Annotated in this window: 50 protein-coding genes and 1 tRNA gene (2 of these 51 only partly in view); 28 read left to right on the forward strand and 23 right to left on the reverse strand. The window is 68.9% G+C overall.

Annotated features, from left to right (window positions below; genetic code table 11):
- On the forward strand, positions 1-317 hold the 3' portion of the coding sequence (locus tag ABN034_RS04940) for an MmcQ/YjbR family DNA-binding protein (RefSeq protein ID WP_349689781.1). The gene continues 79 nt to the left of window position 1, outside the view; the window shows 317 of its 396 coding nt (coding positions 80-396); the start codon falls outside the window, past its left edge; the stop codon is at positions 315-317.
- Positions 318-349: 32 nt separating this feature from the next.
- Positions 350-703: a VOC family protein gene (locus ABN034_RS04945; RefSeq protein ID WP_349689782.1), complete on the forward strand. Its 354-nt coding sequence runs from the start codon at positions 350-352 to the stop codon at positions 701-703.
- Positions 704-777: 74 nt separating this feature from the next.
- Here ABN034_RS04945 and ABN034_RS04950 read toward each other — a convergent pair whose 3' ends face one another.
- On the reverse strand, positions 778-1,449 hold the full coding sequence (locus tag ABN034_RS04950; protein WP_349689783.1) for a hypothetical protein: 672 nt from the start codon (positions 1,447-1,449) through the stop codon (positions 778-780).
- Between the two features lie 155 nt (positions 1,450-1,604).
- On the opposite strand from ABN034_RS04950, the gene ABN034_RS04955 reads away from it, so the two are divergent.
- Positions 1,605-3,026: an NAD(P)/FAD-dependent oxidoreductase gene (locus ABN034_RS04955; protein WP_349689784.1), complete on the forward strand. Its 1,422-nt coding sequence runs from the start codon at positions 1,605-1,607 to the stop codon at positions 3,024-3,026.
- Positions 3,027-3,121: 95 nt separating this feature from the next.
- Positions 3,122-4,438, forward strand: a complete 1,317-nt coding sequence (locus ABN034_RS04960) for a class I SAM-dependent methyltransferase (RefSeq protein WP_349689785.1) — start codon at positions 3,122-3,124, stop codon at positions 4,436-4,438.
- Positions 4,439-4,454: 16 nt separating this feature from the next.
- Here the strand turns inward: ABN034_RS04960 and ABN034_RS04965 are convergent, their stop codons facing one another.
- From ABN034_RS04965 to ABN034_RS04975, 3 genes are read right to left on the reverse strand one after another with little or no spacing between them, the layout of a single operon-like run.
- A complete protein-coding gene (locus ABN034_RS04965) occupies positions 4,455-5,327 on the reverse strand; it encodes a carbohydrate ABC transporter permease (RefSeq protein ID WP_349689786.1) in 873 nt (290 codons plus the stop codon).
- A gap of 10 nt (positions 5,328-5,337) precedes the next feature.
- A complete protein-coding gene (locus ABN034_RS04970) occupies positions 5,338-6,279 on the reverse strand; it encodes a carbohydrate ABC transporter permease (protein WP_349689787.1) in 942 nt (313 codons plus the stop codon).
- Positions 6,280-6,293: 14 nt separating this feature from the next.
- A complete protein-coding gene (locus tag ABN034_RS04975; RefSeq protein ID WP_349689788.1) occupies positions 6,294-7,619 on the reverse strand; it encodes an ABC transporter substrate-binding protein in 1,326 nt (441 codons plus the stop codon).
- A gap of 307 nt (positions 7,620-7,926) precedes the next feature.
- Between ABN034_RS04975 and ABN034_RS04980 the strand changes: the two genes are divergently transcribed.
- The 9 genes from ABN034_RS04980 (at position 7,927) to ABN034_RS05020 (ending at position 17,805) form a co-directional block, all read left to right on the forward strand.
- The gene (locus tag ABN034_RS04980) at positions 7,927-8,700 is read left to right on the forward strand and encodes an IclR family transcriptional regulator (RefSeq protein WP_349689789.1); all 774 of its coding nucleotides are present in this window, start codon (positions 7,927-7,929) and stop codon (positions 8,698-8,700) included.
- Positions 8,701-8,740: 40 nt separating this feature from the next.
- A complete protein-coding gene (locus ABN034_RS04985; protein ID WP_349689790.1) occupies positions 8,741-9,889 on the forward strand; it encodes a Gfo/Idh/MocA family protein in 1,149 nt (382 codons plus the stop codon).
- Positions 9,882-10,457, forward strand: coding sequence for a GNAT family N-acetyltransferase (locus ABN034_RS04990; protein WP_349689791.1), 576 nt, complete (start codon positions 9,882-9,884; stop codon positions 10,455-10,457). Before ABN034_RS04985 ends, ABN034_RS04990 begins: the two co-directional genes overlap by 8 nt.
- Positions 10,458-10,478: 21 nt before the next feature.
- A tRNA-Leu gene (locus ABN034_RS04995) sits at positions 10,479-10,556 on the forward strand.
- 240 nt (positions 10,557-10,796) lie between these two features.
- On the forward strand, positions 10,797-13,145 hold the full coding sequence (locus ABN034_RS05000; RefSeq protein WP_349689792.1) for a serine/threonine-protein kinase: 2,349 nt from the start codon (positions 10,797-10,799) through the stop codon (positions 13,143-13,145).
- Complete coding sequence (locus tag ABN034_RS05005) at positions 13,093-14,643, forward strand: serine/threonine-protein kinase (protein ID WP_349689793.1); 1,551 nt, start codon at positions 13,093-13,095, stop codon at positions 14,641-14,643. Before ABN034_RS05000 ends, ABN034_RS05005 begins: the two co-directional genes overlap by 53 nt.
- A gap of 87 nt (positions 14,644-14,730) precedes the next feature.
- Positions 14,731-15,561, forward strand: coding sequence for an FHA domain-containing protein (locus ABN034_RS05010; protein ID WP_349689794.1), 831 nt, complete (start codon positions 14,731-14,733; stop codon positions 15,559-15,561).
- Positions 15,562-15,566: 5 nt separating this feature from the next.
- On the forward strand, positions 15,567-16,907 hold the full coding sequence (locus tag ABN034_RS05015) for an MFS transporter (protein ID WP_349689795.1): 1,341 nt from the start codon (positions 15,567-15,569) through the stop codon (positions 16,905-16,907).
- A 76-nt stretch (positions 16,908-16,983) separates the two neighbouring features.
- Positions 16,984-17,805: a Bax inhibitor-1/YccA family protein gene (locus ABN034_RS05020; protein WP_349689796.1), complete on the forward strand. Its 822-nt coding sequence runs from the start codon at positions 16,984-16,986 to the stop codon at positions 17,803-17,805.
- Positions 17,806-18,077: 272 nt separating this feature from the next.
- Here ABN034_RS05020 and ABN034_RS05025 read toward each other — a convergent pair whose 3' ends face one another.
- The 8 genes from ABN034_RS05025 to ABN034_RS05060 all read right to left on the reverse strand — a co-directional run bounded on the left by ABN034_RS05025 (position 18,078) and on the right by ABN034_RS05060 (position 24,633).
- Entirely contained in the window at positions 18,078-18,488 is a 411-nt protein-coding gene (locus tag ABN034_RS05025) for a PPOX class F420-dependent oxidoreductase (protein ID WP_349689797.1), read from the reverse strand.
- A 25-nt stretch (positions 18,489-18,513) separates the two neighbouring features.
- Positions 18,514-18,744 carry a DUF4287 domain-containing protein gene (locus ABN034_RS05030; protein ID WP_349325426.1) on the reverse strand — a complete coding sequence of 77 codons (231 nt, stop codon included), beginning with the start codon at positions 18,742-18,744 and terminating at the stop codon, positions 18,514-18,516.
- A 142-nt stretch (positions 18,745-18,886) separates the two neighbouring features.
- Entirely contained in the window at positions 18,887-19,363 is a 477-nt protein-coding gene (locus tag ABN034_RS05035) for a PPOX class F420-dependent oxidoreductase (protein WP_349325425.1), read from the reverse strand.
- Between the two features lie 181 nt (positions 19,364-19,544).
- The gene (locus tag ABN034_RS05040) at positions 19,545-20,768 is read right to left on the reverse strand and encodes an acetyl-CoA C-acetyltransferase (protein ID WP_349689798.1); all 1,224 of its coding nucleotides are present in this window, start codon (positions 20,766-20,768) and stop codon (positions 19,545-19,547) included.
- Between the two features lie 50 nt (positions 20,769-20,818).
- Positions 20,819-21,928: a radical SAM protein gene (locus ABN034_RS05045; protein WP_349689799.1), complete on the reverse strand. Its 1,110-nt coding sequence runs from the start codon at positions 21,926-21,928 to the stop codon at positions 20,819-20,821.
- Positions 21,929-22,378: 450 nt separating this feature from the next.
- Positions 22,379-23,044 carry an SIMPL domain-containing protein gene (locus ABN034_RS05050; protein WP_349689800.1) on the reverse strand — a complete coding sequence of 222 codons (666 nt, stop codon included), beginning with the start codon at positions 23,042-23,044 and terminating at the stop codon, positions 22,379-22,381.
- 7 nt (positions 23,045-23,051) lie between these two features.
- On the reverse strand, positions 23,052-23,501 hold the full coding sequence (locus ABN034_RS05055; protein ID WP_349689801.1) for a nitroreductase family deazaflavin-dependent oxidoreductase: 450 nt from the start codon (positions 23,499-23,501) through the stop codon (positions 23,052-23,054).
- Between the two features lie 121 nt (positions 23,502-23,622).
- Positions 23,623-24,633 (reverse strand): SGNH/GDSL hydrolase family protein, encoded by a 1,011-nt coding sequence (locus tag ABN034_RS05060; RefSeq protein WP_349689802.1) that lies wholly within the window; start codon positions 24,631-24,633, stop codon positions 23,623-23,625.
- Positions 24,634-24,964: 331 nt separating this feature from the next.
- On the opposite strand from ABN034_RS05060, the gene ABN034_RS05065 reads away from it, so the two are divergent.
- On the forward strand, positions 24,965-26,335 hold the full coding sequence (locus ABN034_RS05065) for a cystathionine beta-synthase (protein ID WP_349689803.1): 1,371 nt from the start codon (positions 24,965-24,967) through the stop codon (positions 26,333-26,335).
- A gap of 10 nt (positions 26,336-26,345) precedes the next feature.
- Here the strand turns inward: ABN034_RS05065 and ABN034_RS05070 are convergent, their stop codons facing one another.
- On the reverse strand, positions 26,346-26,672 hold the full coding sequence (locus ABN034_RS05070; RefSeq protein WP_349689804.1) for an SSI family serine proteinase inhibitor: 327 nt from the start codon (positions 26,670-26,672) through the stop codon (positions 26,346-26,348).
- A gap of 138 nt (positions 26,673-26,810) precedes the next feature.
- On the opposite strand from ABN034_RS05070, the gene ABN034_RS05075 reads away from it, so the two are divergent.
- The 9 genes from ABN034_RS05075 (at position 26,811) to ABN034_RS05115 (ending at position 38,077) form a co-directional block, all read left to right on the forward strand.
- Positions 26,811-27,185, forward strand: a complete 375-nt coding sequence (locus ABN034_RS05075; protein WP_349689805.1) for an ArsR/SmtB family transcription factor — start codon at positions 26,811-26,813, stop codon at positions 27,183-27,185.
- Positions 27,182-27,667 (forward strand): SRPBCC family protein, encoded by a 486-nt coding sequence (locus tag ABN034_RS05080; RefSeq protein ID WP_349689806.1) that lies wholly within the window; start codon positions 27,182-27,184, stop codon positions 27,665-27,667. The genes ABN034_RS05075 and ABN034_RS05080 overlap by 4 nt, the downstream gene beginning before the upstream one ends.
- 72 nt (positions 27,668-27,739) lie before the next feature.
- On the forward strand, positions 27,740-28,315 hold the full coding sequence (locus ABN034_RS05085) for a dihydrofolate reductase family protein (RefSeq protein WP_349689807.1): 576 nt from the start codon (positions 27,740-27,742) through the stop codon (positions 28,313-28,315).
- Positions 28,316-28,612: 297 nt separating this feature from the next.
- Entirely contained in the window at positions 28,613-29,893 is a 1,281-nt protein-coding gene (locus ABN034_RS05090) for an MFS transporter (RefSeq protein ID WP_349689808.1), read from the forward strand.
- 291 nt (positions 29,894-30,184) lie between these two features.
- Positions 30,185-32,341, forward strand: coding sequence for a molybdopterin oxidoreductase family protein (locus ABN034_RS05095; RefSeq protein ID WP_349689809.1), 2,157 nt, complete (start codon positions 30,185-30,187; stop codon positions 32,339-32,341).
- Positions 32,338-33,813 (forward strand): FAD-dependent oxidoreductase, encoded by a 1,476-nt coding sequence (locus ABN034_RS05100; RefSeq protein ID WP_349689810.1) that lies wholly within the window; start codon positions 32,338-32,340, stop codon positions 33,811-33,813. Before ABN034_RS05095 ends, ABN034_RS05100 begins: the two co-directional genes overlap by 4 nt.
- Positions 33,810-36,467, forward strand: a complete 2,658-nt coding sequence (gene nirB, locus ABN034_RS05105) for a nitrite reductase large subunit NirB (RefSeq protein WP_349689811.1) — start codon at positions 33,810-33,812, stop codon at positions 36,465-36,467. Before ABN034_RS05100 ends, nirB begins: the two co-directional genes overlap by 4 nt.
- A gap of 3 nt (positions 36,468-36,470) precedes the next feature.
- Positions 36,471-36,842 carry a nitrite reductase small subunit NirD gene (nirD, locus tag ABN034_RS05110; protein WP_349689812.1) on the forward strand — a complete coding sequence of 124 codons (372 nt, stop codon included), beginning with the start codon at positions 36,471-36,473 and terminating at the stop codon, positions 36,840-36,842.
- Positions 36,839-38,077, forward strand: coding sequence for a uroporphyrinogen-III synthase (locus ABN034_RS05115; RefSeq protein WP_349325410.1), 1,239 nt, complete (start codon positions 36,839-36,841; stop codon positions 38,075-38,077). Before nirD ends, ABN034_RS05115 begins: the two co-directional genes overlap by 4 nt.
- Here ABN034_RS05115 and ABN034_RS05120 read toward each other — a convergent pair.
- The gene (locus ABN034_RS05120; protein ID WP_349689813.1) at positions 38,041-38,847 is read right to left on the reverse strand and encodes a nucleoside/nucleotide kinase family protein; all 807 of its coding nucleotides are present in this window, start codon (positions 38,845-38,847) and stop codon (positions 38,041-38,043) included. The genes ABN034_RS05115 and ABN034_RS05120 overlap by 37 nt on opposite strands.
- Positions 38,848-39,147: 300 nt before the next feature.
- On the opposite strand from ABN034_RS05120, the gene ABN034_RS05125 reads away from it, so the two are divergent.
- The 3 genes from ABN034_RS05125 to ABN034_RS05135 all read left to right on the forward strand — a co-directional run bounded on the left by ABN034_RS05125 (position 39,148) and on the right by ABN034_RS05135 (position 44,579).
- The gene (locus tag ABN034_RS05125) at positions 39,148-39,636 is read left to right on the forward strand and encodes a MarR family winged helix-turn-helix transcriptional regulator (RefSeq protein ID WP_349325408.1); all 489 of its coding nucleotides are present in this window, start codon (positions 39,148-39,150) and stop codon (positions 39,634-39,636) included.
- Positions 39,633-43,496, forward strand: a complete 3,864-nt coding sequence (locus tag ABN034_RS05130) for an ABC transporter ATP-binding protein (RefSeq protein ID WP_349689814.1) — start codon at positions 39,633-39,635, stop codon at positions 43,494-43,496. Before ABN034_RS05125 ends, ABN034_RS05130 begins: the two co-directional genes overlap by 4 nt.
- A gap of 66 nt (positions 43,497-43,562) precedes the next feature.
- Positions 43,563-44,579 carry an MASE1 domain-containing protein gene (locus ABN034_RS05135; RefSeq protein ID WP_349689815.1) on the forward strand — a complete coding sequence of 339 codons (1,017 nt, stop codon included), beginning with the start codon at positions 43,563-43,565 and terminating at the stop codon, positions 44,577-44,579.
- Here the strand turns inward: ABN034_RS05135 and ABN034_RS05140 are convergent.
- The 6 genes from ABN034_RS05140 to ABN034_RS05165 all read right to left on the reverse strand — a co-directional run bounded on the left by ABN034_RS05140 (position 44,549) and on the right by ABN034_RS05165 (position 51,388).
- Positions 44,549-45,910 carry an LCP family protein gene (locus ABN034_RS05140; protein ID WP_349689816.1) on the reverse strand — a complete coding sequence of 454 codons (1,362 nt, stop codon included), beginning with the start codon at positions 45,908-45,910 and terminating at the stop codon, positions 44,549-44,551. The two genes, ABN034_RS05135 and ABN034_RS05140, sit on opposite strands and share 31 nt — an antisense overlap.
- 269 nt (positions 45,911-46,179) lie before the next feature.
- Positions 46,180-47,241, reverse strand: coding sequence for a glycoside hydrolase family 26 protein (locus ABN034_RS05145; protein WP_349689817.1), 1,062 nt, complete (start codon positions 47,239-47,241; stop codon positions 46,180-46,182).
- Positions 47,242-47,445: 204 nt separating this feature from the next.
- Positions 47,446-48,228, reverse strand: a complete 783-nt coding sequence (locus ABN034_RS05150) for a phytanoyl-CoA dioxygenase family protein (RefSeq protein WP_349689818.1) — start codon at positions 48,226-48,228, stop codon at positions 47,446-47,448.
- Between the two features lie 98 nt (positions 48,229-48,326).
- Positions 48,327-49,205 (reverse strand): hypothetical protein, encoded by an 879-nt coding sequence (locus ABN034_RS05155; RefSeq protein WP_349689819.1) that lies wholly within the window; start codon positions 49,203-49,205, stop codon positions 48,327-48,329.
- A 129-nt stretch (positions 49,206-49,334) separates the two neighbouring features.
- Positions 49,335-50,924 carry a cation diffusion facilitator family transporter gene (locus tag ABN034_RS05160; protein WP_349689820.1) on the reverse strand — a complete coding sequence of 530 codons (1,590 nt, stop codon included), beginning with the start codon at positions 50,922-50,924 and terminating at the stop codon, positions 49,335-49,337.
- A complete protein-coding gene (locus tag ABN034_RS05165) occupies positions 50,921-51,388 on the reverse strand; it encodes an ArsR/SmtB family transcription factor (RefSeq protein WP_349689821.1) in 468 nt (155 codons plus the stop codon). Before ABN034_RS05165 ends, ABN034_RS05160 begins: the two co-directional genes overlap by 4 nt.
- 170 nt (positions 51,389-51,558) lie before the next feature.
- Here ABN034_RS05165 and ABN034_RS05170 point away from each other — a divergent pair, with 170 nt between their 5' ends.
- Positions 51,559-52,566, forward strand: coding sequence for an RNA polymerase subunit sigma-70 (locus tag ABN034_RS05170; RefSeq protein WP_349689822.1), 1,008 nt, complete (start codon positions 51,559-51,561; stop codon positions 52,564-52,566).
- 180 nt (positions 52,567-52,746) lie between these two features.
- Positions 52,747-54,759: a GTP-binding protein gene (locus tag ABN034_RS05175; RefSeq protein ID WP_349689823.1), complete on the forward strand. Its 2,013-nt coding sequence runs from the start codon at positions 52,747-52,749 to the stop codon at positions 54,757-54,759.
- Between the two features lie 30 nt (positions 54,760-54,789).
- Here the strand turns inward: ABN034_RS05175 and ABN034_RS05180 are convergent, their stop codons facing one another.
- The 3 genes from ABN034_RS05180 to ABN034_RS05190 all read right to left on the reverse strand — a co-directional run.
- Complete coding sequence (locus ABN034_RS05180; protein ID WP_349689824.1) at positions 54,790-55,233, reverse strand: hypothetical protein; 444 nt, start codon at positions 55,231-55,233, stop codon at positions 54,790-54,792.
- Between the two features lie 85 nt (positions 55,234-55,318).
- A complete protein-coding gene (locus ABN034_RS05185) occupies positions 55,319-56,941 on the reverse strand; it encodes an ankyrin repeat domain-containing protein (RefSeq protein WP_349689825.1) in 1,623 nt (540 codons plus the stop codon).
- A gap of 194 nt (positions 56,942-57,135) precedes the next feature.
- A protein-coding gene (locus ABN034_RS05190; protein WP_349689826.1) for an ATP-binding cassette domain-containing protein crosses the window boundary here: on the reverse strand, positions 57,136-57,671 show its final stretch. Its footprint extends 1,852 nt past the window's final position; 536 of the gene's 2,388 nt are visible here — the last part of the coding sequence; its start codon lies beyond the right edge, outside the window — the gene reads right to left on this strand; it ends in the stop codon at positions 57,136-57,138.

A 57,671-nucleotide genomic window follows, 5' to 3' on the forward strand; every position in this document is an offset into this window, starting at 1 on the left:
CCTGGTCGGTCGGCGGCAAGGCGTTCGCGTGGGAGCGTCCGTTCAGCAAGGCGGACCTGAAGCGGTTCGGTGACGCGGAGCCGCCCGACGGTCCCATTCTCGCTGTTCGGGTCGAGGATCTCAGCGAGAAGGAAGCGGTGCTCGCCGCGCAGACCGACGCGTTCTTCACGATCCCCCATTTCGACGGGTACTCCGCGGTTCTGGTCCAGTTGTCCAAGGTGTCGGAGGCGGCCCTGCGGAACGCCCTCCTGGATGGCTGGTTGGTCTTCGCACCGCCGGAGCTGGCAGCCACTCAGGTGCCACCGGAGACCGGTTGATCCGTGCGCGGTCGATCGACCAGACTCCGGGGATGATCGGACGATGGCACGGCCTGGTGATCGACTGTCCGGATCCTGACGAGCTCGCGACGTTCTATGCCGAACTACTCGGGATGATCCGCGTACAGGACGACGGAGACTGGGTGGTCATTGGTGATGCGGCGGACCGGCCCGGACTGGCTTTCCAGGGCACCGACGACTATCGACCTCCGCGCTGGCCAGATCCCCTGTATCCGAAGCACATGCACCTCGATGTGCGGGTGGACGATCTCGACGAAGCCGAGCGGAAGGTGCTTGCGTTGGGTGCGGTCCGCCAGTACCGACACGAGACCTGCAGGGTCTACCTGGACCCTGCCGGCCACCCGTTCTGTCTCATCACTCAGTAGCCGTACCCACCGCTCTGGTGGCGGGCTCGGGCCGTACGCCGAGAATGCTTCATGAACACCATCATGATCACGGGTCAGTGGCCGAGAAGGCCGGCGATACGGAGGACGGCGTCGAGGGCAGGGAGGACCCGGGCGGGTTCCATCCGGCCCTGCCAGTAGACCAGCAGGTCGGTGCCGTGCAGGCTCCAGTTCGGCGCCATGCCGGCCAGATGTGCCCGCACCATCGCGGGGCCGATGATCTTGCGGACAGCCTCCGGATGCGTACTCCTGACCCGGTAGTCACTGTCGAACTCGGCGATGCCGACCTCGGTGTCGTCCGGTCCGGTGAGCCAGCGCCACATCCGCGAGCCTGAGCCGCGTGCGGCGACCTCGATGCCGGGATAGGTGTACGGCAGATGGATGACACACGCGACGAAGTCATGGCTGTCCGTCGTGACCTGGGTCTGGCCGTTGACATAGCTCGTGCTGCTGGTCTGGTACGTGTACTCCGCCACGCTCACCGGCCGGTCGCGGTAGACGCCGGTGAAGAGGCAGCGGATGCCGCGAGGGTTCGCCCCGGGAAGGCGGACCGTCCAGGGGACTTCGACGCTTCCGGCGTACGTCGTCCAGCCGATCGAGGTGGCCCACTGCGCGAGGGACTCGAGGCGGCGCTGTTCGCGACGTTGCGCGAGCATGACGAGGGGCACCGTCAGCGTGATCAGGACGGCGATGAGGGCGATGACGATGACGGCGATGATCGCGCCCACGAGACAACCCTCCCCCCTCGCTCCTTCGAGCTTAGATCCTCGTGCGGGGGATCGTCGGGGATCGAACGGCCCGACCCAAATGACGCTTGTGAAAACTTTCACGAAGGACTAACGTGGGTGACATCGAAGAGCTAAGCCCAGGAGGTGAACGGGACGTGCACACCAAAGCCGTCCTCATCGCCGGTGGCGGCTATGTCGGAATGTATGCCGCACTTCGGCTCCAGAAGGCCCTGCGCCGCGACCTCGCGAAAGGCACCGTCTCGATCACGGTCGTCGATCCCCGGTCGTACATGACCTACCAGCCATTCCTCCCCGAAGCCGCGGCCGGAAACCTCGAACCACGGCACGTGGTCGTCGCCCTCCGGCGGCTGCTGCCGCGGGTCAAGGTGATCACCGGCCGGATCGCGGCGATCGACCACGCCAGCCACACGGCTCGAATCGAACCCTGCGCCGGTACGCCCTACGACGTGCAGTACGACGAGCTCGTGGTCGCCCTCGGGTCGGTCGCCAGGACACTGCCCATCCCGGGGCTCGCGGAGCACGCCATCGGCTTCAAACAGGTCGAGGAGGCGATCCAGCTCCGCAACCACGTGCTCGACCGGCTCGACATCGCCGAGTCGACCACCGACGAACGGATCCGCCGGCGGGCGCTCACCTTCGTCTTCGTCGGCGGAGGGTACGCAGGTGTCGAGGCGATGGCCGAGCTCGAGGACATGGCTCGCTACGCGACCCGCTACTACGAGCGCGTCAAGCCGAGCGACATGCGCTGGGTCCTCGTCGAGGCCGCCGACCGGATCCTCCCCGAGGTCGGCGCGGATCTCGGCCGCTACACCGTCGACCGACTTCGCGAACGCGCGATCGACGTCAAGTTGAACACCCTGCTCGAATCGTGCGTCGACGGGCACGTCGTGCTCTCCGACGGCAGCCGGTTCGAGTCCGACACGCTCGTCTGGACGGCAGGAGTGAAGGCCAACCCGGTCCTCGCCGCGTCCGATCTCCCGCTCGACGACAAGGGTCGGATCAGGGCGGCGGCCAACCTGCGAGTGGTGGGCCTGCCCGATGTCTGGGCGGCCGGCGACGCGGCGGCCGTGCCCGACCTCTCCGGTCCCGAGGGCGCGCTCTGCAGTCCGTCCGCCCAACACGCGGTGCGGCAGGCGAAGGTCCTGGGTGACAACCTCGTCCGGGCACTTCGCGGCAAGCCGCTTCGCGACTACCGGCACAGCCACGCCGGTTCGGTGGCGAGTCTCGGCCTGCACAAGGGCGTCGCCCAGGTCTATGGCGTGAAGCTCAAGGGCTGGCCGGCATGGTTCATGCACCGCACGTACCACGTGAGCCGGATGCCCACGCTCAACCGCAAGATCCGGATCATCTCCGACTGGACGCTCGCGCTGTTCTTCCGCCGCGAGCTCGTGTCGCTCGGAAACCTGCAGCGGCCGCGGGAGGAGTTCGTCCGCAGCGCCATGCCCCGCCAGGTGTCGCACACCGATGCCGTAGAGCAGGGTGCCGTAGTGCAGAGTGCGGTGGAGCAGGGTGCCGGTGAACTGGCGGCGCGCGAGAGGCAGGCGGCGAAGCGTTGAGGCGGCCGGACGCGGGCCGCACACCGGAGATAACCTCGGACTGCACGGCGCCGCCGCCTACCACGCGGGTGTCGTACAGATAGTGGGGGGAAGTCGTGGTCGGTCCTGTCGTCGCCGAACGTCTGCATGACGCCTTGCAACGGCTGTTCGGTCGGGAGGCGCCGGTCCGGATCCACGCGTGGGACGGATCGATCGCCGGCCCCCTCGACGCGCCGGCCGTCCGGGTCCACAGCCGCCGGGCTCTGCGTCGCCTGCTGTGGCGCCCGGACGAGCTCGGCCTCGTCCGCGCCTACGTCGCCGGTGAGGTGGACGTCGACGGCGATCTGCTCGGCGCCCTGGAGCGGCTGGCGCCATTCGGTCGTTCGATCGGCCGGCGGCCGGATCTCACGCCGGCCGACCGCAGTGAGCTGCTACGCACCGCGGTGCTTCTCGGCGCGGTGGGCCCGCATCCGAAGCCGCCGCCGGAGGAGATCAGCGGAGCCGAACGCCGGCACTCGATCGTCCGCGACAAGACGCTGAGTGGTGCGCACGACGGGCCGCTCGGCGCCGCCCTGCGGGCGCAGGTGTTCGGCTCCACGCTCGTCCATTCCAGCGCCTACTGGACCGATCCGGCGGGCACCCTCGACGATGCCCAGCGCGCGGGCCTCGACCTGGCGTGCCGCAAGCTCGGCTTGACAGAGCCGCGTCCGGCCGGCGCTGACGGAGCACGGGTGCTAGACGTGGGCTGCGGCTGGGGTTCGTTCCTGCTGTACGCCGCCGAGCACTACGGCGTCACCGGCGTCGGCATCACACTTGCGGCCGACCAGGTGGAGCTCGCCACCAAGCGCGCGGTGGATGCGGGGCTCGCCGACCGGGTGGAGTTCCGGCTCGCCGACTGGCACGAACTCGACGACGGGCCCTATGACGCGATCATCGCCAGCGGCCTCGCGGAGTACGTCGGGTCGGCCCGGCTCGCGGAGTACGCCCGGACCCTCCGTGGACTTCTGCGCCCGGGTGGGCGGGCGCTGCTGCACCAGGTCAGCCAGCGCGGGGGCGACGAGGTGGTGCCGGAGCGGTCGTTCATCGATGCGTACGTGTTCCCCGGCGCGGAGATCCTGACCCTCGGCACGATTGTCGACACCTTTGAACGCGCCGGACTGGAGATCAGGGACCTGGAGTCGTTCCGGGAGCACTACGCACGGACGTTGCGGTCCTGGGTAGCCAACCTCGAAGCCGGATGGGACGCCTGCACCCTGCAGCTGTCACCGGGGCGGGCCCGGGTCTGGCACCTCTACCTCGCGGTGTCGGCACTTGCCTTCGAACTGGCCCGGATCAGCGTGCACCAGCTGGTTGCCGTTCGTACGCACGGAGACGGACGCTCGGAGTTCCCACCCACCCGCACGAGCTGGACCCTCCCCGCCTCGCCGGAATGACCACACGGGCGGCCGCTCAGTTCAGGGCGCCGAGAACGAGACCCCGGCGGATCGAACGCTGCGCGATGATGTAGGTGAGGACCGGCGGAATCGCGGCCATCAACAGCCCGGTCACCAGCAAGGGTGTGTCGCCCCCGAAGCGCTGCACCGTCGTCGCCACCCCGAGCGTCACCGTCGCCTTCTCCTCCGACTGCAGGAACACCAGGGGAGTGAGCAGGTCGTTCCACCACGCGGTGACAGCGAAGATGGTGATCGTGACGATGCCGGGGATGCTCATCGGGATCACGATCCTGTGCATGATCTGGAAGTAGCCCGCGCCGTCGACCCTCGCCGCCTCGAGGAGTTCGCGGGGGAGGCCCCGCATGAAAGCCGACAGCAGGAACAGCGAACCAGGCAGGGCGGTCGTGGCCCACAACAGGATCACCGACGCTGGATGGTCGATCAGGCCCAGCCGGGCGAAGAGGACGTAGTCGGGGATGATGAACGTCACCCCCGGGATGGCCAGGCTGGAGATGAACGCCATGAAGAGCAGCCGCCGCCCGGGGAACTCCAGCTTGGCGAAGGCGAAGGCCGCCGGCACCGCCGCGACGACGCAGATCACCCACGCGAGGGCGATGTAGCTCACCGAGTTGGCGTACAACCGGACGATGTCGAACCTCGCGAACATCGCGGCGAAGTTCTCGACGTAGGTCACCGTCGCCGGCAACGACAGCGGGTCGCGGATGTAGTCCGCCTGGCTCTTCAGGCTGGTGGCGAGCATGAAGAACAACGGGTAGATCGCGAAGACCGCGACGATGGTGAGCAGGCCGGTGATCGTGCTTCGTCCGACCAGGCGCGTGGTCCTGCCGACCGATCCGCCACTGACCGGATTCGCGCTGCGACCGCTCACCTCACCCGCCCTACCTTTCCACCGAGTAGCGCTCGAAGTTGCGGATCTGCAACCACGCGATCGACACCACCAGCACGAGCAGGACGACCGAGAGCGCCGACGCGTAGCCGAGTTCGCCGTTCTCGAAGGCGCTGAGGTAGATCTGGTAGTCCAGCGGCGTCGTCGAGCGCCCCGGCCCTCCGCCGGTGATCGTGTAGACGAACGAGAACAGCCCGATGAAGACATAGACCGTGTTGGTGACGAGGAAGTACGTGATGGCGGGCGCCTGCATCGGCAGCACGATCCGGAAGAGCCGGCGCCACCAGCCCGCGCCGTCGATCTGGGCGGCCTCGATGACCTCACCCGGCATCGCCGACAGTCCGGCGAGGAAGATCAGGACGCCCTGGCCGAGCGTCTGCCAGTAGAACGCGGCGATGAGCACGAGGAACGCGGTCACGGTCGACGCGAGCCAGTCGACGGCCAAAGCGTCGAGCCCCACCCGTGTCAAGGCGGTGTTGACGACGCCTTCCGGGGCGAAGAGGCTGCGCATCAGCAGACCGACGATCACCGCGGACAGGATCGTCGGCAGATAGAAGACCGAACGGAAGAACTGGGCACCGGGCGTTCCCTCGTGCAACAACACCGACACCGACAACGTGATGACGAGAATGAACGGGATGGAGACAAAGAAGACGAGGTTCGTACGCAGGTACTCCCAGATGTCACCGGACCCGAACAGCTGCTGGTAGTTCTGCGTACCCACCCAGGTGGTGACGATCCCGTTCCACTCGGTGAAACTGTGGTAGATCGCGGTCGCGAGTGGATACCACATGAGCAAGGCGACGAGCGCGACCGCCGGGATGACCGACACGATCCCGATCACGGCCTCGCGTCTCTTGAGCCCGTGGCGTGGTCGCTGCCGCACCGGTGCGTTGGTGCGTTCTCTGCTTCGCAGCTCGACGTCGGCGGGCATGCGCAAGGCCGTGTCTAGTTCTTCGCGGCGATCTCGTCGCGCTTCGCGTCGGTACGGGTGAGGAACTCGGCCGCGGAGATCTTGCCACCCCACGCGAGCTGGGCCTGCGCGAGGATCTCGTCGACGAGCTCGGTCGGCCAGATGTTGTCGGCGTAGAAGACGAACTTCTCGTTCACCCAGCGATATTGCTGCTGGTACAGCGGATCGGAGTAGATCTCGGTCGGGTCGAGCCCCACCGCGTTCGGGATGGGCGTGGTTTCCCCGCTGGCGATGCGCTGCTGCTGTTCCTCGGCGCTGACCAGGTGCTTGATCAGGCGTACGGCCTCGTCCTTGTTCTTCGAGTAGTTCGTCACCACGAGGGCGCCACCCGGTCCGCCGATGCCAGTGCCGGTCACCGAGACCGACGAGCTGACATCGGGCAGCGTGGTCATCACGATGTTGTCGCCGAGGGTCGAACGCAGGTCGGGAATCGCCCACGCACCCTCGACCACAGCGGCTGCCTTGCCCGCGGCCAGCCGGCTCTGTGCCTGACCCCCGTCCATGGTCGGCGCGCCCGGAACGGTGTAGTCGACGAGCTGCAGCCACTTCGTCACGACGTCCTCGATGGCGGGGTCGGCGAAGTCACGGTCACCGGCTCCGAGTTCGTGCAGTCCCGCCTCGCCGCCGACGACCTGCGCGATCCAGTAGAAGAGCGTGAACGCCGTCGAGTTGTACTTCCCGAGGGCCAGGGGGGTGACGCCGGTGCGCTTGATCTGGTCGAGCAGGTCGATCCAGGCGTCCCAGCTCATGGGGGTGTCGCCGATCTCCGTGCCCACCTTGGCGAGCACCCGGCGGTCGAAGTAGAGCGCGCAGATGCCGTCGTTGCCGGAGGGTACGCCGTAGATCGTGCCCTTGCCCGGCTCGAATCCTTCGGTGACGGCGGCCCAGCCGGTCAGCTGGTCGCGTTCGGCGGCGGTGAAGTACTCGTCGAGCGGTTCGAGGTAGTCCTTGACGCCGAACGTGTAGGCGCCTGACCACAGCGACGCGACGTCCGGTCCGTTGCGGGCCACCCCGGCGGCGCGGAACTTCGTGAACATCGGCAGGTCGCCGGGCAGGTCGCTCACCTTGGCGGCCAGCTTGGTGTCCTTGCTGAACCGCTGGGTCGAACGGACGACCCAGAACTCCCCGCGCTTCTTCGTCTTCTCGGTGTCGGAGGAGGTGGCGTAGACGGCGTTCCAGAACGCCAGGCCGTTCTCTCCGTCGCTCGCGCCACCGCCACAGCCCGCCGCGCCGAGACTCGCGAGACCGGCGGCGCCGAGCCCGAGTCCGCCCAGCCTGAGGGCGCCGCGGCGCGAGTACACCGGCGGAGAGGCTTTGGTCGGGCAGGTCATCCCCGGGGGCCGCGTGGTCAGGAGCGGAGTGTCCGAGGACGAGTGGGGCGCGCGGGTCATGAGGGTCGCCGACTTTCACTCAGTGAAGGAGACTGTTACTGTGTAGCAGGGGACCATTAACCACCCGAGCGCTTCGTTCCGTCAAGAGTCCGGCGTACGCCCTGTGTGGGTGGTCGCGAGACCACCGTGACAGCTCGCTCCAGTCACTGGGTAACGTGCGGACTCGCGAACGAAGCCGACCTTCGCCAAGCGAAGCGAGCAGGACCTGGAGGAGCCGGTGGCCGAGAGCCTCCAGGGCATCGACCGGCTGGTCCGGATCTTCGAGGCGGTAGCGGCCGGACCGGCACCGCTGTCCAGGATCGCTGCCGAGTCCGGGTTGAGCGACGCCACGGCGTTGCGCTACCTCGCGAGCCTCGTGTCCCACGGCTTCCTCGAGCGCGACCCGGTGAGCCGGCACTACCGCATCGGTATGCGGATGTTCCTGCTCGGGCGCAGCGCCATCGGTGGCCGCGACTTCATGGCCGTCGCCACGTCGGTGATGGCCCGGCTGGTCCAGGAGGTCGACGAGACCGTCAACCTCGGCGCCCGCGCCGGCGAGGACCTGGTGATCGTCCATGCGCTCGAGAGCTCGCAGCCGATCCGCAAGGGCGCCGCCGTGGGGGAGAAGGACGACTGGCACGCCTCGGGGCTCGGCAAGGCCATCCTCGCGACGTTGCCGCTGGTCGAGATCGAGAAGCTCCTCGACCACCACGGCATGCCCGAGCTGACCCCGCGGACCCTCACCTCGGCCGACGACCTGCTGCGCGACCTCGCCCGGGCCCGCGCGCGGGGGTTCGGCGTGGACGACGAGGAGTCCGTCGAGGGCCTGCGCTGCGTCGCCGTCCCGATCCGCGACGCGAGCGGTTCCGCGCGCTATGCGATGAGCGTCAGCGCGCCGAGCTACCGCCTCCCGCATGCCCGCCTGAACGACGTGGGTGGTGCGCTGCGCGCCCATGTGCAGGTGCTCGAGGCCATGCTCGACTACCACCCCGACCATGACCGAACGGAGTGAGGTCATGCATCAGCAACAGGACCAGTCGCCGAGGTGACCGATGAGCCGCACCAAGACCCAGCCCCTGCGCGTCGGTTTCGCCGGCGCCGCGCGTGGCGCCGGATTCGTCGCCGGCCTCCGGTCGGTGGCCGACGAGGCGTTGCTCCACGCGGTCTACGATCCCGATCGCGACGCCCGTAAGCGGTTCGCGGCCGAGCACGGGGTCGAGGTGGAGTGCGAGAGCTATGCCCACCTGCTCGACCAGGCCGACCTCGTGGTTGTCTCATCGCCGCAGCACCACCACGTGCCGCAGGCCGTCGCCGCCCTCGACGCCGGCATCCACGTGCTGTCGGAGGTTCCGGCCGCGGTGTCGCTGGAGCAGGCGTACGACCTGCTGGCCGCCTGCCGCCGCAGCTCCGCCCGCTACATGCTCGCCGAGAACTACTGCTACATCCGTTCAAACCTGGTCGTCCGCGAGATGGCGCGGCGGGGCGTGTTCGGTGAGCTGTACTACGGCGAGGGCGAGTACCTCCACGAGCTGAAGGGACTCTCCCGCCAGGCCGACGGCCGGCCGACCTGGCGCTACTACTGGCAGCACGGCCGCGCCGGCCATCCGTACCCGACCCACAGTCTCGGGCCGTTGTTGCAGTGGTTCGGCGATCGGGTCACCGCGGTGAGCTGCGTCGGCACGGGTCGGCACACCGCACCCGAGTTCGAGCTCGACGACACGGTGCTGCTGTTGTGCCGCACGTCGCGCGGTGCGCTGTTGCGGATCCGGTACGACACACTGTCGAACCGTCCGCACCTCATGGACTACTACTCCGTCCAGGGCACCGAGGGCGGGTACGAAGCGGCCCGGGCGGCGGGTGAGCAACCGCGCGTCCACGTCCAGGGGCGGAGCCCGGCCGGGAGCTGGGAGCCGCTGGACACCTATGCCGAGGAGTTCCTCCCCGACCGCTATCGGCAGCCGCCACCGGGTGCGGCCGGGCACTGGGGCGCCGACGCGTGGCCGATCGTGGAGTTCGTCAAGGCGGTCCAGGGTGGGACCGACGTACCCGTCGACATCTACGCTGCCCTCGAGATGTCGCTGCCCGGTGTCGTCTCCGAGCGCTCGCACGCGGAGAACGGCGCCTGGCTCCATGTTCCGGACCCGCGCACGATGACGGCGGGGATCGGCACCGAGCCCGGTCGGGAGGCCCCCCTTGCCTGAGACGCAGTTGCACATGGTGTGGCCCGCCGGTCGCGCGCTCGCGGAGGACGCGCTGGGACTACCCGAGGGGTACGCCCTCGAGCCGGCCGGATCCGACCACCTGCCCGCGTTCCGCGAACTGATGGCCAAGGTCGCCCTCGGGCAGTGGAACGACGAGAACCTCGCGCGGGTCCGCGCCACCGTCGTACCGTCGGGGTGGCAGGTCGTCCGCCACCAGGCGACCGGTGCACTGGTCGCGACCGGCATGGCGCAACTGAACCCGATCGCCGACCTCTATCCCGAGGGCCACGAGGTCGGCTGGATCGCCGCGCACCCGGACCACGGCGGTCGGGGACTGGGCCGCGTGATCACGGCCGCAGCGGTCGCCCGCCTGCTCGACGTCGGCGCCACTGAGATTTTTCTTCGCACCGACGACTACCGGTTACCTGCGATCAAGGCCTATCTGCGGCTCGGATTCGTACCCCACCTGTGGGCGGACGGCATGGTCGAACGCTGGCGCACGGTGTGCGACCGGCTGGACTGGCCCTTCGAGCCGCCCACCTGGCCCGGCGGGGATCAGCGACACTAGTCTCAGCTCGCAAGCGGCCCGGCCCCCGTAGCCCAACTGGTCGAGGCGGCCCACTTAAAATGGGTGTCAGTTCTGTGGGTTCGAATCCCACCGGGGGCACGCATTCTTCGTCGAGGCGAACCGCGGTGTCGTGGGTTGTCCCGGGTGGCGTCTCACAGTCGCCGCCCCAGATGTGCGGGCACATGGGACGAGTCCCGGTCCCAGGGACTGAGCGCGTCCGAATCGCCTGGTTTGGTACGAGCTAGAGTTTTTGTGCAGTCGCGGCCGCTCACCAGCTTCGCTGCTTTCCGGCTCGGCAGGCTCGCCTGTCTCGTCAGTGTCGCCCGGGGGAGGAGGACGGTGCAGCCGCTAGAGCGCGGTGATCCGGACCGGATCGGCGACTACCAGCTTCTGGCCCGGTTGGGTGAAGGCGGGATGGGCGTCGTCTACCTCGGACAGGCGCTCGGTGGCCGCAAGGTCGCGGTCAAGGTCATCCGGCGACGGTTCGCCGACGACACGGAGTACCGCGCACGGTTCCGCCGCGAGGTGAGGGCCGCCGGCGCGGTGAGTGGCCTGTTCACCGCGCCTGTGCTCGATGCCGGACCAGACGACCGGCCGCCGTGGTTGGTGACGTCGTACCTCCCCGGGATGTCGTTGTGGGACGCGGTCGTACGGTTCGGTGCGGTACCTGCGGATCCCGTACGCCTGCTGGCGATCGGTCTGACCGAGGCTCTCGTCGCGATCCACTCGGCTGATGTCGTCCATCGCGACCTGAAACCGGGCAACGTGATGCTGACCGCCGGTGGGCCCCGGGTGATCGACTTCGGGATCGCCCGGCCGACGGATGCCACCGCCATCACGCAGGCCGGCATGGTGGTCGGCTCGATCGGCTTCATGTCGCCCGAGCAGGCTTCTGCCGGTGCGATCGGCCCGGCCAGCGACGTCTTCGCCCTCGGTTCGGTCCTGGTGTACGCCGCGACCGGGAGAGAGCCGTTCGGGACCGGGTCCCCGGCGGCCACGTGGGGCCGGGTCGCTCGTGCGGAGGCGGATCTCCGCGGCCTCGAGCACCATCCTCTGTTCGAAGGGATCGCTGCCTGCCTGCGGCTTCGGCCGGAGGAACGACCGTCTGCCGCCGACCTGCTGGCCCGGTGGGTACGCCTGGGCCACGGCACGGAGTCGTTGCAGGGAACGGGGTGGCTGCCACCCGCCCTGGCGCAGGAGGTCGACCGGCGAGCCGGTGAAGCTCTCGACCTTCCCTCGCCGCTCCGCCCGGTTGGCCATGGCGATGTGCTCGGACACGGCGAGGTGCTCGGACACGGCGATGTGCGCGCGCCTGGTCGGGACGCGGCCGCCGCGGCCATGGGCGCGGCAACCGCCGAGCCGGTGGGACCGAACGTCGCCGATCTGGATTCGCGTGCCGATCCGGATGCCCCTGACGCGCGCGCACCCAGGTCGGCACGCCCGAGCCGGCGGTTGCTGGTCAGCGCGGGTGCCGGTGTCGGTGTCGCCGGCCTGCTCGCCACTCCCGCGCTCGTCGCGCTGTGGCGGAACCGGGACCCCAACGGCTGGGGCGGCTTGGGATCGCCGTCGCGGTCCGGTTCGCCCTCGGGGTCGGCTTCGCAGACCGTTGGGTCGTCGGGCCCGAAGTCCCGAGCGCCGGCAAGGCGGCCCTCGGCGGAGCGACCTCCGACGCCGACCGGCCCACCTCCCAAGGCTGACCTGCGGTGGAAGGTCCGGGTGACGGGCTCCGACTCAGACTCCTACCCCGACCTCACGATCGCGGACGGGATGGTGCTGGCGTGGACCGACAGTCACGTACGCGGCGTCGATCCGCACACCGGCCGGGTCCGGTGGAAGCGCGTCGCGAACGACAACCTGGGTGGTGTCGCCGGCGGTGTTGCGTACGTGATCGGTTCAGAGAGGTCATCGGCGTGGCAGGTCTCCGCTCTCCGCGCCACGTCCGGTGCCACGCGGTGGGCGTACAAGCCCTCGACCGGCGAGTACCTCTGGCATGGTCCGGCGGCGACCGGAGCGGTGGTCTGCTTCGGTGGCGACCGGATCCGGGCTCTGGGCGTACGCGACGGGAGGCCGCGATGGACGGTCGACGTCAGTGCGGACAACGGCCTCGCGGCGGGTGACGGACTCGTGGCCGCGGTCGGCGCTGGGCTTGTCGGGTTGGACGCCCGCGCCGGCCGGAGGAGATGGACCTACGCCGTGGACGACGGGCTCTACCCGCACGTCGCGTACGGCCACGTCTTCCTCTGCGACGGGTCAGGCACGTTGCATGCGGTCCGCGCGGACAACGGGCAGCCTGCCTGGCAGCGGCCGAACTCCCACAGCAGTCTCGGGCTCCAGTTCGGGGCTGGGATGCTGTACCTCGGCACCATCGACGGCAATGTCTTCGCACTCGACGCCGCCACCGGATCGCAGGTCTGGTCGCGCCGACTGGGCAGGGGCGAGGGAGCCGCGTTCCGCCAGGCGAACGCGCTCCGTCTGTCGGGAGACAGGCTGTACGCCGCGTGCCCGAACCAGACGGTCTACGCGCTCGACGCGGCCAACGGCCTTGTGCTGTGGACGTACGACATCGATCCGACGCTCAGCTCCGGTCCGGTGAGCACCGCCGGGCTGGTGTTCGTCGGCACGAGCGGACAGGTGCATGCTCTCGTTCCACCGACTGGAGGTGACCGTGGAGCCACTCGAGCCAGGTGATCCGCGTGCGATCGGACAGTGCCGGATCCAGGCCCGGATCGCCACCGGCGGCATGGCCAACGTCTACCTGGGCAGGTCGGCCGGCGGGCGCGCCGTGGCGGTCAAGGTGATGCACGACGACTTCGCCGGCCAACAGGACTACACCGACCGGTTCCGGCGAGAGGTCGCGGCGCTGCGGGCGGTGGGCGGGGGACACAACCCGGCCGTGCTCGAGGCGGATCCCGATGCCGCGGTGCCGTGGCTCGCGACCGAGTTCGTACCGTCGATGACGTTGCGGGATGCCGTACGCATGTCCGGCCCGCTGACCGCCCGGTCGGTCTGGCCGCTGGCGGCCGGTGTCGCCGAGGCGATGTCGGCGATCCACCGCGTCGGCTTCGTCCACCTGGATCTCACACCGGCCAACGTGATGCTCACCCGGGACGGACCGCGGGTCATCGACTTCGGGATCGCCCGCGAGCTCGACCCGGACGGTCTCGCCGTCACCGGCACTCCGGCCGGTTCGCAGGGTTTCATGTCACCGGAGCAGTTGGCCGGCGGACAGGTCGGCCCGGCGAGCGACGTCTTCTCCTTCGCAGCGATGGTGACGTACGCCTGCACCGGCACCGCCCCCGGTGTCGGCACCGGACCCGCGGGAGCCGACGGGATCACCGACGACGCCCTGCGAAGCTTGGTCGCGGACTGCCTTCGCGACGATCCGTCGACCCGCCCGACGGTGCCCGAGCTGATCGCTGCGCTGGGTTCGTTGACGCGGGACGGCCAGATCTCCGACCAGCTGTGGCTTCCGCCCGCGGTGACGGCCGCCATCGACAGGAGTGCCGACGAGGCTGTCAACCCGCCAGCTGCCGTACGACCCAGTGGCGTACGCCCAGTCGCCGTACCGCCGGGAGACGCGGAGCAGGACGACCTCCCGCCAGCAGCCCAGATGCCAACGCCCGACGGCGAGAGACCCACAAGGCGCTGGATCGCCCGATCGCCGGTGCTGGTCGGTGTCGCGGTCGCCATCGCAGCCGCCGTCGTGATAGCCGCGGCGGTCGGCATCGGAACCTCGATGTCGTCCGAACCGCGGGAGCCGTCGGACTCCGTCGCGTCCACCTCGGAACCGGGCGATCCGCGATCGACCCCGAAGGCGTCGCCATCGACGCCGAGCCCCACGGGTTCACCGACCCCTACAGAGTCGCCGACGCCGAGTGCCACCCCCACGCCGCGCATCCTGGAGTTCCGGTTCACCGGGGACGGCACGCTCACGAATCTGACCTACATCGTGAACGGCCGCTCCAAGACGGTGAAGGACGTCGAGCTTCCCTGGCGGGTCTCCGTCGACCTGCCCCAGGCGCCGGAGCAGTTCGAGTGGCAGCTCGCGTACCAGGTGGCGGGGAACATGGAGTATCGCGTCCTGCAGGACGGCGCGGACGCCGGGAGCGGGTGGAGCACCGGGGGCGAGGGAACAGCCGGCGGAACCCTCGTCTATCGCCCGACGGCACCGAAAGCGGGTGGCTAGTGACGGTCGGGCGACGGTGGACATTATCGGCACTTTGGTAGCTCAGTTCGTACGTCAGGTGGTAGATCGGGTCGAGGGAGGGAAGCTGTGACGTCGGTATCCAGGCCAGCGGGCCCGGCAGCCACGCCATCGTCGAGGTCGAGCAAGGTCAACCTGCTGCCCAAGGATCTCGGCAGCCTCGCCCGCGGCCTTCCGCCGGCTGAGCCGGGCACGCTGTTCGTCCTCGGATCCAACGGTGGGATGAGCGTCGCGCCCGACGCCGGTTTCCCGGTGGTGTTCGGACGTAACGAGCCGGACGTGCACGTCTGCGTCGGAGCGGACGATCCTCATGTGAGCCGGCGCCACGGCTACCTCACGTTCGAGGGTTCGCAGTGGGTGCTGACGAACGTCGGCAGGCTGCCCATCCGGTTCCCGGGGTCGCGGCTGGTGCTCGGCGGTGACCGGGCCGAACTGCCGGTGGCCTACACGCCGCTGTTCATCGTCGCCCCGCAGCAGGAGCACCTGCTGGAGGTACGCATCGCCGCGAAGGTGCCGCCACCGAGCGCGGACGGTGGGTACGAAGCCGACACACGCCGCCGTGACGTCTGGTCGCTGAGTCCGGTCGAACGCCTGGTGCTCGTGTGTCTCAGCCAGCGGTACCTTCGGGACGATCCCCAACCGCAGCCGCTGACGTGGGCCCAGGTCGCCGACGAGCTGAGCGAGCTGCGGCCCGCAGAGAAGTGGACCTGGCGCCGGGCCGCCCACGTCGTCGTGAACGTACGCAAGCGGCTGAGCGGCCGAGTGCGCGGGCTCCTGGAGGAAGAGGTACCCCCGCCGGTCGGCAACACACTCAACCACAACCTGATCATGGAGCTTCTGGTCACCACGACCCTCGGCAAGACCGATCTGCTCCTGCTCGACGAAGAGTCGGCAGAGTAGTCCCGGTGGGACGGTGGTCGGGATCCGCCCGCGGGGGTCGTGGGATTCGCCACCGCATCTCCGGTCGGCTGCGCTCCGCCGGACGCGCTCTTGTCATCGTGTGCCTCGCCGTCGCGGCCACGCAGGCGGCGTGGGGCGTCGTCGTCCCCGTCCTGCCGTTGTACGCCGAGGAGTTCGGCGCGAACGCCACCCAACTCGGCTTGCTCATCGCCCTGTTCGGCGTGGGTCGGCTGGTCGTCAACATCCCGGCGGGGATCCTGTGCGAGCGCCTCGATCCGCGCCGCCTTCTGTTGTGGTCGGTGGTGGCGGTCGTCCTGCTCCAGGTCGCGACGGCGTTCGCCCCGACACTCGACGTCCTTCTCGGACTGCGGTTCGCGGCGGGTCTCGCGGGCGGGATGGCGATCACCTCCGGAATGACGCTCGTCGTCCACCTGACGAGGCTCGCCGACCGTGGGTCCGCGATGTCGCTGCTGCAGGGGTTCCAGCTGATCGGCGGCGCGTTCGGACCCGCCCTCGGTGGGCTGGTGGCAACACTCTGGGGCTATCGCGCGCCGTTTCTCGCCTGCGGGGTGATGGCCGCGCTGGTGGTGACGTTCGGGTGGCGGACGCTGTTGCGGACCGCCTCGCCGGGACGCACACCGTCCGACCCGCCCGCGAGTGCCGACGCGGACCGCGCGGTGCGTCCGCAGGCCCGTTCGGCCGTACGACGGCTTCTCACCGACCGGAGTTACCTGGCGATCTGTGGTGTCGGTTTCTCGATCTTCCTCAACCGGTTCGCGGGAACGCAGTCCCTCGTTCCGATCATCGCCTACACCGTCGTCGGACTCGGTGTCGGGCAGTTCGGCGGGCTGTTGGGCATCGTGACCTTCGTCAACCTGATCATGGTGACGATCGCGGGCCGGCTGTCGGACCGGATCGGCCGGAAGCGGGTGATCGTTCCGGGGCTGGCGACCGTCGGTCTTGCCCTCCCGGCGTACGCGGTGACGTCGGATCCGCTGTGGTTCGCCTCCGTCGTCCTCGTCACCGGGGTCGCCCTCGGCTTCTCCGGCCCGACACCCGCCGCGTACATGGCGGATGTGGCGCCGGCCGACGGCCGCGGACCCGCCGTCGGCATCTACCGCACGGCGGGCGACCTCGCCGCTGTTGTCGGGCCGATCGGCCTGGGGTGGATCGTCGACCACGTGGGGTACCGGTCGGCGGTGCTGGTCCTCGCCACCGTGACTCTCCTGGCCGTCGGAGTGTTCGCCGGCATCGCCCGTGAGACCGTTTCCCGCCCACCGGTACGCTCCGGAGGCGAACCGCCCCCGGTGGGAACCCCGGGGATGGACGAATCGTCGTCAAGGTGACGACAGGGGCTTTGCCGATTCATTACCATGTCGCGCACACCACTGGATCCGCCCTGGGCGGAGGAGGACACCACCGATGCAGAGCAGGAACCCGGTCTTTTCGCGGCGCGATGCGTTCCGGTCGTCGGCCGGCTACGCCGCGGAAGCGTCGACCATGACCTCAGAACAACTCCAGGAGATGTACAACGCGCCCGCGCGGGAGGGCCTCGGCACCCGTCGCGACCGGATGACGATCGACGACGTGGTCGCCCGGACGGCGATGACGCTCGGCACGCTGATCATCGTGGCCGGAGCGACGTGGTACCTCGCCGAACCGCTACAGCCCGCGCACTTCGGTTGGCTGATCGGCGCCGCGCTCGTCGGGCTAGGGCTCGGGTTCGTCATCGGGCTCAAGCACATCACCAACCCCGCCGTGATCCTGTCGTACGCGGCGATCGAGGGTGTCTTCGTCGGCCTGGTCAGCAAGGTGCTGACGGCCTACGTCGGCGGTGATGCCGGGATCGTGGCGCAGGCCGTGCTCGGCACGCTCTGTGCGTCGGCCGGGATGCTGGCCGTCTACAAGTTCCGGATCATCCGGGTCACGCCGAAGTTCCAGCGCTTCGTCATCGCCGCGACGATGGGCTTCTTCCTCATCGTCATGGTCAACCTGCTGCTGGGGATGTTCGGCATCCATCTCGGCGTCAGCGGCTTCGGCGGCATCGGCCTGGTCTTCGCGATCATCGGCGTCGCGCTCGCCTGCTTCAACCTGCTGCTCGACTTCGACTACGTCGAGAAGGGCATTGCGCAGGGCGCGCCGAGCAAGGACGCCTGGTTCGCGGCGTTCGGGCTGACCGTCACGCTGGTGTGGCTCTACATCGAGATCCTGCGGATCCTCGCCATCCTGCGCGGCGGCGACTGACACCGCCGACGAGGACGACAACCGAGACGCCAGAGGGCCGCCGGCCACACGGTCGGCGGCCCTCTGTCATGTGTTCATGACGGACGGCCGCGGTGGCGGTCGCCCTCGCCCAGGGCTTGCGCGAATGACCACGCTGAGCATGCCAGTGGACGTCCGACAGGCGTCGGTGCCTGTCCCGGGTGCCACAGGCATGCTCAGCGTGGTCATTCGCAGTCCGGCACCACGGTTCGTCACGTGGCGAATCGTGAGGAACGGCGGTGGTATCGAGGGACTCAACCAGAGACGGACGGGCCCACTCGGTCGATCCGGATCCGGATCAGGCACCGCCGCTCCCGCCGCATCGCCGCGCGATAGTCGTCCCAGTCCGGGTGCTCACCAGCAACGGTGCGGTAGTAGTCGACGAGGTGGTCCATCGCCTCTGGCAGCGACACGATGTCGGCCGTGCCCTCGATCTGGATCCACGGTCCGAAGAATCCTTCGGTGAAGACGCACAACGCCGCGCGTGGATCGCGACGCAGGTTGTGCACCTTGTACGCCGGCTCGCGGGTGCTCACCGTCGCATAGCCTTCGGCGTCGAGGCCGGCAAGGATCGGGGAGAGCTGCGGCATACCGTCAGCGCGGAACGTACTCAAGACGCCGCGATGATGGTCACGCAGGAACGCCCGGGCCTCGTCGACGTTCATCTCGCGATCGGCTGTTGGTGAGGGGTTAGGCGAAGTTGCGCTGCGCGCGGCGAAGGTCGTGCTCGTGCACGATCGCCGTGGCGTGTCCGTGGGCGATGCCATACTCGTTGCGGAGCCAACTGACCCGGTCTTCGAACCTCAGGAACGAAGGGCCACTTTCTAAGGCACTGATCCACTCGGGAAGTTCGCGCCCGGTTGCGCGTGGGAGCCGGGCGAGGAGGTTTTTATGGGTCTCTTCGGAGTGGTTCAGAGCCATGACGGCCTCCCGGGGGTTTCGGGTTCACAGTAGGTCCATGCCCACGAGACTGCCTGACGAACGCACGGGAAACAACCCCCTCCGCCCAACCCGGCGAATCGGGCGCTTGCGACACGCCGACATCCAGGCAGAAACCCTGCCGTTACGAGCCGGACGCCTCCACGACGCGCGCGGGGAAGCCGCCGCGGGCGACCGGGCCCCAGCGTTCGATCTCGATCTCGATGAGGCACTTGCCCTGACGCTGCATGGCGGCGCGGTATTCGTCCCAGTCGGAATGCTCGCCGCTGATGCACCGGAAGTACTCCACCAGCGGCTCGATCGCCTCCGGCAGGTCGAGCACCTTCGCGGTTCCGTCGACCTGGACGTACGGATCGGACCAGCCGGCCGACATCACGCAGATGCTGACCTGGGGGTTGCGACGGGCATTGACGGCCTTGGCGCGTTCGGGATAGGTCGACACCACGATCTTGTCGTCGCGGTTGAGTCCGCAGGTGACGGGGGACAGCTGGGGACGGCCGTCGCGGCGCACGGTCGCGAGCGTGCCCTGATGGCGCGTACGCAGGAAGTCCAGCAGCTCGGCCCGGTCGGGCGTGGTGGCGGTGGCAATCGATGGGCTCATGACCAGGGAGTTTAGAACCCTCGGCGAGCCGGCAAATGACCACGCTGAGCATGCCTGTGGGACCCAGGCAGCTCAGCTGGCCCTGTCGGGCTACCGCTGGCATGCTCAGCGTGGTCATTTGCACCCCGCAGCGGAGCCGGTGGCGGGTGGATCGCCTTCCGTCGTCGGGTCGCCGTCCGGGTCAGGACAGACGTTCGAGGATGACGGCCATGCCCTGGCCGCCGCCGACGCACATGGTCTCGAGACCGATCTGCTTGTCGCGCCACTGCAGTCCGTTGAGCAGCGTCGTCATGATCCGGGCGCCAGTCATGCCGAACGGATGCCCGAGCGCGATCGCGCCTCCGTGCACGTTGAGCTTGTCCCACGCGATGCCGAGGTCCTCGGCGGACGGGATGACCTGGGCGGCGAACGCTTCGTTGATCTCCACCAGGTCGATGTCGTCGATCGTCATGCCGGCGCGGGTCAGGGCGCGCCGGCTGGCCTCGACCGGGCCGAGCCCCATGATCTCCGGCGAGAGGGCGGACGCGGCGGTGGCGACGATTCGGGCCAGCGGGGTGATGCCGAGCCGCTCGGCGGTGTCGGCCGCCATGATGACCACCGCGGCGGCACCGTCGTTGAGCGGGCAGCAGTTGCCGGCGGTGATGGTGCCGTTCTGTCGAAAGACCGGCTGCAGCCCGGCGACCTTCTCCAGCGTGGTGCCGAACCGCGGGCCGTCGTCGGCGTCGACGAGCGTGCCGTCGGCCAGGGGGTACGGCGTGATCTCGCGGGCGAAGAAGCCGGCCTTCACCGCCTCCTCGGCGAGGTTCTGCGAACGCACCCCGAACTCGTCCTGGATCGCCCGGCCCACTCCACGCGACGTGGCGAGGTTCTCGGCGGTGTGGCCCATCGCGACGTAGATGTCCGGCAGTTGGCCGTCGTCGCGCGGGTCGTGCCAGGTGGCGTTGGTTTCGGCGTACTCCGCGGTGCGCGCCCTGGCGGCGGCGAACAGCGGGTTCTGGGTCTCCACCGGGTCCACGCCGGCGCTGCCGTATCCGCTGTAGCGCGACACGCACTCCACCCCGGCAGAGACGAAGATCTCGCCCTCACCAGCCTTGATGGCGTGGAACGCCATCCGCGCGGTCTGCGCACTCGAGGCGCAGAACCGGTTGACCGTCACCGCCGGCACCGTGTCGAGCCCGAGTTGGACGGCGACTCGCCTGGCCATGTTGCCGCCGTGTTCGTCGCGCGGCTCTGCACAGCCGAGGTAGATGTCGTCGATGGCGGTGGGTTCCAGCTGCGGAACCTTGGCCAGTGCGGCCTGGATGGCGAACGCCGCCAGGTCGTCGGGTCGGACGCCGGTCAGCGAGCCCTTGCCCGCGCGTCCGATGGGAGTACGGGCGGTGGCGACGATGACAGCGTCGGACATGAGCGTGGTTCCCTCCGTGAGCCGCGGCGACAGTCTCAACCGCCGGATAGTTACCGCTTGGTAATGTCGAGGCTAGTACGCTGGCCGCCGTCATGGGTAGGAGTCGGCGCCCCCGACACGGTGAGATAGCGGGCGTGCAACTGCCCGCAGGCCGCTTCGAGTGAATCGCCGAACTGTTGCCGTTTCGTCGTTCGTACGCCCGCCGCGGCGAGCACCGCCAGGAACCGGCGGATCTGCGCGGGTTTGGGCCGCCGGAACTCTGGCGTCACACCGGCCGCGGGGTTGTAGGCGATCAGGTTGACGCAGAACAGCTCGGGCCTGGCGAGCTTCCCCACGAGGTGGGCCAGTGCCCGGGCGTGGTCCTCGCTGTCGTTGTGGTTGTCGATCAGGAGGTAGGCGAGATAGGCCTTCCGCCGCGTCGCGGTGACATGCCCGTCGAGGATCTCCAGGCACCGGGCGAGCGGATACCTGCGTTGCAAGGGGATCATCTCCGCCCGTTCGTCGTCGTACGGCGAATGCACCGACAGCGTCACGTTGACCTGCGGGTGGTCGTCCACCAGGCGTTGCAGGCCCGGCGCGAAACCGACGGTCGACACCGTGATCCGGCGCGAGCTCATGGCGTGGAAGTCCTTGTGCTGCAGGAGATCCAGAGCGGTGAAGGTGTGCGGGTTGGCCAGCGCCTCACCCATGCCCATGAACGACACGCTGTCAACCCCGCCTTGCCGATGCGCGAAATGGAGTACCTGGTCGCAGATCTCGTCGGCCGCGAGGTTGCGGACGAGGCCGACCGCGCCGGTGGCGCAGAACGTGCAGCCGAGTCCGCACCCCACCTGCGTCGACACGCACAGGGAGGTCCAGCCCGTGCTGTAGCGCGAGTACACCGTCTCGATCCGCGCACCCTGGCGGCTCTCGAACAACACCTTCTCGACCTGATCGCCTTGCTGCGTGGCGATCGGGGTGAGTCCCAGCAACGAAGGGCCGAACTCGGCGGTGAGGCGTTCCCGCAGGCGGACCGGGAGTTCGGTCATCCGGGCGGGTTCGGTGATGCCGCGCCGGTAGACGGCGCGGAGGATCTGCTTCAGCCGGTACGAAGGCTCTCCGGAGTCGGCCAGGAACTCCTGCAGGGCGGCGTACCGGGTCCGCGACAGAGCCGGTAGCACGTGAACGCACGCATCAGTGGGGCCTCCAGACAGGGGGCGAACGAACGTATCCAGGTCGGGAAAGGCCCATGCGAACGGCACGTGACGCGCCAACGTCGAGACAGGCGCGGCTCAGAGGCCGAAGGCGCCGGGAGAACGACGGGCACGAGGAAGGACCGGTCGGAGGGGCCGGTCAGCGCGTCACATGCGAACCATTGTGGTGGTGCGTGGCCTTCGCGGTCAAACGCGTTGCCGGCCCTGCGTCCCCACCTTGGTCGGGGACCGGCGGCTCATGATCATGCGTAGCAAACCGGTGGTCAGGGCGGGTCGAAACCACTGGTTTGCCGCGCATGATCATGGCCGAGGCCGACCGAACGGGTCCGCGTAGTAGTTCGGGTCCGCCAGTCGCTGGCCTGGCGTGGTCCACGGTGGACCATCCGTTCAGGTCGTCCACGCCATTCGGTGCTCTGGTCAGTCGGCCCAGCCGAATTCCACCGCGACCAGGACGGTGAGCTCGATCTCCCCCGCCTCCACCGGTGCCGATGCCGAAGCAGCCAGCGCCACGGCATCGGCCGCCGCGAACTTCGCCGACCTTCGGGCCACGGAAGACCGGCCAGATTCCTCGTGGACGGCGAGCACCGCACCCAGCGGTCGGTCGGCGAGCCGGGCAAGCTGCTCCGCGCGGTGGCGGGCGTCGGCCATCGCCAGGTCGCGCGCCCGGTCGGCGTACGCCTGCTCGTCGCTGATCGTCAGCCCGGACCCCTCCACCTGCGCGGTGTCACCGCCGGCGGTCAGGATGCGTTCGAGAATCTCACCGGCGGAGTCGACGTCGCGTACCCACACCCGGAGCCGCTGGACGGCCTGGTGCTGCACCGGCGCGCCCTGGCGCCTCCGGTACGACGACAGCTGCATGCCATGAGTCTGTCGATCGGAGGACGCAACGCCTGCGGCCGCGGCGGCAGTGACCATCGACTCCATCGACGCACTCGCCTTGCTCATCGCTTCGCCTGCGGAGGGTGCAGTCACCTGCGCGGCGAGGGCGAACGTCGCGATGTCCGGGACGGCCTGAACGACGCCACGGCCGACCACGGCGACACCTGTGAAGGGTGGGCCGTAGCCGGCGATGTCCGCGTTCATCGCACGATTATCGCCGTTCGAGGACGATGACAGGGATCTGGCGGTCGGTCTTCTTCTGGTACTCGTCGTAGTCGGGCCAGATCGCCGCCATCGTCGCCCACAGGCGCGGCTTCTCCTCAGGTGCGGCGTCCCGCGCCCGCGCCTGGAAGTGTTCGTTGCCTACCTGGACCTCGACGTCGGGATGGGCGCGCAGGTTGAGGTACCACTCCGGAGGAGTGTCCGAGCCTCCCTTGGACGCGACCACCAGATAGTCGTCGCCGTCGCGGCCGTAGATGAGGGGAGTACGCCGGCGCTGTCCGGTCTTGCGTCCGGTCACGGTGAGAAGAAGCGTCGGAGCGTCCTTGTACCAGATGTGGCCCTTCTCGCCATCGGAGTCGAGGTACTCCTTGGTGTGGGCGGCAACCCAGTCGGTCGGGCTGTCGGTGGGCGCGCCGGCGGCGCCGTCGTTCACGCTCATGTGCCGTTCTCCTCTTTTGGCGAAAGGTCCCGCCGCCTTCGCCCGGCCGGGACATCCTCCACGTCAACGTCACCGGGGCCAGGCTTCATCCCACCGTGTTCGGAGGTGACCATCGCGACGGTCAGGCGGTCTCGCGCTCGGTGGAGAAGATGCTGTCGACAGGTGCCGCCCCGCTCTGCCGGCGCTGTCGCAGCAGCGCCCACCGCCCGCGAGGCCCGGACTCGGCACCCGCGACATCGGCGGCCGCGACCTCGGTGCCAGGATCGCGGGCGGCGCGGATCGCGGCGAAGGAGATCGGGAGGATCTGCCCGTCGCCGAGGGAGACGTCGCCCTCCTCGTCCTCCGGCCAGTGGCCTAGCGCCGCGGCGAGCGAGGGGAGGAGCGCGACGGCCGCACTCGCGTAGCCGGTTGCCGACGGGTGGAAGCGGTCCGGTCCGAACAGCTCCCTGGGGGCCGCGGCGAACTCCGGTCCGAGCAGTGACCCGAGCGAGACCGTGCGCGCGCCTGCCTCGACGCAGGCGATCGTCTGGGCCGCCGCCAACCGCTGGCTCCACCGCCGGGCGAGCTGGCGGAGTGGGAACGCCAGCGGCTCGACCGTGCCCAGGTCGGGACAGGTGCCGACGACGACCTCGCAGCCGGCGTCACGCAGCCGGCGTACGCCTTGGACGAGCAGGCGTACCGACTCCGACGGAAGGGTGCGGTGGGTGACGTCGTTGGCGCCGATGATCACGAGAGCGACATGTGGCTTGGCGGCTAGTGCCAGGCCGACCTGGCGGTCGAGGTCGTCGGTCTCTGCGCCGGACACGGCGACGACCCGCAGGTCGACCGGACGTGCGGACAGAGCGGCCAGGCCGGTCGCCAGGAGTCCGCCGGGTGTCTCGTCGGCGGTCGCGACGCCGAAGCCGCACGCGGTGGAGTCGCCGAGAACCGCGAACGAGATCGGGTCCGAACTGCCCTCGCCGTAACGTCCGTCAGCGAAGGGTGGATGGCCCACCGGTGCACCAATGGTGCGCTTCGCGAGCATTGCCTCGGCGACGAGGACGGCGACGAGGGTGCCACCGAGAAGACCCGCTCCGCCTCCACCGACCGCCGCCGCGGCGGCCAGCTTGCGTGCAGCTCGAGCCTTACCCACTGGGTCCTCCCTTTCATGGCCTCAACTGACCTGGTCGCTGGCCGGGCGCTCCGGTTACGAGGTTGTGTCGAGCCGGACAGTCTCCTGAAACCCCTGGAGGCTCAACGAACCGGGGCCTTGCCGGGATTCCGGCGGCACGCTACGCCACTAGCTGGTGACAGCAGGCGGCGAACGCACATGGCGAATCCGCCACATCCGTACCGAAACAAGGACTCCCCGACGTACTTCCCTCCTGTCCTATTGTCAGTCCTGGCGGCGCGCTGAGGTTGCGGGACGCGCCGGATCGACGCCGCGGCGACCGGACCGAGCAGCCCGACATTAGAGTGCAGGCGTGCAATACCACGACTCGCTGCTGTCCCTCGTCGGCAATACCCCGTTGCTCCGGTTGACCCGATGTGCGCAGGATGTCGCGGGCCTGCTGCTCGCGAAGGTCGAGTACTTCAATCCCGGTGGCAGCGTGAAGGACCGGATCGCGCTCCGCATGGTCGAGGCGGCCGAACGCGAGGGGGCGCTGCGGTCCGGCGGCACGATCGTCGAGCCGACCAGCGGCAACACCGGCGTCGGCCTCGCGATCGTCGCCCAGCAGAAGGGCTACCACTGCGTTTTCGTCTGCCCTGACAAGGTGAGTGAGGACAAGCGCAACGTCCTGTCGGCCTACGGCGCCGAGGTCGTGGTCTGCCCCACCGCCGTACCCCCTGATCATCCGGACTCCTACTACTCCGTCTCCGACCGCCTGGTGAAGGAGATCAACGGCGCGTGGAAGCCCGACCAGTACTCCAACGCGAACAATCCCCTCTCGCACTACGAACAGACCGGGCCGGAGCTCTGGGAGCAGACCGACGGCCGGATCACCCACTTCGTCGCGGGCATCGGGACCGGCGGGACGATCTCCGGCGTCGGCCGGTACCTCAAGGAGGTCAGCGACGGCCGGGTCCAGATCGTCGGCGCTGACCCCGAGGGGTCGGTCTATTCCGGCGGAACCGGACGTCCCTACCTCGTGGAGGGCGTGGGCGAGGACTTCTGGCCGAGGACGTACGACACCGGCATCTGCGACCGGGTGATAGCCGTATCCGACGACGACTCGTTCGCCATGACCCGCCGGCTCGCCCGCGAGGAGGCACTGCTCGTCGGCGGGTCGTCCGGCATGGCGGTGGCGGCCGCCGTGCAGGTCGCGCGGGAGGCGGGCCCGGACGGCGTGGTCGTCGTGCTGCTGCCTGACGGTGGGCGCGGCTACCTGTCGAAGGTCTTCGACGACGACTGGCTCGCGCACTACGGCTTCCTCGACACCGAGAGCACCGAGACCGTCGGCGAGGTACTCCGCCGCAAGACCGGTGCGATGCCGCCCCTTGTCCACACCCACCCGAACGAGACGATCGCCGAGGCGATCGACATCCTCCGCGAGTACGCCGTATCGCAGATGCCGGTCGTCCGCGCCGAGCCGCCGGTGATGGCGGCCGAGGTGGCCGGTTCGGTGCACGAGCGGCACCTGCTCGAGGCCCTGTTCTCCGGCCAGGCACGCCTGGCAGACGCGGTCGAGCAACACATGTCGCCGCCGCTGCCGTCGTTGGGTGCGGGTGAGCCGGTGTCGACCGCGGTCAGCCTGCTCGAGAACGCCGACGCGCTGCTGGTACTCGATGACGGTAAGCCGGTCGGCGTTCTCACCCGTCAGGACCTGCTGAGCTACCTCGCAGGCGGGGCGTGAGGGTTGAGCGTCACGCGTCCAGGACGGCGCTGAGTGCCTTCCAGCGGGCGATCTCGCAGCCGTTGCGCTTGTCGTACGACGCGGAGACTCGCTGTCCGCGCCAGGTGCCCTCGACCGTGGCGCGAGCGGGTCCGCCGTAGATCTGGGTGCACATGGCGTCGGCGGGTACGGGGGCGAAGGGGTGTTTCGCCGCCTCGATCGCGCTGATCGCGGCGTCGGGCCGCGGATGCGTACCGCCGAGTGGGTCCTCGGCGAGCTCCCAGGTCCGTGGGGGCGCGTCCGGGTTGGCCCACACGGTGATCCGGAGCCGGGTGCGTGCGGTGCTCGCGGTGCTCATGGACCTATCCAACCGCCAGGCGACTGGGCGAAACGCGTCGGCGGGTCGGGTCGGGATGATCGGGTTCCTGCGGCCGAGAGGAGAACGCGATGTCGACGCGCTTTACAGGGTGTGGGCGCCGGGCTAATCTACAACCAAATGGTTGTAGATGAGTTGTCTGACGAGGCCGTGGACCACCTCTTCCACGCGCTGGCCGACACCACCCGCCGCGACATCCTCCACCGCTGCGTCCGTGGCCAGCCGTCGGTGTCGCGCCTGGCGGAGGCCTACCCGATGAGCTTTGCCGCAGTACAAAAACACGTCGCGGTGTTGGAGCGGGCCGGTCTGGTCACCAAGCAGCGCAGCGGACGGGAGCAGCGCGTACGGACCAACCCCGATGCCGTACGCCGGGCGCGGCACGCCCTCGACCTGCTCGAGACCGCCTGGCGTGGGCGGGTCGACCGAATGTCCGCGCTGCTCGCGGGGGACACCGAACCGGAAGAGAGCATGCCGACCAGAGGAGAAGACAGGTGAGTGTCACCCGCGTCGAGAAGGACTTCGACAGCCTCACCCTGACCCTGGTCGCCGACTTCGACGCCCCGATCGAACGAGTGTGGCAGCTGTGGGCCGACCCGCGGAAGCTGGAACGTTGGTGGGGCCCGCCGAGCTGGCCGGCGACGGTGGAGGAGCACGATCTGAGCCCCGGCGGTGAGGTCACCTACGTCATGACAGGCCCAGAGGGCGAGAGGTCCCGCGGCTGGTGGCGCGTCAGCTCGGTCGACCCGCCGAGGTCCTTGGAGTTCATCGATGGGTTCGCCGACCACGACGGGACACCGGTCGCCGACATACCGACCACCACCGTGCGGATGGAGCTCACCGAGCACGACGGCGGCACCCGGATGCGGGTGCGCTCGGTCTTCGACTCCCGGGAGCAGATGGAGTACGTCGTGCGCGCGGGCGCGCCAGAGGCCTTTGCCCAGGCGGTCGGCCAGATGGACGCCCTCCTCACCAGCTGACCCGGTGGGCCGGCCGCGCCAACCGGCGGGCCGGCATATCGAAACTGTTCACACAACCGAAGGAAGCACACGATGGCCAAGATCATCTCCACCCTGTTCATTTCACTCGACGGCGTGGTCGAGCCCGATGAGAGCTGGCATTTCCCGTACTTCGACGAGGCCATGGGTGCGGCCGTGAACGAGGACTACGGCACTGCCGACACGTTGCTGCTGGGCCGGGTCACCTATGACAGCTTCGCGCGGGCCTGGCCCGACCGTGAGGCCGCGGGCGGCGAGGACGCGGTGTTTGCGAAGATCATCGGCGACCTGCGCAAGGTGGTCGCGTCGCGGCAGCGGCTCGAGCTCGGGTGGCGGAATGTCGAGCTGATCGACGGCGACCTCGTGGCGGCGGCGGGGGCTCTCAAGGCCGACCCGTCGGTCAAGGGTGTGCTCATCCCGGGCTCGGTCTCGGTGGTACGCCAGCTCCTGGCGGCCGGGCTGATCGACGAGCTGCGTCTGCTGGTGCACCCGGTCGCGGCGCGGCACGGGTTGAAGTTGTTCGACGACGGCGAGCCCGCCTACCACCTGCGGCTGCTGAAGAGCGAGGCCTTCCCGACCGGCGTCGTACGGCTGATCTACGCGCCCACGCAGGCACCCGGAGCGGAGTGAAGCAAAGTCGCTCGGTGCCGCCAGGCTCCCTCCAGAAGGGTGCCTGGCGGCGCCGGTCGCGACTTCTCACGGTCGTCCTGCCGGCCATGTGCGGGCTCTTTTACCCCCATTCGGGCTCGGGCGTCACTTCGACGAAACAGGGGGTTCATAGCGTCACCGTCCAGCGGGGACCAGGTTGACCATCCCGGGAGGACACACGTGACGAGCCTCGACACAACTCCTGCGCCTCCGACAGAGCGCAGGCCCAAGGGCCGGTGGATCGACCACTGGGAGCCCGAGGACGAAACCTTCTGGAGGATGACCGGCCGCAGGGTGGCGACCCGGAACCTCATCTTCTCGATCTTCGCCGAACATCTCGGCTTCTCCGTCTGGCTGCTGTGGAGCGTCGTGGTCGTCAGCCTGCCGGCCGCGGGGTTCAACTTCACCGTCGACCAGTTGTTCTGGTTGGTGGCGCTGCCGAACCTGATCGGCTCGACGCTGCGACTGCCGTACACCTTCGCGGTGCCGAAGTTCGGCGGTCGCAACTGGACGGTCGTGAGCGCGCTGCTCCTCGCCATCCCGACCACGCTGCTCGTGATCGCGGTGAGCAACCCGGCGACCCCGTTCTGGATGTTCCTCATCGTCGCGGCCACGGCTGGCTTCGGCGGCGGCAACTTCGCCTCGTCGATGACCAACATCTCGTTCTTCTACCCCGAGCGCAGCAAGGGGCTCGGTCTCGGTCTCAACGCCGCCGGTGGCAACCTCGGGACCAGCACCGTCCAGTTCGGTGTGCCGATGGTGGTCGCGATCGGTGGAGGACTGTCCCTTGCGAACGCCGGGCTGATGTGGATGCCGCTCATCGCGGCTGCGGCGATCGGCGCCTGGTTCTTCATGGACAACCTCACAGTGTCCAAGGCGCCGGTGCAGGGCCAGTTGGGCGCGTGCAAGCGCCCGCACACCTGGGTGATGGCGTTCCTCTACATCGGGACGTTCGGCTCGTTCGTCGGCTACACGGCGGCGTACCCGCTGCTCGCCAAGACAGTGTTCCCGGAGTCGACCGCGCTGAAGTACGCCTTCCTCGGCGCGATGCTCGGCTCGCTGATCCGGCCGGTTGGCGGCTGGCTCGCCGACCGGATTGGTGGCGCCCGAGTCACGCTCTGGGTCTTCGTCGCCATGGTGGGCGGCATGCTGGTGCTGTTGACGGCCGTGAACTCACATTCGATCGGGCTCTTCATGGCTGCGTTCGCCGTGCTGTTCGGCGCAAGCGGGGTCGGCAATGGTTCGACGTACCGGATGATTCCCGCGATCTTCCGGAACTACGGTCAGCGCGACCAGGAGGCGGGCATCCCGAACGCACTCAAGATCAGCCTTACGGAGGCAGGTGCGGCGATCGGGATCATCTCCGCGGTCGGTGCGTTCGGCGGCTTCCTGATCCCGCGGGCGTACGGCATGTCGCTCGCGTCGACCGGATCCGTGGCCACGGCAGTCATTGCGTATGCGATCTTCTACGCGGTCTGCTTCGCGGTGACCTGGTGGTTCTACCTACGCCGGCAGCTGCTGGTGTCGGTGGCGCCGAGCCTCGCGAAAGCCTCGGTCTGACGGGAGTACGCAAGGACGCGTGATTCTCGCGCCGCCTGACCGGCCTCGGGCCCGGTCAGGCGGCGCTGTCGTTTCTGGCCCGGCCGATCGGTGCCGCGCTCGGTGACGATGCACGCCAACGCTTCGATGCAGGGCGAATTCACCGTGTTTCGCTCGGAATGATCACGCATGTGTGATCATTCCGACACCCAGGTGGTTCCCCGGCAGGTCAGGCGTGAAGTGAGGGGTCGTTAGCAGTCCGGAAACAGAAGGGAAGCAGGCTCGAAACCGCCCCAGCGCACGCTCGACGATATGTCCCGAGCCGCGACGCACTGCCCATACTGCGCACTGCAGTGTGGCATGTACCTGGCGAACGGCGCGGGTTCAGGCACGGTGCAGGTGACGCCGCGCCCCGCCGGCAGTAACCGCGGCGGGCTGTGTCAGAAGGGCTGGACCTCGGCCGAACTCCTCACCTCCACCCACCGGCTCACCACCCCGCTCATCCGCTGGCGGCGCGGCGATCCTCTCGAACCGGCGTCGTGGGACGAGGCGTTGTCGTTCATCGCGACCAACCTCCGCCGGCTTCAGGGCGACCACGACACGGACACGGTGGCCGTCCTCGGTGGCGGCGGGCTGACCAACGAGAAGGCGTACGCGCTCGGGAAGTTCGCCCGCGTCGTCCTACGAACGAAGAACATCGACTACAACGGCCGGTTCTGCATGTCGTCGGCCGCCGCCGCCGGGAACAAGGCGTTCGGCCTCGACCGCGGGCTGCCGTTCCCGGTGAGCGACATTGCCGAGGCGGGCACGGTCATGCTGGCCGGCGCCAACGTCGCCGAGACGATGCCACCGTTCCTGCAGTACCTCAGCGCCCAGAAGGAGAACGGCGGGCACCTGATCGTCGTCGATCCGCGGGTCACCGAAACCGCTCGCCAGGCCGATCTGCACCTGCAGATCACACCCGGCACGGACCTGGCGCTCGCCCTGGGCATGCTGCACATCGCGATCATGGAGGGATACGTCGACCGGGCGTACGTCGCCAACCGGACGAGCGGGTTCGACGCCGTACGACCGATCGTCATGAGCTACTGGCCCGAGCGGGTCGAACGCGTGACCGGCGTACCGGTGAGCCAGCAGCGCGAGGCCGTCCGCCTCCTCGCCGAGGTCGACCGGGCGCTGGTCCTCACCGCCCGCGGCGCCGAGCAGCACGCGAAGGGTGTCGACACGGTGAGCGCGTTCGTCAACCTCGCGTTGGCCCTCGGCCTTCCGGGTACGCCAGGCAGCGGCTACGGCTGCCTCACCGGGCAGGGCAATGGCCAGGGCGGTCGCGAGCACGGGCAGAAGGCCGATCAACTGCCGGGCTACCGGATGATCGACGACCCGGCCGCCCGCGCCCATGTCGCGGCGGTGTGGGGCGTGGATCCGACCACGATCCCGGGCAAGGGGCCGAGCGCGTTCGAGTTGATGGACTCCCTCGGCGGCGACCAGGACGGCCCGCGGGCGTTGCTGGTCTTCGGCACCAATCCGGTCGTGTCCGCACCCGCGGCCGCGCGGGTCGAGCAGCGGTTCCGGGAGCTTGACCTGCTCGTCGTCGCCGACCTGGTGCTGTCCGAGACGGCGGCGCTTGCCGACGTGGTGCTGCCCACCGCGCAGTGGGCCGAAGAGGACGGCACCATGACCAACCTCGAAGGGCGGGTGATCCGCCGCCGACGGCTCCGCCAGCCGCCGGGCGAGGTCCGCACGGACCTGGAGATTCTTGCCGGCCTCGCGGACCGGCTCGGATGTGGTGGGGCGATCAACCCGGACCCGGAGCGGACGTTCGCCGAGCTCGGGCGGGCGAGTGCCGGGGGAGTGGCGGACTACTCCGGCATCACCTACGCCCATCTGGACACCTCGGACGGTGTCTTCTGGCCGTGTCCCGGCCCGGGGCATCCCGGGACGCCGCGGCTGTTCCTCGACAGGTTCGCGACGCCGGACGGCCGGGCGCGCTTCGTCCCCGTCGAACACCGAGCGGCCGTCGAGGACATCGACGCCGACTATCCCGTCTACCTCACGACCGGCCGGGTGCTCGCGCACTACCAGAGCGGCGCACAGACCCGGCGCATCGACGCCCTGCATACGGCCGCGCCGGCCGCGTTCGTCGAGCTGCACCCCGATCTCGCCGAGCGGTACGGCATCGCTGACGGCGACGACATCCGCGTGACGAGCCGCCGTGGCACCGCGACCGCACCCGCGCGGGTGACCGAGACGATCCGTGCCGACACGGTGTTCATGCCGTTCCACTGGGGTGGTGCCGGCCGGGCGAACACCCTCACCAACCCGGCGCTCGACCCCACGTCGCGGATGCCGGAGTTCAAGGTCTGTGCCGTACGCCTGGAACGCGTGGCCGGCCGTACGCAACGAGAAGCAGGCGCTGCCGCCGACGCCGGCGCCTTCGAGAAGCTCACGACAGCGGAGGTGCATGGGTGAGCGTTGTGGTGGTCGGCAACGGCATGGCCGGTGCGAGGTTCGCCGCGGAGCTGCGGTCCCGCGAGCCGCGCCGGCCGGTCGTGGTGTTCGGTACCGAGCCGGGTCGGGCGTACAACCGGATCCTGCTCTCCAACCTCCTTGCCGGAAAGGTGGGCGAGGAGGATCTCGCCCTGGCCGAGCCGCCAGGGGCGCTCGACCTCCGGACCGGCGTCGACGTCGACGCGATCGACCCGGAGACGAAGACCGTGCACGCCTCCGACGGCACGACGACGCGGTACGACACCCTCGTCCTGGCGACCGGCAGCCGCGCGATCGTTCCCCCGATCGACGGGCTCTGGAAGGACCCCGAGACCCTGATCGACGGGGCCGAGACGTTCCGCACGCTCGCCGACTGCCGGCGGATCCTCGTCGAGGCCGAGCAGGCGCGCAAGGTGGTCGTCCTCGGCGGCGGCCTGCTCGGGCTGGAGGCCGCCCGTGGGCTCGCGCAGCGCGGTCTGGAGATCGAGGTGGTCCACGCCCGCGGCCACCTGATGGACCGCCAGATCGACCCGGACGCGAGCCGAATCCTCATCTCGACCCTCGCCGAGCTCGGGGTGTCCGTACGCCTCGACGCGGTGACCGAGGAGGTCATCGCCACCGAACCCGGTGGTGGCGGCCGGCTGCGCGGCGTGCGCCTGGAGGACGGTACGGAGATCGAAGCCGACCTGCTGGTGATCGCCTGTGGCGTACGACCGAACCCCGACCTCGCCGCCAAGGCCGGCCTGCTGGTCAACCACGGCATCGTGGTCGACGACCGGATGCGCACGTCGGACCCGTCGATCTACGCGATCGGCGAGTGCGCGGAGCATCGCGGCAAGGTCTACGGCCTGGTCCAGCCGGCGTGGGAACAGGCCAGGGTGGCAGCGGAGGTCATCAGCGGCGGCGGCGGTGCGCACTACACCGGCTCGCGCCTGGTCACCAGGCTGAAGGCGTCCGGGGTGGACCTCGCCTCGATGGGTGATCCGCACGTCGACGCGGACGGCGCGGAGGTGGTGACCTTCGCCGACCCGACCAGGCGTACCTACCAGAAGGTCGTCATCCGCGACCAGCGCGTCGTCGCGGCGATCCTGCTCGGCGACAGTCCCACCGTCGGGACGCTCACGCAGGCGTTCGACCGGGAGACACCGGTGCCGAGCGACCCCCGGTCGTTGCTGTTCCCGCGCGGCGGTGGGCAGTCGGCCGAGCCGGGCATGGTCTCCGCGGCCACCACACTGTGCCGCTGCAACGGGGTGACCGCCGGGGCGATCGTCCGGGCCTGGATGGGCGGTGCCCGCACGCCGACCGAGGTCGCTGGGGCGACCCGCGCGAGTACGGGATGCGGGAGTTGCCGGGACACCATCGCGAGCTACGTCACCGCTCTCGCGGCCGATGCCCAGCAGGGTGGCTCGGACTCCGCCGCGTCGGTACCGCAACCGGAAGGGGTCGTCGCATGACCGGGCGGAGTGAGGACATGCATCAGGACAGCATGGGTCCGGCACGCCGGAAGCTGGTCGTCATCGGCAACGGCATGGTGGGTCAACGGTTCGTCGAGGCCCTCCGCGCACGCGACGAGGAGGGCACCTGGCAGGTCACGGTGCTCGCCGAGGAGAGCCGTCCGGCGTATGACCGGGTGGGGCTGTCCGCCTACTTCGAGGGGACCACGCCGCAGGAGCTTTCCCTTGTCCCTGAAGGGTTCTACGACGACGATCCGGCCGTCACGCTGCGGCTCGGCGAGGCGGCGGTCGGGATCGACCGCGAGCGCCGGGTGGTGGCGACGGCGGTGGGGGAGTATTCCTACGACGCCTTGGTGCTCGCCACCGGCTCGTACCCGTTCGTCCCTCCGGTGCCGGGGCACGACCTGCCGGGTTGCTTCGTCTATCGCACGATCGACGATCTGATCGCCTTGGAGTCCTACGCCGCCGGGCGCCGGGTCGGGGCGGTCGTCGGTGGCGGGCTGCTCGGTCTGGAGGCCGCGAACGCGCTACGGCTGTTGGGACTGCGTACGCACGTGGTGGAGTTCGCGCCCTGGCTGATGCCGACGCAGCTCGACGAGGCGGGTGGTGCGATCCTGCGCCGCCACGTCGAGGCGCTCGGTCTCGACGTACACACCGCGACGAAGACCGAGCGCATCGAAGCCGGTGCCGACGGCTCAGTCGCCCGCATGGTGTTCTCGGGCGAACAGAGCGAGAGCGCGGACGACGACGCGGACGCCTCGCCCGCGATCGATGTCGACATGGTGATCTTCGCGGCCGGCATACGCCCACGCGACAACCTCGCCCGTGAGTGTGGTCTCGCGATGGGTGAGCGCGGTGGTGTGGTGGTCGACGAGACCTGCCGCACCTCCGACGACTCGATCTACGCGATCGGCGAGGTCGCCTGTGTCGGCGGGCGGGTCTACGGCCTCATCGCACCCGGCAACGCCATGGCGGACGTCGTGGCGCAACGTCTCCTCGACGCCGACGGGAGCTGCGAGGCGAAGGTCGAACGCATCGACACCTCGACCAAGCTCAAGCTGCTCGGCATCGACGTCGCGAGCTTCGGCAACACGACCGGGGAGCTGGATGTCGTCTACTCCGACCCCGCCCATGGCATCTACGCCAAGCTCGCCTTGACAGACGACGCGCAGACCCTGCTGGGCGGAATGCTGGTCGGCGACGCCTCTGCCTACGCGACGCTTCGGGCAAGTGTCAACAGTCCCTTGCCGGGCAAGCTCGCCGACTTCCTGGGCTCGGGTGAGGTCAACGGAACCCTGCCTGGGACCGCGCAGGTCTGCTCGTGCCATGCCGTGACCAAGGACGAGATCCTCACCGCGGTCGGCGACGGTTGTGCGGACGTGCCCGCCTTGAAGGAGTGTACGAAGGCGGGCACCGGGTGCGGCTCCTGCGTTGTCCTGCTGAAGTCCCTGCTCGCAGGGGCCGGAGTCGAACAGTCCAAGGCGATGTGCGAGCACTTCGACTACTCGCGCCAGGAGCTGTTCGACATCATCAAGGTGCGTGGCCTGCGGACGTTCTCGGAGACCGTGGCGACGCACGGCCGGGGGCGCGGTTGCGATATCTGCAAGCCGGCGATCGCATCCATCCTTGCCAGCTTGGGAAACGGACACATTCTCGACGGCGAGCAGGCCGCGCTGCAGGACACCAACGACCACTTCCTCGCCAACCTGCAACGCAACGGGACGTACTCGGTGGTGCCGAGAATTCCCGGCGGCGAGGTCACACCGGAAAAGCTCATCGTCATCGGCGAGGTCGCCCGCGACTTCGGCCTCTACACGAAGATCACCGGTGGGCAACGGATCGACCTGTTCGGCGCGCGGGTCGAGCAGCTGCCGAAGATCTGGAAGCGGCTCGTCGACGCAGGCTTCGAGTCGGGGCACGCCTACGGCAAGGCCCTGCGTACCGTGAAATCCTGCGTAGGAACGACCTGGTGCCGTTACGGTGTGCAGGACTCGGTGGGACTCGCGGTCGTACTGGAGCTGCGCTACCGGGGTCTGCGTTCGCCGCACAAGGTCAAGGCAGCGGTGTCCGGGTGCGCACGCGAGTGTGCCGAGGCCCGGAGCAAGGACGTCGGCGTCATCGCCACCGAGAACGGTTGGAATCTCTTCGTGGGCGGCAACGGCGGCTTCAAGCCGCGGCACGCGGATCTGTTCGCCACCGACGTCGACACCGAGACGCTGCTGCGCTACATCGACCGGTTCCTGATGTTCTACGTCCGTACGGCCGACCGCCTGCAACGCACGGCGACCTGGATCGAGAACATGGACGGCGGCCTCGACCACCTGCGCGAGGTCATCATCGACGACTCCCTCGGCATCTGCGCGGAGCTGGAGGAGGCGATGGAACGCCATGTCGAGAACTACGTCGACGAATGGCGCGCGACCATCGAGGACCCGGACAAGCTCCGCCGGTTCGTTTCGTTCGTCAACGCACCCGACACGCCGGACCCGTCGATCCAGTTCGTGAGCGAACGCGGGCAGCCGATCCCGTCCGACTCGCCCACCCTCATCGCCGGACCCACGCTGAACATCGGTGCGACCAACGGAGAGCACGCCCCGACCAACGGAGGGCGTGGCCCGGCCGGCCGCGTCGAGACGTCCGCAACAGGAGGTTGACAGATGACCGCAGTACTCGGAAGCGGGACGCAGAGCCTTGTCCGGCAGTGGGTTCCCGTGTGCAGGTACGACGACCTGATCCCCGAACGCGGTGTCGCGGCACTCGTGGGTGAGGTCCAGGTCGCGATCTTCCGTACGTACGAGGGGGAGGTGTACGCCGTCGGCAACGCTGATCCGTTCTCTGGTGCGTACGTCATGTCGCGCGGCATCGTCGGCAGCGCGGGCACGACGCCGACCGTGGCGTCGCCGATGTTCAAGCAGGCGTTCGATCTGCGGACCGGCCAGTGCCTGGCCGAGCCCGGCGTCGCCATCCCGGCGTATCCGGTCTCGTGCGAGGGCGGCATCATCAGTATCGCCGTCGAGGGTCCGTCGTGACCACGACCGACCCGGTGGCACCGGTGGCGGGTTCGATCGGGCCGCAGGGCGGTTCGCAGGGTGCCCCCGGCGGCGCGTCGGATGCCGTACCCCATGGTGGGTCCAAGGGTGGCAGGGACGGGCTGAACGAGCTGCCCCCGCTCACGGGGTTCACCGTCGGGGTCACCGCCGCCCGACGACGGGAGGAGCTGGTCGCGCTCCTGGAGCGCCGAGGTGCACGCGTGGTGGAGGCACCCGCGATCCGGATCGTCCCGCTGTCGGACGACCAGGCGCTGCAGAAGGCGACCCGCGCCTGTGTGGTCGGTGGGCTGGACGTCGCCGTCGCGACCACGGGGATCGGTTTCCGCGGCTGGATGGAGGCGGCCGAGAGCGCGGGTCTCGCCGACCGGCTGTACGCCACGCTGACCGACTGCCGGTTGCTCGCCCGTGGGCCCAAGGCACAGGGGGCGATCCGCGCCGCCGGCCTCGCCGAAGAGTGGTCACCCGCATCGGAATGCCTGAGCGAGGTGCTGGAACACCTGCTGGCGGGTGGCGTACGCGGGCTGCGGATCGCGGTGCAGCTTCACGGTGAACCCCTGCCGGACTTCGTGGCGGCGCTGCGGGCCGCCGGCGCGACGGTGATCGAGGTGCCCATCTACCGTTGGGTCCTACCGGAGGACGTGTCCCCGCTGGTACGGCTGGTCGAGCTGATCAAGCTGGGCTACGTCGACGCCGTGACCTTCACGAGCGCTCCGGCGACGGCCGCGCTGCTCGAGGTGGCCGGCGCGGACCGCAACGCCGTCCTCGACGCGTTCCGCGGAGACGTCCTCGCGGCCTGCGTAGGACCCGTTGCCGCCGGACCGCTCCTCCGCCATGACATCCCGATCGTGCAGCCTGCGCGCGCCCGGCTGGGCGGCCTCGTCCGGGCACTGACCGACCGGCTGCCCACCCACCGGACGCGTACCGTCGATGTCGCGGGGCACACTCTGGAGATCCGCGGCCATGCGGTGGTGGTCGACGGCGCGATGAGGACGCTCGCCCCGGCGCCGATGACGTTGCTGCGGGTCCTCGCCGAGCGCCCCGGATGGGTCGTGTCGCGGGCCGAACTGTTACGTGCTCTGCCGCGAAGCGCGGACGGGCACGCCGTCGAGATGGCGATCGCGCGGCTGCGGGCAGGACTGGGGGACTCGCGGATCATTCGTACGGTGACCAAGCGGGGTTACCGACTCGCGGTCGAAACCGCGGAGGTCTCCTGAGCGGAGCGGTCGACGTCGACCGTGCCTGCCAGCACGAGGTCTGCGCGGGTGCGCGTGGCCGCGATCAGCTCGGCGTTGCGTTCGTCGCTGCCGAGTGCCCAGGCGCGGGCGTCGTCCGGTGACTTGCCGTACGCCTGGTGCCGGGCGATCAGCCGTTCATGACGTACGTCGGCCGGCGGATCGAGAAACCACACCTCGTCGAGGAGGGTACGCACGGACGACCAGGGCTCGGCGGTCATGAGCAGGTAGTTGCCCTCGGTCACGACCAGTCCGACGTCGTGGTGGACACCGATCGCCCCCGCGATGGGTTCCTCGATCTCCCGGTGGAACCGGGGCGCGTAGACAAGTTCCTCGCGCCCGTCCCGTAGCCGTCGGAGCAGGGCGACGTAACCGGCCGCGTCGAACGTGTCGGGCGCACCCTTGCGGTCGCGGCGATCCAGGCGGTTGAGCTCGGCGTTGGCGAGATGGAATCCGTCCATCGGGACGTAGTGCGCGGCGTGCTCGCCACCTCGTTCGACCAGCGCCGTGACGAGGCCGGTCGCCAGCGTGGACTTCCCCGCACCGGGCGCGCCGACGATGCCGAGGAGGGTGCGGGTGCGGCGCCCGGCGGCGTCGCGCGTGAGCGCCTCCGCCCGCTCGACGAGCTGCTCGAAGCGCAGCGGTGCGGCGCTCCGGTCGCTCACGTCGGTCGCGTCGTTCCCCTCGGTCGCGTCGGTCGCGATCCCGTTCCCGTCGTCGGGTTCGGACGGTGGTGAGGGCGTGAGGTCCACGGGTCCCTATCCTCGCCCTTCGTACGTCGGGTGGCCAGCTCCTGCCAACAGCCGGTTCCCAGCGCGTGTGCGCCCGAGCGCTGCCCGACTTACGCGCGTGAGCGCCGCCTGACTTACGCGCGTGAGCGCCGCCTGACTTACGCGCGTGAGCGTCCACTATCCCGCCGCCGCGCAGCCTCTGGCCTCGACCTTGACCATGAAGAAAAGTGGGCCATAGCACCGCAAAACATTCATGATCAGGATCATGATCACGGGGAGGTGTTCGCCGGGTTGGCGACAAGATGGTTAAGCTATGGAACTGTGTCCGAGGAAGAACCATCGGGAGCGGTCGACGCGGAGCCGTCGGTCGAGCGGGCCGTCCGCACCCTCGTCCGGGTGGCCCGCCTCTTCAAACGCGCCGACGCGGGCCTCAGCCTCGCGCAGTTCCGCACCCTCGAACTCGTCTCACGCGGCACCGAGCGGTCGACCCAGATCGCGAGCCGACTCGCCACCAGCAAACCCGCGGTGACGGTCGTCGTCGACGGGCTGGTCGCGGCCGGGCTCCTCACCCGCAGCAGCCTGGCCGGTGATCGGCGGGTGATCCGGCTCGCCCTCACCGACGAGGGCCGCGCCGCTCTCGCCCGCGCCGAACGCGCCTACTGCGAACGGCTCGAGCCGCTCCTCGACGAGGTGTCCGACCGCGACCGCCTGCTGGCGCTCCTCGCCGAACTCGATGACGTGATGGACGCGCGTTGGGCCACCCGCCGCAGCCCCGCACCGACCACCCCGGAGGTATCGCACACCAGATGACATCAGCCACCGCGACCGAAGCCAGTACGGCCACGACCACCAGTTCATCCCAGTCAGCATCAGGCCCCGGCGGCACCTCGGCCGCCGGATCCGGGCGTACCGACTCCGACCGATGGATCCGCCGGCTCGCGGCCTACTGTCTGCGGTCGAAGTGGCTGGTCTTCGTAGCCTTCGGCGGCGCGATCGTCGCGATGGCGGCCCAGGCGTTCGTTCCGCTCGTCCAGCGGCACATCGTCGACGACGTCATCATCGCCGACCGGTCACCGATGCTGCCGTGGGTCGGTGCGCTGCTCGGCCTGGGACTGGTGACCTTCGGCGCCGGGTTCGTACGCCGATACCTGGGTGGACGGCTTGCGCTCGATGTGCAGCACGCGATCCGCGGTGACCTGTTCAAGGCGTTGCTGCGGCTCGACGGCGCACGGCAGGACGAGCTCCACACCGGCCAGGTGGTCAGCCGGTCGATCAGCGACATCATGTTGGTGCAGGGCCTGCTGCAGATGCTGCCGATGCTGACCGGCAACATCCTGCTCTTCGTCATCTCGTTGGTCGTCATGGCATGGCTGTCGCCATTGCTCACGGTGATCGCTCTCGCCGTAGCCCCCGCCCTGCTCCTGATCGGCTACCACAGCCGTAGCCGCCTCTTCCCCGCCACGTGGGAGGCGCAGCAACAGGCAGCCGAAGTCGCCGGCATCGTCGACTCCGCCGTGTCCGGTGTACGCGTGGTCAAGGGATTCGGCCAGGAAACCCGCGAGCTGTCCCGGCTCGAGCGGCAGGCCCGGCGGCTCTTCGCGTCGAAGCTGCGGTCGGTCCGGCTGAACAGCAGGTACGGCCCGACGCTGCAGGCGGTCCCGCTGCTCGGCCAGGTCGGCATCCTCGCCCTGGGCGGGTGGCTCGCGATCCAGGGCCAGATCACGCTGGGCACGTTCCTGGCGTTCTCCGCGTACCTCGGTCAGCTGATCGCGCCGGTCCGGATGCTGTCGAACTTCCTCGTCATGGGCCAGCAGGCCAGGGCGAGCGTGATCCGGGTGTTCGAGGTCATCGACTCTGAACCGCTCGTGCTCGAGAAGCCCGACGCGATCGACCTTCCGCAGGGTTCGGGAGCGGTGGAGCTGCGCGACGTGACGTTCGGCTATCTCGAGTCCGACCCGGTGCTGCGCGACCTCTCGCTCGAGGTGGCGCCGGGGGAGACCCTCGCTCTGGTGGGCACAGCGGGTTCGGGCAAGTCGACCATCTCCCACCTGCTGCCGCGGTTCTACGACGTGCAGCGGGGCAGCGTGCGGGTCGACGGCTACGACGTACGCGACGTGACATTCGCCTCGCTGCGGTCGCGGATCGGCCTGGTCTTCGAGGACAGCTTCCTCTTCTCCGACAGCGTGCGCGCCAACATCGCCTACGGCCGGCCGGACGCCACGGACGAGCAGATCCGGGCCGCGGCCGCCGCGGCCGAGGCGACGGAGTTCATCGACGAGTTGCCCGACGGGATCGACACGGTCGTGGGCGAGCGCGGCCTCACGCTGTCCGGCGGCCAGCGGCAGCGGGTGGCCCTGGCGCGGGCGTTGTTGAGCGACCCGACCCTCCTCGTGCTCGACGACGCGACGTCCGCGGTCGACCCCGAGACCGAGGCCGAGATCCACACCACGTTGCGCCATGTCATGGCCGGGCGCACCACGATCATCATCGCCCACCGCCAGTCGACGCTGCAGCTCGCGGACCGCATCGCCGTGCTCGACGCCGGGCGGCTCCGCGACGTCGGTACGCACGAGGAGCTCACCGAACGCTGCGCGTTGTACCGGTTGCTCCTGTCGGGTCCGGGCGACGACGCGGAAGGCGTCGACGCCGGTGAGCTGGAGGCGTTCCTCGCCTCGGAGACGTCCGCCGACGAGTCCCGTTCACCGTGGATACGCACGACACCGGAGGAGCCGAGCCACCTCACCCGCGTCCAGACGCCGACCGGACTCGGCGGTGGATTCGGCGGCGGAGGCGGCCGTGGCGGCGGCGGCGGCGGTGGTGGTGGCGGCTGGCTGGCGAGCATGCCGCCCACGCCGGCACTGCTGGAGAAGGTGGCGAAGCTCAAGCCGGCCACCGATGTGCCGAAGGTGAGCGTGGCCGACGCCGCGCAGCCGGACCCGGGCTTCTCGTTGCTGCGTACGCTCCGGCCGTTCCGGACCCCGTTGCTGCTCGCGCTGCTCTTCGTGGCGCTCGACGCGGTGGCGACGTTGTGCCTGCCGCTGCTGATCCGGCACGGCGTCGACGCGGGCGTGACGCGGGATGCCTTCTCGGTGGTGCTCATCGCGGCGGCGGTGGCTCTGGGCGTCGTGATCGCCGACTGGTCCATCATGATGGCGCAGACCCGCGTCGCCGGCCGGACGGGTGAACGGGTTCTCTACTCCCTGCGGGTCAAGCTCTTCTCCCATCTGCAGCGGCTCGGTCTCGACTACTACGAGCGCGAGATGGGCGGCCGGATCATGACCCGCATGACGACCGACATCGACGCGTTGTCGTCGTTCCTGCAGACGTCGTTGCTCACGGCGGTGGTGGCGATCCTGCAGTTCGTCGGCGTCCTCGTCGCGCTGGTGTGGATCAACGCCGAGTTGGCGCTGGCGGTCCTGGCGCTGATGCCCATCCTCGTGGTCGCGACGCTGATCTTCCGGGCGAAGTCGTCGGTCGCCTACCAGGAGGCCCGCGAGCGGATCAGCGTCGTCAACGCGGACCTGCAGGAGAACGTCGCCGGCATGCGGGTCTCGCAGGCGTACGGACGCGAGGACCACAACGCAAACCGGTTCGATGCCAAGAGCGAGGCGTACCGGGTCAGCCGGCTCCGGGCGCAGCGCTACATCGGTACGTACTTCCCGTTCGTCCAGTTCCTCAACCTGGCCGCGGCGGCAGTCGTTCTCGGCGTCGGTGCCGGGTTGGTGCGCAATGGCGCCTTGACGGCCGGTGCGCTGATCGCGTACCTGCTCTACCTCGACCTGTTCTTCTCGCCGGTGCAGCAGTTGTCGCAGGTGTTCGACGGCTATCAGCAGGCCCGGGTCGGTCTGCGGCGGATCGGGGAGTTGCTGCGTACGCCGACCTCGACGCCCGAGGCCTCCGGTGCGACGAAGATCGAGGCACTCTCCGGTGAGGTCGTCCTCGACGACGTCCAGTTCCACTACGACAACGCGACCGGCAACGCCCTGAACGGCATCAACCTGACGGTGCGGGCAGGCGAGACGGTCGCGCTGGTGGGGGAGACGGGTGCCGGGAAGACGACGCTCGTCAAGCTGGTGGCGAGGTTCTATGACCCGACCGGCGGCGCCGTCCGCGTCGGTGGGCACGACCTGCGCGACCTCGACCTCGCGTCGTACCGACACCGGCTGGGCTACGTCCCGCAGGAGCCGTTCCTCTTCCCTGGCACCGTTCGCGACGCGATCGCCTACGGACGTCCGGACGCCACCGACGCCGAGATCGAGGCGGCGGCCCGCGCGGTCGGCGCGCACGGCGTGATCGCCAGGATGCGCGACGGTTATTACCACACCGTGGGCGAACGCGGCCGCAACCTGTCGGCCGGACAACGCCAGCTCATCGCCCTCGCCCGGGCCTATCTGGTCGATCCCGACATCCTGCTGCTCGACGAAGCGACCGCCGCGCTCGATCCGGCGACCGAGGCGCTGGTGATCCGGGCGACCGAGACGCTCACCCGGTCTCGCACCACGCTGCTCATCGCACACCGGTTGACTACAGCCGAACGCGCTGACCGGATCGTCGTCCTCGACCACGGTCGAGTCGTCGAGGACGGTACGCATGCCGACCTGTTGGCGGCGCGCGGTCGATATGCCGGACTCTGGGCGGCGTATGTCCGGGGGGAACAGATCGTCGCCTGAACCGCGCGGCCTTCGCGGCAATTGTCTCCGACGACAAGGAAACTACAGCCGCGTAGTATCGCCGGTGTGACAGACGGGTCAGTGCTAAAGCGTTATGTCACCACGTTCGCGCCCGCATTTGTCGCGGGTGTCGCCTATTATGCTGCCGCGAGAATCGGCCTTCTCCAGGAACTTGTCAACGGACAGGTCACGCCTCTGTGGCCGCCTACAGGGATCGCTCTCGTGGGTCTGCTGCTCTTCGGCCTGCGCACCTGGCCAGGCATCGCCGTTGCCGCCCTTGTCGTCAATATGTCGGTCGGTCCGATTGCTGCCGCGGTTGCGATTTCGGTCGGCAACACCCTCGCACCGGTGGGTGCCTACTTCCTGTTGCGCAGGGTCGGGTTCCGGGTCGAGCTCGACCGACGACGCGACGCACTCGCCCTGATCTTCCTGGCCGCGATGGCGGGGATGGCGGTCAGTGCCACCATCGGTGCCGGCGCACTGGTGCTGACCGGCGTGGTTTCCCCGGCCGACTTCGCGGCCACGTGGTCGGTGTGGTGGACCGGCGACGCAATGGGTGTGCTGGTCGTGGCGCCTTTCCTGCTGGCGCTGCGGGCCGTGCGGACCATGCGGGCCCTGAGAGAGATCCGGTTGTGGCGTTGGATCGAGTTCCTTGCTCTGCTGGCCGGCACCTTCGTCGTGACCGCGGTCGCCACCCGTACCACGCCGAACGTGGTGTTCCTGGTCTCACCGTTCCTGATCTGGGCGGCGTTGCGGTTCCAACTCGCCGGCGCCGCGCCGTGTGCGCTTGTCGTGTCCGTCGTCACCATCCAGGCGGTCGCCAGTGGATCGGTGCCGTTCGCCGACACCGACCTGCTCACCAGCATGGTCATCCTGCAGGCGTTCAACGCATCGGCGGCGTTGACCGCGCTGATCCTCGCCACGATCATCGCCGAACGGAATCAGGCGTACGCCCAGGTGGAGCTGGCGTGCGTGCGACTTGCCGAGGTCGTCAGCCAGCTCGACCGGGGCCGGTTGGTGACAGCGCTGATCCCGCCGGTCAGTTCGCCCACCTATGAACCGTCCTCAGGAGCGGACGAGTAGCCGGGCCGGGGTCGCGGCGTCGATGGTCCACTCTTGTCCGGGTGGTAGGCACAGGCGTTGTCGAGAGAGTCCGTGATCGACGACTTCGACTTCTTCGTCGTGCTTTCCTTGATGGCGTTCTGGACCAGCTCATGGATCTGCTGGTAGTCCGGGTTCGAGGGGCGGATCACCTCGTTGGTGAAGGCGATACTCGTCACGTCCGCGCCTTTCACCTTCCAGGCCAGGTCGGCGAACGCCGGCAACAGGTCGTGCGGAATGTCGGTGGAGAAGAGGTCTCGTGACGAGGCGGCGAGTGCCTCGTACCGGGTGAGGACCCTGAGCGGATCCGCCTGGTCGATGATCGCCTTGATCACGCACCGCTGGCGGCCCATCCGCTGGTAGTCGTCGGCGCCATAGCGCCCACGCGCGAACCACAGGGCGTCGAACCCGTCCAGGTGTTGGTTCGGCCCCTGCTCGATCCAGCCGCCGGGGACCAGGCCCGCGTCGGCCTCGCCGCCCATCGCCACCCGATGGTTGACGTTGACGGTGATCCCGCCGAGAGCGTCGATGAGTTCCTTGAAGCCCTCGAGGTTGACCATCGCGTAGTAGTCGACGGGAACTCCGAGTGCGCCGCTGACGGCCAGCTTCGTCGCGTCCGCACCGGGATTGTCGCTGTCGAGGAGATCAGGGTGCTGCGCGGGGACGTTCCGGTAGACCGAGTTGATCAGCCACTCCAACTCGTTGCCCGGGCCGGCGTACGTGCCGTTGGGGTAGACCCGGGCAGGTGCCGATCCAGCGGGGAACGGGATCTTCTGCAGGTTGCGCGGGACGCTGAACATCACGGTGGCGCCGGTCCTGGTGTCGATGCTGGCGAGGATGATGGTGTCCGGTCGTACGCCGGACCGGTCCGGCCCTGCGTCGCTGCCGAGCAGGAGGACGTTGACCCGGCCCTGGTCCTTCCATGGGTTCCCCACGGCGCGCGGCGCGGTCGTCGGCCGGGTGGCGCTCTTACTCGTCGAGCCGGCGAAGACGTGCTCCACGAGGTCCTTCTGCACCCAGGCGTACCGTCCACCGACGGCGAACGGAACCGCGATCACCGCGACCAGGACCGTGACCACGGCGACGGCCGCGATGCGGTGCATGACACTCATCGCCGACGGTCGCAGGACGAGATAGGTGGCCACGACGGTCGCCGCCCACGCGAGCCCGATGAGCGGGAGCACGATGGCCAGCAGCAGCAGGGTGTCTGGCCGGAGGGCCAGGTGGACGATCGCCCGCGGCTGCGTCAGTGCGAAGTAGCCGACGACGGCGCAGAGTGAGACGAAGACGAGGAGAATCGACGCGCCGGTCACGCGCCGTCCTGCCGCCCACAAGCCACTACCTGGAAGGATCGCGCCGACAAGGAGGTGACGCATTGTCGGGGCGATGGACTTGGGCGCGTTTCGAGACCGATCCCGGTTGGAATTGTGCGACGAAGTTCCACTGTTGTTCGGTGCTGGTTCGCGCATACTTCATCGTCACAGTGGCGCGAATTCGACTCAGGGATTTCTGAGAATTGAGCAGAAATTCGGCGGGTGGCAGGGAATAGTGTCCGCGCTTGTCGTAGGGTCAAAGTTACCCATCAAGGATTGAAATAGGCGCGCAGTCCGGCGGCACGATAAGCCGCCAGCGCCGCCGTCGAGGAGTCTATCCGAGTTGCGCCGACAGTCCGATCTGATCCGGAATTCCAATAGACGAACGCTTTTACCCGCGGCCAGTCCGCGGCCCGCATTCCGAGCTGGCGGAGAAGCTCTGCTTTCGCCTGTGGACTACCTGGCTTCTCCGCGACTCCCCATTCGGCGAGCATGAGCGGCTTGTCCGGTGCGAACTGGGTGGCCCATGTGTAGAAGCCAGGCCACTTCGGATGGGTGGCGAAGCGCCGGTCCATCAGGTCCGAAACACCGCCCCAGTACTGTCCGGTGCCGAAGACATAAGGGTCGTACGCAATCCAGTCGACGACGTCATCGCCGGGATACAGGTCTCGATACCAGGGCTGGACTCCCCATTGTGGGAGTCCGATGTAGTTCATCACCCGGACGAGGTGGGACACCCCGCGTCGCTCCAGTCGGGTGACGACGTGGCGGTACATCGCACGGTAGTCCGCTGCCGTGTAACCGGATCCCTCGGTCGGGTCGACTTCGTTCTCCGGCTCATGGTGAACGGCGAAGAAGAACGGCCGGTCGTAGTTCTTCTTGATATGGGCCGCGAGCCGGTCGAGTTCGGCGTTCGCCGCCCCTCTGGAAACGTCGTACCAGCTGTGTCCCGCCTCGGGTTTGTAATTGATGAGGAGCAGGCGTTCCTTTCCGGGCTCGTCAGCCAGGGCGATTTCCCGACTCGTCGGAAAAAGCTGGCCCGCCCGGTGGTAGAAATGCGCGATGTTGACGGTCCGGTCGATCTGCCTTTCGTAGTCGACCAGAGCCTCCGGCCAGGTTTCGCCGGCGACTGGATTGGCGGCGACTCCCCACCAGGCGCCGCAGGTTGGTACGAGCTTCTCTTCGATGCCACACGAGCTGTTGACCGACACGGTGGCGGTCGCGGGCGGTCGGGCAGGCTTCTTCGGTGCCGGTTGCTGGCACGCCATCGACGCGGCGAGCATGCCGGCGACGACCACCGCGGTCGTGACCTTTCCGCGTACATCGGCCATCTTCTGGGGAGGTCAGCTCCTTCGAGCAGGTCGAGCACATCGCAGGCGGGCCTGGTCGGACGGGCCTGGGCGCGAAGCGCCCCCAACCCGCAGCGGCGGATCGGGGGCGGTTCGTCACGTATGGACGGAAAACATAGCGTCCGAGCAGCGGCAGAGGAAGACCAGACGATCAAGAAGGTCCCGGGCAACCGGAAGTCGCCGGCCTCAGGCCGGGCCGGCCCCCAGGGCGTCGAGGATGGCCGCCTCCACCGGCCGGGCGCCGCGGCGGTCCACGAGTCGAAGCGGCTCGAGGAGTGCGACGCCCGGTTGGGCGATGACGCGGGGAGTCCTCCCGCGGTGCGGCCATGATGCAGCGTGGACGACGAAGGGATGGCAGAGGTAGACGTCTCCCGCGGCACCCGTCGCGTGTACGACCGGCCGCCGCGTACTCGCCTCGTCGACCAGTGGACTCAGGGCCTGGCCGTCCATCCCGGCGTCTCCGGCCCGCGCGAGGACCCGGGCGGCGTCGGCATGTGAGCCGGCACGGAGCCGGGTCGGTGCGTCGTCGAGGCCGACGTCGGTGAACAGGAAGATGGCGAGGAGGCCGCGGTCTCGGCTGCGGATGTTGGTCCGCCAGGTGTCATCGACCGGGAAACTGGACTCGACATGCCACCCGGCATCCCCAGGGTCAGCCGGGTGGGGAAACCGCACCGGGACCGTTCCTCCGATGCCGGACCGTTTCCACCAGGTGTCGCGGCCGAGGAGTTGGTCGTAGGCCTCCCACAGCGGCTGGGTGGTACCCGCGTCGGTGAAGGGGCCGCCCTCCGGGCAGTTGATGCGGGTGACTGGCGACGTCCACGTCGCGGGGTCGTCGCGACGGATGCCCTTGCCGGCCAGCTCGGCCCAGATGACCTCGAGACAGGCGTCAACCGTGGGTTGCGGTACGGCGGCAGACACGCGGACGAACCCGTCCCGCACGAAGTCGGCGATCTCGTCGTCGGACAGCATCGTCACCACCCTGCGGTTGTCGCTGACGCCGCGTCAATGGGATTCGGGTGGGGTGTCCGGTGGTCGCGGGCGGGCCGAACCGAAGCCCCACAGGGGGACTACGGCGGGAAGCAGCCGTTCGTCAGCGGGGTCATCGACCCTCGGTCTTGCTCGAGGACGATGGTGATCCCGCTGTGACACCGGACCCACGAGTCGCCCTCCCGCCGCTGCAGGACGGTGTGCAGAGGGAGGCCACGCGGCACGTCGACGGTGAACACTGCCTCGCCTTCGACGAATGACTGGTCGTCCTCGTAGTCCGCCAGGTGGCGTTCGTCGACGACTCGGCCGTACCCGTCTTCGATCCGTTGGCGGAGCTCCCACCAGGGGTGACCGTCGGGCTCGAACGTGATCGCCAACCGAGCCGTCTCGTCGGGCCAGGGCGGCAGGTCGACCTGCCCGGGCCGCGCGATCCGGTAGCGGAGGTCCAATAGCGGGCCGCGGGGCGCATCCCCCAAAGGGATGGTCAGGTCATATGTGCCGGGAGTGACCGGGCCCGCCTCGGTCGTCGCGTACAGCTTCAACCTGAGGGTCGACGTCTGACCGGCAGGGATATCGGTGATGTAGTCGGCGGCGGCACAGGGGTCCTCGTCGATCGGGTCTCCTGCCGTGGTCCATCCCTGCCCGCACATGCCGGTGACCCCCAGAACAGCGCCATCGCCGGCACGCTCCGCCTTGCCGGCGAACCGGACCAGGCCGGCGATCGACATCTCGCGGTCCGGTTTCACCAGGACGAGGGAGGTGAGCGGTGCGCGGTGGTGCAGTGTCCCGGCCGGAAGGCGCTCGACGGCGATGCCCTCACCGCCACGAATCTCGGCCGAGTCGAGCAGCACATGCAGACCCGTGGTGGTGACGGGCTGGTCCGCGCCGCACCCGGCGGCGGCAACCGTGACGCCGACGGCGAGAACCATCGCGACGTGTACCCATCGGATGCGCGCCATGAGACCTCCGGTCCCGTGCGCTTTCCCTTGCCGGCGCAGGGATGTCGTGAACCTACGACCGCATGCCGGGCCGGTCAACGTCTCCGTCAGGAGTCCGCGCGTTCCTGATGGCCGGCAAACCCTCCGGGGTCAGGCATGGGTGTGGTGCTCATGATCGGCATGCCCGACGGGCTCGAGTTGGAAGGTGGAGTGCTCGACATCGAAGTGTCCCGCAAGACATGCCTGCAGGGCGTCCAGCAGCTGGGGAGCGTGCCCGTCGTGGAAACATCCGGCCTCGACGACGACATGCGCCGACAGCACCGGCAGGCCGGACGTGACGGTGTGGACGTGCAGATCGTGGACGTCTCGCACGTGGTCGACCTGACAGATGTGCGTACGAATGTGATCCAGGTCGAGCTCTGCGGGCGCCGCCTCGAGGAGGACGTTGACCGCCTCGCGGAGCAGGCGCAGCGCCCGAGGGACGATGACGAACCCGATCGCCATCGAGACCAGCGCGTCGGCACGGGTGAAGCCGGTGACGGCGATCACCCCGGCCGCCGCGAGCACACCTACCGATGTGGCGCTGTCGGTGGCCACCTCGAGGAACGCTCCGCGCAGGTTGAGGCTCGCGGCGCGCGCCCGGTAGAGCAGCGCCACGCCCACCAGGTTGCCGGCGAGTCCGATCGCTCCGAACACGGCCATCCCGCCCGGTTCGACGGCGGTCGGCTCGAGGAGTCTTCGTACGCTCTCCAGGAGGACGTAGCCACCGATGAGGCTCAGCATCAGACCGTTGGCGGCGGCCGCGAGGATCTCCGCACGTGCCCAGCCGAACGTGTGGTGACCGGCCGCGGGACGGCTGGCGAGGAGCGTCGCACCAAGCGCCAGCGCCACGCCGCCGGCGTCACCGAGGACGTGGCCGGCGTCGCCGAGCAACGCGAGGCTCCCGGTGAGGAATGCGCCGGTGACCTGAATCGCGAAGATCGCCAGGGAGATCGCGAGTGTCGCTGCCAGTAGCCTCCGGTGGCGCCCGGTCGCCGTCACCCCATGAACCCCATGACTGTGGCCATGGGCGTGGCCGCGATCCGTCGCTGGCGGGCGTGGAGCATCGCCGTCGTGGGCGGGTGCTCGGAACCGGCCGACCCCGGGAACGAACCGGCCGACCCGCGCCGCGTAGGCGTCGTAGTCGGTGCCGTGGACGCGACGCAGGTACGGCTCCTCGATACCGCGCACCTGCCGCTGGACGGTGATCAGCAACCATGCCCAGCCGGCGACGGCGAGCACGTTGGGCACCGCGAGAACCAGCCCGGCCGTGGCGACGAGTCCGGCGCTGAAGATCGGGTTGCGTACGAGCCGGAACGGTCCCGTCGTCACCAGGTCGGTGCGTTCGGTCTCGGCGACGCCGATGCGCCACGACCGGCCCATTGCCAACTGGGCGGTGAAGACCGCGGCGATGCCGACGCCCGCGACGGCCAGGCCGGTGAGGCGTACCGCCGGCGTGTCCAGAATGGGCAGTGCAGGAAGGCCCGCCAGCTCGGCGACCGGTGCGGCCGCCAAAACCAGCAACGGGGCAAGGGAGCGCAGGCTGGCCCACCACCGCACGCGACCTCCGACCGATCCGGAACGTCTGGGAGGTCGTACGCCTGTGTCGCCGGTTCGCCGCAGCTGGATCAACCCGCGGACGCCGACGACGAGGACAGCGGCCAGGGCGTAGCCGCACAAGGCGAGGACACTGAACGTCATGGCTTCTCCCGGCGCTGGCGTCCGGGCCGGCGCGGCCGCTCGATTCGCACACCTCCGGCGGCGCTATCCGTACGTTCGGGATGGACGGCGTCGGTGTGTTCGGTATGGGCGACCGCGAGGTCGAGGAGCATGCGTACATGTGCGTCGGCCAGCCGGTAGTACGCCATCCGACCGTCCCTGCGGGCCGTGACCACCCGGTGGGCGCGCAGCAGACGCAGCGCATGGGACGTCGCCGACTCGCTCAGTCCGGTCACGGCGGCCAGGTCGCAGACGCACAGTTCGCCGTCCAGCAAGGCGAGGAGCAGCCCCAGCCGGCCCGGGTCGGAGAGCAGTCCGAACACGTCGGCGGTGTCGACGAGCGCGGTCTCAGCCGGCATCCGTTCCACGACCGCCGCGACCCTGGGCGCGTCGACGACGCGAGAGGCGCAGCTGTCGTTCGCCTCAACCGGCGGTGTCGGCGTCACGGCCAAGCCCCCGGGTCGACCTCACGGTCGAGCCCTGATCATCTGAATAGCTGTTCATACATTGAGGCTAGCCCACCTGACGACAGTCGTGTCAACTGCCCGCTCTCCTCCGTAACCTTGGGGTCGGTGCCCGGATGAGGGCGGCGTGGCGCGGCCGGGCGAGGGGCGGGATGGACGATTCCACCGCGGCGGAGCTCCTGGTCGCGGCCAGGGCTGGAGACGACGATGCCTTCGACCGCCTGGTCGGACCGCTGCGAGGCGAGTTGCACGCGCACTGCTACCGGATGTTGGGCTCCGTCCACGATGCCGACGACGCCGTACAGGAGACCCTGCTGCGTGCGTGGCGCCATCTGGAGCGATTCGAGGATCGTGGCTCGGTCCGGTCGTGGTTGTACAAGATCGCGACCAACCGGTCCCTGACCCTCATCGAGCGTCGAGGTCGCCGCGAGCTCCCCACCGATCTGAGCCCGCAGGCCGCACCGCTGGCCGAGACGACATGGGTGGAGCCGTATCCCGACCAGCGGCTCCGCTGGAGCGCGGAGCTGAGCCCGGAGGCGCGCGCGGTCGCGCGGGAGAGTGTGGAGCTCGCCTTCGTCGCCGCGCTCCAACACCTGTCCGCGTTGCAGCGAGCCGTGCTGCTGCTGCGCGACGTCCTGGGGTTCGCGGCGCGGGAGGCGGCCGATCTGCTGGACACCTCCGTCGCGGCCGTCAACAGCGCCTTGCAGCGGTCCCGGAAAGTCCTCGAGGGTCTCCTTCCGGATGCCACCCAGCAGGCGACCCTGGACGCGATGGACGACGCGACCCGTCGCGACGTCGTACGCCGGTACATGGCCGCATGGGAGGCCGGAGACGTCGATGCGATCGTGGCGATGCTGACCGACGACGCGAGGTACTCGATGCCGCCGCTGCCCGCGTGGTACGAAGGCCACGACGCTATCCGCGCCTCCTGGTCGAAGGGCCGCTCCGCGACCGCTGGCGCTTCCTACCGGCCGAGGCGAACGGTCAACTGGCCTTCGCAACGTACACGTGGGACGAGGCGAGGGCGGTCTTCGTCCCGGGTGGCCTGGACCTGCTCGCCGTGCGCGGCACCAGGGTCGCCGAGGTGGTGTCGTTCCTCGACGCCGACTTTCCGGCGTTCGGTCTCCCGGCCGAGCTGGCCGGCTGAGCTGGCTGGCTGAGCTGGCTGGCTGAGGCTGATCGGTCCGTCCGCGCCGGGCGCCCCGAAAATCGCTTGCCGTCGTGGCGATCGTCTGCTTCTCTCGCCGGGAGAGTTGGTCGACCAGGGAGAACGAAGATGCGGCAGGCGTTCATGTCCACCCCGAATGGATTTGTTGCCTATCCAGAGGACATGACGCTTCGTGAGCACGTTGAACCTGGGGATCCTGGCGCATGTAGACGCCGGTAAGACCACCCTGACCGAGCGGCTGCTCTTCGCCGCCGGTGTCATCGACAAGATCGGCAGTGTCGATGACGGCAGTACTCAGACCGACACGTTGGCACTGGAGCGGCAACGCGGCATCACCATCAAGTCCGCGGTGGTGTCGTTCGTTCTCGACGATGTCACGGTCAACCTGATCGACACGCCCGGACACCCGGACTTCATCGCCGAGGTGGAACGGGTGCTGAGCGTCCTCGACGGTGCCGTGCTGGTGATCTCTGCCGTCGAGGGGGTGCAGGCGCAGACCCGCGTGTTGATGCGGACTCTTCAGCGGCTGCGGATCCCGACTCTCATCTTCGTCAACAAGATCGACCGCGGGGGAGCGGGCTACGACCGGATCCTGAAGTCCATCGCCGAGAAGCTGACCCCGGCGATCATCCCGATGGGAACCGTCAACGACCTGGGCACCCGTCGCGCCGGTTTCCTGCCCTTCGCCCCGTCCGACGCGGAGTTCACGGGCAGGCTTGCCGAACTGCTCGCCGAACACGACGAGGCCCTGCTGGCCGCGTACGTCGACGACGAAGATGCGGTGTCCTACGACCAACTGAGCGCCACGCTGGCCACCCAGACCGGACGGGCGCAGGTGCATCCGGTGTACTTCGGCTCGGCGATCATCGGCGCGGGCACAGAGGCGCTGATCGCCGGTATCACCGAGTTCCTACCCTCGGTCGGCGGTGACAGTGATGGCCGAACCGACGATGCCGACGCCGAGGATGACGGACCCGTTTCGGGCACCGTCTTCAAGGTCGAACGGGGCACGGCCGGGGAGAAGATCGCATTCGTACGCATGTCCTCCGGGACGGTACGCACCCGAGACCGGCTGCGGTTCGGCCGGGACAAGGAAGGAAAGGTCACCGCGATCCGGGTGTTCGACCGCGGGTCCGCCGTCCAGCGGGCGTCGGTGACGGCCGGCCGGATCGGAAAGCTCTGGGGGCTCGCAGATGTCGAGGTCGGCGACCAGATAGGCGAGTTCGGAGGGGTTTCGGAGCCCGGCGGCAGAGCGTACTTCGCCCCACCCACGCTGGAAACGGTCGTCGTGTCCCGCAGTCCCGGTGACAAGGGCGCCTTGCATGTCGCACTCGCCCAGCTCGCAGAACAGGACCCGCTGATCAATCTGCGCCAGGACGACGTGCGGCAGGAAATGTACGTCTCGCTCTACGGCGAGGTGCAGAAGGAGGTCATCCAGGCAACGCTGGAACGCGACTACGGCATCGACGTCACGTTCCGCCAGACCACGATGATCTACATCGAACGGCCGGTGGGCACCGGTACGGCCGTCGAGCTGCTGGGCAAGGAGGGCAACCCGTTCCTGGCAACGGTCGGGCTGCGCATCGAGCCGGCGCCGATCGGCGCCGGCGTGGACTTCGGGCTGGACGTCAAACTGGAGTCGACTCCCCTCTATGTCTACAAGACGGTCGAGGAATTCCGGAAGGCGCTCGACAAGACCGTGCGGGAAACGCTGCGCGAGGGAATTTACGGGTGGGAGGTCAGGGACTGCACGATCACGCTGACGAGTTCCGGCTACAACTCACCGGGAACTACGTCGGGAGACTTCCGCAAGCTGATGCCACTGGTGCTGATGAGCGCACTCCAACAGGCCGGAACCGTGGTGTGCGAGCCGGTGCACCGCTTCCACCTCGACATGCCCGCGGACACGCTCGGTGCGATCCTGCCGGTCCTTGCCCGGCTGCGTGCAGTACCGGACACACCGACCATTCACGGGGTGTCGGGCACGTTGGAGGGTGAGATCCCGGCGGCGCAGGTGCATGAGTTCCAGCAGCAGGTGCCGGGACTGACCCGCGGCGAAGGCGTACTCGAGTCCTTCTTCGACCACCACCGGCCGGTCAGCGGTGCGCCTCCGACCCGGCCACGGACGGACAACAACCCCTTGAACCGCAAGGAGTATCTCCTCCACGTCCTGCGTGGGGTCTAGGGGTGTCCCCTAGCGACCTTCCGCGGGATTCTACGCAGCGCGGCCCTCGCCCTCGCCAGAGGGCGCGGCCACGCCCTTCTGGCTCACCGGCCACCGTCCGGTGGACACCCGCCATGCGAAGTACGCACCCATCAGGAACCAGACCGCACCCGCGGTGCCGTCTTCCAGATTGCCGCGCTCGCCTCCCGGGTCGACCGTCAACGAGATGAGGTAGGCGAAGATGACGGTGAGGAGCGAGCTGGCAAGCGCGAGCCCAATGCCGGCGGCGATCCGTGCGACGATGTGCCCGCGGAACGCCCCACCGACGTAGATTCCGAAGCCGAGGATTCCCGCGAGGATGCCGTATCCGCCCTCTCGGAGTTCGGGCACGTAGGTGTTGGCGGCGAAGTACACGATCACCATGACGACAAGGGCGGCGCCGCCGACGACAGCGGTCGCCGCGCAGATCCCCAGCAGTACTCGGCTTACCCGCATGGTCAACGACACTCCCTGAAGTTCCTTGTGCGCCGATGGATGGAGTGCCCAACGTACCCACCATGATCGGGGACCGGTCCCGACGTCACTCGCTTCTCCCCGCGGCCAACAGGTCAGCCATCTCCTCGTCATGCGCAGCGTGGCGGGCCCAGCCCTCCGCGGTGGCGTTGTAGCGATGATCCCTGATGGTCATGTCGATGCCATGAGCGATCAGGAATCTCGCCGCGGCGACGTTGTGGTTCACCGCGCACTCGTGCAGGATGCTGGCCGGCTCGTGCGTGCCCCAGCGGGTGTTGATGTCCGCTCCGTGCTCGAGCAGGAACGCGGCGATCTCGAACTGCCGGTTCACGCATGCCCAGGCGAGCGCGACGTCGAGTATCTGTTGCACGTTGCTCGTACCCCAGCCGAGGTCCGCCCGCGTCCGCGGACTGTTGGCGGGGAAGTGGTCGTGGGGATTGCCCAGCGCGGGTCGGCCGGCGTCGTCGAACCAGCGCCTGACGCGAGCAATGTCGCCCACACCCGCCGCGTGTGGCAGGTCGTCCGGCAGCGGCCAGACGCGGGTCAGGAGGGGAATGAGATGCGCGTTCCCGTACTCCAGTGCGGACACGAGCGCGCGCGATCGTGGCGGCGTGTGGCGGTGGAGCACGGCGGGATCGAGATCGAGAACGTGCGTCATGAACGCGGCGCGATCGGTCCACGCGGCGCGGTCGAGCAGGTGAACCTGAAGCTCGACGTACGAATCGCCGAGTAGGTAGGGCTCGCTCTGGAACCAGCGGGTGAAGGCGGGCAGGTCATCCGCATCCATCGCGCGCGTGAGCTGGACCATGATGAACGCGCGCCAGGGTGCGGTGGCTGCCGCGTTCACGTCAGGACTCACTGTCTCGATTTCCTGTCCACACAGGAACTCGACGAAGGCGGAGCGGTCCCGCCAGCGGTCGATTCGCTGGCCGAGATCGTTGTCGAGGGCGATGCAACGGTCCAACAGCACGGATGCGACGGCATCGTGGTCGAACCGGCAGGCGCACAGGAATGCCTCGTTCACCACGGAGCGATTGTCGAGGCTGCCGTGGGCTGCGCGCATCGCGCCCGGTTCGTCCAGGCACGTACGGACGCCGTCGAGGTCACCCAGTGCGGCGAGAAGGGGAAGCGTCCGCGGGAGCACACCCTTGTCCCACAGGAGTTGGAGCATCCCCGCGGCGCGCGTCCTGATGATGCGCTCCCACACCGAACGCTCGACGACAGCGCCGGCATCGATGAGGACTTCCGCGCACCCCGGCCGGTTGTACATGTCCTCTCGGATCGGGTCGGTGTTGTCGTTGGCGAACGAGGTGGTGGCGTCGAGCAGGGTGTCGCCGAGATCATCGCGCCAGGACAGCAGGGCCGGATACTCCGCGGTCAGCCGCTTCAGGTGGGCGACGTCATTGTCGTGAATGGCCCGCCTGGCCTGGACTGACGCCCATTCGAGGCCGCTTCCCGAGCGTTTGAGGACTTCCTCGCGAAGATCGTGCCAGCCGGCAAAACCGTACTCACGCGCAAGCACCAATTGGGCGTCACGCTGGGAAAGTGGCAGGCCGATGTCCGCCACCGCTGAATGCGCACGTGCGACCGCCTCCTCGTTACCGGCGGCGGTGTCGCGAGCGAGTCTCTTTGCCTGCTTGCGGATCGACTCCAGAGATGGTCGCACCGGCAGGCTCTTTGGCGTGGTCATGGCGACCTCCTTTCATGAATCGCCTGTGTCCCGCTGATATCAGGCTGAAAGAAGGTGCAGAGCACGCTACTCGAGATCGAGACAGGTGGGACAGTTCCCTTGCCGCGGGCTGGAGGCGCCCTGTGAGCGCGCTGTCAGCAGTATTGACGGGGTGCCGGGCCGCTGTCAACGCACGTGGACATACGGCGTCTCGTTCAGGTGCCGACGTAGGCCGCGAGGTGCTCGCCCGTGAGGGTGGCGCGACCGGCGACGAGAGAGGCCGGCGTGCCCTCGAAGACGATCCGGCCGCCGTCGTGGCCGGCGCCGGGGCCGAGGTCGATGATCCAGTCCGCGTGCGCCATGACCGCCTGGTGGTGCTCGATGACGATGACCGACTTGCCTCCGTCGACGAGCCGGTCGAGCAGGCCGAGCAGGTGCTCGACGTCGGCCAGGTGAAGTCCGGTGGTCGGCTCGTCGAGGACGTAGATGCCGCCCTTGTCCCCCATGTGGGTGGCCAACTTGAGCCGCTGCCGCTCGCCACCGGAGAGGGTCGTGAGCGGCTGGCCGAGGCTGAGGTAGCCGAGACCGACGTCGGCCAGGTAGCCCAGGATCTTGTGTGCCGCCGGCGTTTTCGCCTCACCGGAGCCGAAGAACTCATCGGCCTCGGCCACCGACATCGCGAGCACCTCGGCGATGTTCCGGCCGCCCAGCGTGTACTCCAGCACCGCCGACTGGAACCGCCTCCCCTCGC

Origin of the sequence: Actinopolymorpha sp. B11F2, from assembly GCF_040195635.1 — a bacterium.
Classification (GTDB): Bacteria; Actinomycetota; Actinomycetes; order Propionibacteriales; family Actinopolymorphaceae; genus Thermasporomyces.

Excerpts from the sequence above, each read along its gene's own strand:
- nirD (WP_349689812.1), top strand. The coding sequence starts at position 36,471 with ATGACCGCAGTACTCGGAAGCGGGACGCAGAGCCTTGTCCGGCAGTGG.
- ABN034_RS05020 (WP_349689796.1), top strand. The coding sequence starts at position 16,984 with ATGCAGAGCAGGAACCCGGTCTTTTCGCGGCGCGATGCGTTCCGGTCG.
- ABN034_RS05035 (WP_349325425.1), bottom strand. The coding sequence starts at position 19,363 with ATGAGCCCATCGATTGCCACCGCCACCACGCCCGACCGGGCCGAGCTG.
- ABN034_RS05130 (WP_349689814.1), top strand. The coding sequence starts at position 39,633 with ATGACATCAGCCACCGCGACCGAAGCCAGTACGGCCACGACCACCAGT.
- nirB (WP_349689811.1), top strand. The coding sequence starts at position 33,810 with ATGACCGGGCGGAGTGAGGACATGCATCAGGACAGCATGGGTCCGGCA.
- ABN034_RS04970 (WP_349689787.1), bottom strand. The coding sequence starts at position 6,279 with ATGCCCGCCGACGTCGAGCTGCGAAGCAGAGAACGCACCAACGCACCG.
- ABN034_RS05025 (WP_349689797.1), bottom strand. The coding sequence starts at position 18,488 with ATGAACGTCGACGAGGCCCGGGCGTTCCTGCGTGACCATCATCGCGGC.
- ABN034_RS05085 (WP_349689807.1), top strand. The coding sequence starts at position 27,740 with ATGGCCAAGATCATCTCCACCCTGTTCATTTCACTCGACGGCGTGGTC.
- ABN034_RS05030 (WP_349325426.1), bottom strand. The coding sequence starts at position 18,744 with ATGGCTCTGAACCACTCCGAAGAGACCCATAAAAACCTCCTCGCCCGG.
- ABN034_RS05160 (WP_349689820.1), bottom strand. The coding sequence starts at position 50,924 with ATGACGTTCAGTGTCCTCGCCTTGTGCGGCTACGCCCTGGCCGCTGTC.
- ABN034_RS04985 (WP_349689790.1), top strand. The coding sequence starts at position 8,741 with ATGAGCCGCACCAAGACCCAGCCCCTGCGCGTCGGTTTCGCCGGCGCC.
- ABN034_RS05005 (WP_349689793.1), top strand. The coding sequence starts at position 13,093 with ATGCTCTCGTTCCACCGACTGGAGGTGACCGTGGAGCCACTCGAGCCA.
- ABN034_RS05180 (WP_349689824.1), bottom strand. The coding sequence starts at position 55,233 with ATGCGGGTAAGCCGAGTACTGCTGGGGATCTGCGCGGCGACCGCTGTC.
- ABN034_RS05095 (WP_349689809.1), top strand. The coding sequence starts at position 30,185 with ATGTCCCGAGCCGCGACGCACTGCCCATACTGCGCACTGCAGTGTGGC.
- ABN034_RS05170 (WP_349689822.1), top strand. The coding sequence starts at position 51,559 with ATGGACGATTCCACCGCGGCGGAGCTCCTGGTCGCGGCCAGGGCTGGA.
- ABN034_RS05155 (WP_349689819.1), bottom strand. The coding sequence starts at position 49,205 with ATGGCGCGCATCCGATGGGTACACGTCGCGATGGTTCTCGCCGTCGGC.
- ABN034_RS04945 (WP_349689782.1), top strand. The coding sequence starts at position 350 with ATGATCGGACGATGGCACGGCCTGGTGATCGACTGTCCGGATCCTGAC.
- ABN034_RS05075 (WP_349689805.1), top strand. The coding sequence starts at position 26,811 with ATGGTTGTAGATGAGTTGTCTGACGAGGCCGTGGACCACCTCTTCCAC.
- ABN034_RS05040 (WP_349689798.1), bottom strand. The coding sequence starts at position 20,768 with ATGTCCGACGCTGTCATCGTCGCCACCGCCCGTACTCCCATCGGACGC.
- ABN034_RS05055 (WP_349689801.1), bottom strand. The coding sequence starts at position 23,501 with ATGAGCGTGAACGACGGCGCCGCCGGCGCGCCCACCGACAGCCCGACC.
- ABN034_RS05150 (WP_349689818.1), bottom strand. The coding sequence starts at position 48,228 with ATGCTGTCCGACGACGAGATCGCCGACTTCGTGCGGGACGGGTTCGTC.
- ABN034_RS05090 (WP_349689808.1), top strand. The coding sequence starts at position 28,613 with ATGACCGGCCGCAGGGTGGCGACCCGGAACCTCATCTTCTCGATCTTC.
- ABN034_RS05070 (WP_349689804.1), bottom strand. The coding sequence starts at position 26,672 with ATGAGCACCGCGAGCACCGCACGCACCCGGCTCCGGATCACCGTGTGG.
- ABN034_RS05145 (WP_349689817.1), bottom strand. The coding sequence starts at position 47,241 with ATGGCCGATGTACGCGGAAAGGTCACGACCGCGGTGGTCGTCGCCGGC.
- ABN034_RS05185 (WP_349689825.1), bottom strand. The coding sequence starts at position 56,941 with ATGACCACGCCAAAGAGCCTGCCGGTGCGACCATCTCTGGAGTCGATC.
- ABN034_RS05050 (WP_349689800.1), bottom strand. The coding sequence starts at position 23,044 with ATGAACGCGGACATCGCCGGCTACGGCCCACCCTTCACAGGTGTCGCC.